This window comes from Pseudomonas sp. A125, from assembly GCF_055409485.1.
Genome location: NZ_JBUZVP010000029.1, coordinates 1 through 57,671, shown reverse-complemented (window position 1 = coordinate 57,671; position 57,671 = coordinate 1). Strand labels below are relative to the sequence as shown.

Sequence of the window (57,671 nt, the reverse complement as noted above, 5' to 3'; positions counted from 1 at the left end):
TCGGGAGATCCGCGAACTGGTGGGCAACTACCTGAAAAAAAACGGCCTGCGCACTACGGTGGTGGCTGACGGCCGACAAATGCGCAGCTTCCTCGACACCACACCCGTGGACCTGATCGTGCTGGACATCATGATGCCCGGCGACGACGGCTTGCAGCTGTGCCGCGAACTGCGGGTGGGCAAGCACAAGGCCACGCCGATCCTGATGCTCACGGCACGCAACGATGAAACCGACCGCATCATAGGCCTGGAAATGGGCGCCGACGATTACCTGGTCAAGCCCTTCGCCGCCCGCGAACTGCTGGCCCGCATCAATGCCGTGCTGCGGCGCACACGGATGCTGCCGCCCAACCTGGTGGTGACGGAAAGCGGCCGGTTGATCCGCTTTGGCCGCTGGCGCCTGGACACCACCGCGCGCCACCTGCTGGACGAAGACAACACCCTGGTAGCGTTGAGCGGCGCCGAATACCGGCTGCTGCGGGTGTTTCTCGACCACCCGCAACGGGTGCTCAACCGGGACCAGTTGCTGAACCTGACCCAGGGCCGGGACGCAGATTTGTTCGACCGCTCCATCGACCTGCTGGTGAGCCGCCTGCGCCAGCGCCTGCTGGACGACGCCCGCGAGCCGGCCTATATCAAGACGGTGCGCAGCGAGGGCTATGTATTTTCCCTGGCCGTGGAAATCCTTGGTGACCAGGCATGAGCCTGACGCTGCGCTGGCCGCGCACCCTGGCGGCGCAACTGTCGGTGATTTTCATCGTCAGCCTGTTGTGTGCCAATGCCCTGTCGTTCAGTGCGCAGTTCTATGAACGCTACATGAGTGCCAGGAGCGTGATGCTGGGCAACCTTGAGAACGACGTGTCGACCTCGATCGCGATCCTCGACCGCCTGCCCGCCGCCGAGCGCGCCAGTTGGCTGCCGCGCCTGGACCGCAACGCCTACCGCTACCTGTTGAACGCCGGCGAACCGGGCGAGCCGATGGCCAGCAACGACCTGCCGATGGCCGCGACATCAATTGCCGATGCCCTGGCTGAACATTATCCGCTGGCCTTTCGCGATATCCCGGGCCTGCAAAAACACTTTCAGGCACACCTGACCCTGGCCGATGGCAGCCCGATTACCATCGACGTGTATCCCAAGCCGATCCCGTTTGCATTCTGGCTGCCGGTGGTGCTGGTGCTGCAGTTGGTGGTGTTGCTGGTGTGCACAGGGGTTGCCGTGCGCATCGCAACCCGCCCGCTGACACGCCTGGCGCGGGCAGTGGAAACCCTCGACCCGAACGCCCACCCGACCCTGCTGGACGAGACCGGCCCGACCGAGGTGGCGCATGCGGCAGCGGCGTTCAATCAAATGCAGAAGCGGATTGCCGAATACCTCAAGGAGCGCATGCAGATCCTGGCGGCGATCTCCCATGACTTGCAAACCCCGATCACCCGCATGAAATTGCGTGCCGAGTTCATGGACGACTCGGTAGACCGGGAAAAACTCTGGAGCGACCTGGGGGAAATGGAGCACCTGGTGCGCGAGGGTGTGGCCTACGCCCGCAGTGTGCACGGGTCGACCGAGGCCAGTTGCCGGATCGACCTGGATGCGTTTCTCGACAGCCTGGTGTTTGACTATCAAGACATGGACAAGCAGGTGAGCCTGGCCGGTAAAAGCGCGGTGGTGCTCGATACGCGGCCCCATGCCTTGCGCCGAGTGCTGGTGAACCTGGTGGACAACGCACTGAAGTTTGCCGGGGCTGCGCAACTGGAGGTGGGTTCTACGGTATCGGGAGACCTGTCGATCAAGGTGCTGGACCGTGGGCCAGGAATTGCCGCCGATGAGCTGGAGCGGGTGATGCAACCGTTTTATCGGGTAGAAAGTTCGCGTAACCGCGGGACCGGCGGCACCGGCTTGGGGTTGGCGATTGCCCAGCAGTTGGCGGTGGCAATTGGCGGCTCGCTGACCCTGAGCAACCGCAATGGCGGCGGTTTGTGTGCCGAGGTCCGGGTAAGCCTGGGCTAACCCGGCAAAGGGATCACCCTCAACGGCCGAACCGACTTGTACGAGAAGCTCGAATAAATCTCCTTGACGCAGGGCAGGCTCTGCAACACCTCACGGGCAAACTCGCCAAACGACTCCAGGTCCTTGGCCACCACTTCCAACAGAAAATCGTAGCGCCCCGACACGTTATGACACGCCACTACCTCGGGAATCTCCAGCAGCCTTTGCTCAAAGGCCCTGGCAATTTCCCGGGAGTGGGTGTCCATCATGATGCTGACAAACGCGGTCACCCCATACCCCAGCGCCTTGGGCGACAGGATCGCCTGATAACCGCCGATCACGCCGCTGTCTTCAAGGTTCTTCACCCGCCGCCAACACGGCGACGTGGTCAGCGACACCCGCTCCGCCAACTCTGCCACCGTCAACCGCGCATTACCCTGCAAAGCGTTTAAAAGCGCCTTGTCAGTCCGATCCAAATGAGTGGGCATATCTTGCCTCAAACCATCGTTTTTATTGTTTTTCATCCCAATTTACCGGGTTTTCCCAGCAAATTATGGAACGTTAGGCCGCAGTTATAAGCATAGCATTGTAGGAAATAAGGAGCGTCCGACCATGAAAAATAAACACAATACGTTCGGCTTTTCCACCCGTGCTATCCATCACGGCTATGACCCCCAGGACCACCACGGCGCCCTCGTGCCGCCGATCTACCTGTCGGCGACCTTCGCCTTCCCCACCGCTGAATACGGCGCTGCCTGTTTTGCCGGTGAAGAGAGCGGGCACTTCTACACCCGCATCTCCAACCCCACCCTGGCCCTGCTGGAATCGCGCATGGCGACCCTGGAAAACGGCGAAGCCGCGGTGGCTTTCAGCTCGGGCATGGGCGCAATTGCCGCGACGTTCTGGACCCTGCTGCGCCCCGGTGACGAAATCATCGTCAGCCAGACCCTCTACGGCTGCACCTTCGCCCTGCTGCACCACGGCATCGGTGAATTCGGCATCAAGGTGCGCCACGTCGACCTCACCGACCTTGACGCCCTGCGCGAGGTCATTACCCCGGCCACCCGCATGATCTACTTCGAAACCCCGGCCAACCCCAACCTGCAACTGGTGGACATCGCCGCCGTCGCCGAGATCGCCCACCGCCAACCCGGCATCACCGTGGTGGTCGACAACACTTACTGCACGCCCTACCTGCAACGCCCACTGGAAATGGGCGCCGACGTGGTGGTGCACTCGGCCACCAAATACCTCAGCGGCCATGGCGACATCACCGCCGGCATCGCCGTCAGCAGCCAGGCCCTGGCCCAGCGTATTCGCCTGCAAGGGCTCAAAGACCTGACCGGCGCGGTGATGTCCCCCCAGGATGCGGCCCTGCTGATGCGCGGGCTCAAGACGCTGGCCCTGCGCATGGACCGCCATTGCAGCAACGCGCTGGCCATCGCCGAAGCCTTGCAGGCCCATCCCCTGGTGGAATGGGTGACCTACCCCGGGCTGCACTCCTTCCCCCAATACGACTTGGCCGCGCGGCAGATGAAGCAGTCTGGCGGCATGATCGCGTTTGAGCTCAAGGGCGGCATCGACACGGGCCGGCGCTTCATGAACGCCCTGAAGCTGTTCACCCGGGCGGTGAGCCTGGGAGATGCCGAGTCACTGGCCCAGCACCCGGCCAGCATGACCCACTCCACGTACACCCCGGAGCAACGCGCTCACCACGGGATTTCCGAGGGGCTGGTGCGGCTCTCGGCGGGCCTTGAGGACGTCGCGGACTTGTTGGCCGATGTTGCCCAGGCCCTGGACGCCTGCGCCATAAAACCAAAAGCCCGGGCGGGGCAACAAAACGTTCACCACGCTTGAAGTAAATTCACAACCAGGTGCGACGTTTACCAATAGCCCGGCCTTCAAAGGCCGGGCGTAGTCCGTTACGCCCTGCACTGCAAAAAATTTGATCCAGTCATTGGCCCGTTTGCGAAAGGCTGTACTAGCATACGAGGCGGCGGTCATGGATATCACTGCCGAGCACGCCGCCCTCATTGAAACTCATGGATGAAATGATGAACTCACACCTGTTCCCCCACATTGGCAAAGTCATTGCCAGCACTGGCAGCCGGCACTTCCCGCGCATGCTGCACGACCTGATCCTCACCCAACTGGCGGTCGACGCCACGCACATCACTCAAATGCCCGTGAGTTCACTGCGCAAGGCCGGCAGTTCGCGAATGCCCGGCATCAGCCCGGTTTACACCGACGCCGTGCCTGGACTGGACGAGGCCCAGGCCGCCGCCCAACTGCACCTGACCCGGCGCAAGAATGACGTCAGCTACGTGCTGTCGGTGTATCGCTCCAACCCTTCGCAGAGCTTTTCGCAGCAGGAACGGATCATCCTGCAAGACTTCTCTTCGTTGCTTTTGCCGATGGTTGAAAAACACATCAGCGCCCTGCAACCCGGCAGCCAGGGCAATGCAGTGCCGCAGCCCGGCATCGACTCCCTGCGCCAACGCTTTGAAGATCGCCTCGCCCAATCGGAATTGGCGCTGTCCAGCCGTGAGCTGGAAGTGTGCGTGGGGTTGCTGGCCGGGCGTACCGCGCCGGAACTGGCCGAGCAGTTGGCATTGAAGGTCAACACCATCGAGAGCTACCTCAAGCGGGCAGCGATCAAGATGGGCATCAGCGGCCGGCATTCGTTGATGCGCTGGATGTATTCCACGGAAGAAAGCACCGCCACAACGCTCTAAAAAACCCACTTGCCGTAGCAGCTGTCGAGCCTTGGCGAGGCTGCGTCAGCGGTGTATCAGACACACCGCTGACGCAGCCTCGCCAAGGCTCGACAGCTGCTACGTGTCATAACGGGTTAATCCCGCGCCAGGGCTTCAATCGGATCCAGCCGCGCCGCATTCCTCGCTGGCACAAACCCGAACACAATCCCGATCAACGTCGAACACGCAAACGCGGTCACCACCGACCCCAGGGAAAACACCATTTCCCACTCCTTCACAAACAACGAAAACAGATAGCCGATGGCGAATGACAGCGAGATGCCGATCATCCCGCCAATCAGGCAGACCATCACCGCCTCCACCAGGAACTGCTGGCGAATGTCCGACTGCCGCGCCCCCACCGCCATGCGTATCCCGATTTCACGGGTGCGTTCAGTCACCGACACCAGCATGATGTTCATCACCCCGATGCCCCCTACCAACAACGAAATCACCGCAATCAACGACAGCAGCAACGCCAGGGAACGGCTGGTTTTCTGCACCGTCTGCATGATGCTGTCGAGGTTGTTGGTAAAAAAATCCTTGGTGCCGTGGCGTTGCAACATCAGCCTGGTGACGTTCTCTTCCACCACCTTGCTCGGCTGCCCGTCCTTGATACGCACGGTGATGCTGTCGAGGTGGCGCTGGCCCAACAGCCGCCCGGCCGCCGTTTCATAAGGCACCCACACGTTCAAGGCCTTGCTGGCGGCGAACATGTTTTTATTGTCGGCCGTCACCCCAATTACCGTGCACGGCAGGCTGCCGACCAGGATCACCTGGCCCAGCGGGTCCACACCGGGGCCAAACAACCGATGGCGCGCGTTGTGGTCGATCACCACCACCTGCGCCTGGCGCCGGGCGTCGCTCTCGCTGAAGGTAATCCCGGCTTCGAGCTTCAAGCCCTTGACCTGGAAATAACGGTCGCTGACGCCATTGACCTGGGCGTCCAGGTCGATGTTGCCATAGCGCAGCAACAGGTTGCGCCCCACCACCGGCGTGGCGCTATCCACGTAATACAGCTGGTTCAGCGCCTCCACGTCCGATGGCAACAGGGTCTCGATGGCCGACGCGCGGCTGTCTCCGAAGCTCTTGCCGGGAAAGATATCGATGGTGTTGCTGCCGATGGCCTGGATGTCCTTGAGCACATAACGCTTGGCGCCTTCGCCGATGGCCGAGATCGACACCACCGAGGTGATGCCGATGACGATGCCGAGCATGGTCAGCAAGGTTCGCATGCGATGGGAAATCAGCGCGACCCAGGCCATGTTGAAGGCCTCCTTGAACAACCCAAGGCTGGCCACCAACTTGCGCGCACCGCTGCGCCTGGGCTCGATGGGCGCTTCGTTGGGCAGGTCGAGGCCGACGCTTTGATTGGCGCGATCACTGACAATCTCGCCATCGCGCACCTCAATGATCCGCTGGGCATTGGCCGCGACTTTCGGATCGTGGGTGACGATGATCACCGTGTGCCCGACGGCGTGCAGCTCGGCCAGGATACGCATTACTTCCTTGCCGCTGTGAGTGTCGAGGGCGCCGGTGGGCTCGTCGGCGAGGATCACTTCGCCACCGTTCATCAAGGCCCGGGCGATACTCACCCGCTGCTGCTGGCCGCCGGACAACTGGCTCGGGCGATGGCTCAAGTGCCCCGACAAACCCAGGCGTGCCAGCAAGTCTGCGGCGCGGCTATGCCGGGCGGTTTGCGGCGTACCGGCATAAATCGCCGGCATTTCCACGTTGTGCAACGCGCTCAAATGCGCCAGCAGGTGGTAACGCTGGAAGATAAACCCGAAGTAGTCGCGGCGCAGTTCCGCCAGTTGTTCATCACCCAGGGTGCGAGTTTCGATGCCATTGATCTTGTAGCTGCCGGCGGTGGCGTAATCGAGGCCACCGAGGATGTTCATCAAGGTGGATTTACCCGAGCCCGAGGCCCCGGTAATCGCGACCATTTCCCCGGCGGGGATGGTCAGGTCAATGCCTTTTAGGGCAATAAATTCGCGGTCACCGGCCATGAAACTGCGCACGATGCCTTTCAGCTCCAGCAGTGGCTGACTCATCACTCAGCCCCCCGCCACGGCGGGCGATGGGTCGCCGATCACCACCTTGTCGCCTTCGGCCAGGCCAGCGAGGATCTGCACCTTGACGTTATTATTGATACCGGTCTGCACTGGCCGCGTGTTGGCCTTGCCCTTGGCGTCCAGCACCCGCACCGGGAAGCTGCCGTCGGCATTGCGCGGGCCGAGTGCGGCCACCGGCACGGTCAACGCGGCCTTGGCGGTGTCGAGCACGATCCGCACTTGTGCGGTCATGGCGATGCGCAGACGGTGGTCGGGGTTGGGCACGTCAAAGAGGGCGTTATAGAACACCGCGGTGTTTTGCTTTGGGGTGCCGGCGGTCTGGGTTTCGAGAAAGTTTTGCGGGGCCGGTTCGGTGCCACGCAGTTTGGCGTAGTAGCGCTTGTCGGCCTCCCCGAGGATGGTGAAGTACACCTGCTGGCCGGGGCTGATATGGATCACGTCAGCCTCGGAGACCTGGGCCTTGACGGTCATGGTGTCCAGGTCTGCCAGCTTGAGCAGCACCGGTGCCAATTGGCTGGCGATCACCGTCTGGCCTTCCTGGGTGACGATGCCCACTACATCGCCGTCGATGGGCGCGACGATGCGGGTGTAGGCCAGGTTGATCTTGGCGGTGTCGATCTGGATGTGGGCGCTTTTGATCTGTGCGTCGAGGGACATCAGGTTGGCGCGTTGGACTTCGTAGTTGGATTCGGCAGTTTCAAAGTCCTGGCGGGACACCGATTCGTCCTCTTGCAGGCCTTGATAGCGTTGGTAGACGGACTTGGTTTCCTTGAGCTGTGCGGCGGTGGCGCGGCGTTGGGCCTTGAGGTTTTCTTCATCGACCTCGGCTTTGCGCAGGGTGTTTTGCAGGATCAACGGGTCGATTTCGGCGAGCCATTGGCCCTTTTTGACCTTATCGCCGACCTTTACCTTCAGGGACTTGAGTTGGCCGGAGACTTGGGCGCCGACGTCGACCTGCTTGACGCCTTCGAGCAGGCCGGTGGCCAGGACCGCGTTTTCAATGTCACCGCGTTCGGCGGTGGCGGTCAAGTATTGCGGCGCGTCTGCGGGTGCCTGCACGGTGTAGATGGTCAGGGCGGCGGCGATTGCCAGGGCCAGGGCCATTCCTGTTTTGCGAAGCTTTGACTTTTCCATAAGTGACCACAGAAGACGTTGAAGTTGGTCCGGCTTTTGGCTCGGAGTACATATCCGTTTTTTGGTAACGGCTGATATTGATTCCGCCCTTACAGCGGCTCACTTTTGAACAGCGCAAAAGTAAGCAAAACGCTCTTGCCCCACCACCCAGGTGACCCGCTGTAAGAGCGGAACCATAAGCCGCCGTTACCGCAGCAACGGATATGTACCCTCACAAAACCCGCTCCCCAGCAAAAACCCCATCCCCCCACCAAGCCGCCAAACTCAACACATTCGGCGCCTTGAGCAACGAAAAATGATTCCCCGGCCCGTACCAGACCTCCAACGACCCGGTGCACCCGCGCCACCCCTCAACCATCAACCCCTGCTCCCGCTGATTCCCCGCCACATCCAGCGCCGGATCCTGCGCCAACACCAACCGCACAACCCCCTCATACCGCCGAACAGGCCGATAAACCGTGCGCAACGCCGACGCATAAGTGCGCGTCGGCCCATCCATCGCACCCACCAACGACCGCGCAGGCAACAGCCCAACCCCCACCATCCCCGCATGCAACAACCGCCGCTGCTCCACCTCATCGCACCCGGCAAAACCCACCGCATCAATCCCAAGCGACTTACCCGAAGCCACCTGCATCGATTCCACCAACCGCAACAACGCCCCGGTCGTGGTATAGGGCCGGCCCACCACCCCACTCCCACCGGGCGCCTCGCTGTCGATCAACGTCAACGACGCCACCTCACGCCCCAGAGCCTGCAACCGCGTGGCCATCTCAAACACCACCCAGCCACCAAACGAATGCCCCACCAGATGCACCGGCCCCAAAGGACACTCCTGCTCCAACGCCTGCAAATAACAGCACGCCGCCGCCTCGACCTGACTGTGCGGCACCGCCTTCCCATCCAGCCCACGCGGCTGCAACCCAAAGATCGGCCAGTCGCGGCCCAGCGCTTCAGCCAGCCCCACAAACCCGGTCACGCTATCCCCCGCCCCCGGCACACAGAAGACCGGCGCATGCCCGGCACGGCCACTCTGGATCCGCAGCAACGGCTGATGCACCGCCACATCCGGCGCCTCACTCGATGCCAATGCATCACCCAGCGCCTGCCCCAGCGCCTGGATATGCGGCGCCTGCATCATGCTCTGGTGATCCCCCGGCACTTCAATACGGCGCAATTGCCCCACGGCCAGTGCCGCATCCCAACCCAGGTCCAGGCTGCGCCGCGACAGCTGCGTCGGCCGCTGTGCGGCGCTGAACAAGTGCACCGCCAGCGGCATCGGGAACAAGCTGTAATGCGCCAACGCATGCCCGTGCCCGACTTCCCGCTCGATAAAACTCAACAGGTCCGCGTCCGTTGCCGCCGCCATCTGCGCGTACAACAAATGCCGATCGCGGCAGCGTTGCAGCACGCCAGCAAAGTCCAGCTGCCCAACCTGCGTTTCCAGTTGCCCAAGGCTTGCCAATTCATCCACACCTCCCTGTGCGTTCCAATACGCCGTGCACTGCAACAGCAAATGCCGTTTGAGGGCGTCCGGCCCGGCCCAGCGCGCCTTGCCCTGGTCGGTCAGGCGCGGCACGTAGCTGTCGATCAACCCGAGGAACGCCACCGGCTCATCCAACCCCTGCAGCTGCATCGCCACTTCATAAGCCAACACCCCACCAAACGACCAACCCGCCAGTCGATACGGCCCATGGGGTTGCACCGACCGAATGATCCCCACCAGCCGCGCCGCCAGGCCTTCCATGGTCTGCAGCTGCGCCTCACCAAGGGGCGCGCCGGGCAAGCCATAGATCGGGTAGTCTCCCGGCAGGTGCCGGCCCAACGCCGGAAAATACACGTCCATGCCGCTGAACTCGTGCACCAGAAACAACGGCGGTTGGCTACCGCCGGAACGTACGGTGATCAGCGAGCTGTTGTCCTCGCGCGCCGTACGCTGGCCGAGCATCGCGGCCACCGAAGCCACGCTGGCATGCTGGAACAGCTCCGCGAGCGATACCGCAAGCCCCGCTTCTTCCATCAGGTTGACCAGCCGGATCGCCAACAACGAATGCCCGCCCAGTTCAAAGAAACTGTCATGCCGACCGACCTGCTCCAGCCTCAACACCTCGCACCAGAGGCGGGCCAGGGTCTGTTCCAGCTCGTTCGCCGGTGCCTCGAACCCACGGCTTGCCAGCGCCTCCATCGTGGGCACCGGCAGGGCCTTGCGGTCGATTTTGCCGTTGGCCGTCAGCGGCATTTTTTCCAGCGGCACATAGGCCGACGGCACCATGTAGTCCGGCAGGTGCCGCAGCAGGTGGCCGCGCAGCACATCGATGGCGAGCGGTTCGCCGCAGTAGTACGCCACCAGGCGCTTGTCCCCCGGCACATCCTCCCGCGCCAGCACCACCACCTCCTTGATCCCGGCACAGGTCGCCAGGCTCGCCTCGATTTCGCCCAGCTCGATGCGAAAGCCGCGAATCTTCACCTGGTCGTCATTACGCCCAATGCACTCCAGCAGTCCGTCCGCCGACCAGCGCCCGAGGTCGCCGGTGCGGTACAACACACCCTCGCCAAACGGATCGTCGACAAACTTCTCGGCCGTCAGCCCTGGCCGGTTCAGATACCCCTTGGCCACGCCGTGCCCGCCAATGCAGATCTCCCCGACCACGCCCAGCGGCACCGGCTGCAAGTACGCATCCAGCAGGTAGATTTGCGTGTTGGAAATTGGCCGGCCGATGGGCACGCTTTCGGCATCGGCGGCAATGGTTTGTACTTCATATGTAGTCGCGTAAGTCGTGGTTTCAGTCGGGCCGTAGCAGTGCACCAACCGCAGCGCGGGCGCCTGGGCCAGCAGGCTGCGAAACGCCGCCGGGTCCGCTCGCTCGCCGCCGCACAACAGGATGCGCAGCCCGGCCAACGCGTCGGGAATCAACTGCACGTACTGATTGAAAAGCGCAGTGGTGACAAACAGGATCGTCGCCCCGCCCGCCTTCAGTGCCCGCCCGAACGCGCCCGGGTCGAGCACAGTGGCATGGTCGGTCACCCACACCTGGCCGCCGTTGAGCAAAGGGCCCCACACGTCCATGGTGCTCGCATCGAACGCCGGGTTGGAGGCGAATGCCACGCGGTCATGGGCAGTGAAATCGGCGTAGCCGTTATTGATCACCAGCCGGGTGATGCCCCGGTGCGGCACCAACACGCCTTTGGGGGTTCCGGTGGAACCGGAGGTGTACATGATGTACGCCACACGCTGCGAGGACTGCGACAAATCCGGGTTGTGGCTCGGTTGCGGCTCCGGCGCCAGGGTGTCGAGGTCGATGCGCCGGGCCGGGTAATCCACGGGCGCGCTGCTATGGGTCAACAGCCACACCGCGCCGCTGTCCTGCACCATGAAGGCCTGGCGTTCGGCCGGGGCGTGGATGTCCAGCGGCACATAAGCCGCCGCGCATTTGAGGATCGCCAGTTGGCTGAGTAGCAGGTCGACCGAGCGTGGCAGCAGGATCGCCACGTGGTCGCCGGGCTGCACGCCCACGCTGCGCAGATGGTGCGCCAGTTGGTTGGCGCGAATATTCAGCTCGCCGTAATGTAGGACCTGTTCGCCATGCACCACGGCAACAGCGTTCGGGCGCGCCTGGGCCTGGGCCTCAAACAAACGCTGCACGGTATGTTCATGAGGGAACACGCGCCGGGTAGCGTTGAATTCCACCCGCAGTTTTTCACGCTCCGCCGGCGGCAGGATCGACAGTTGGCTGATCGCCGTCCCGCTATGGTGTTCCAACGCCTGCATCAGTTGTTCCAGCGCGACATGCAGGTATGCACAGAGGCGTGGCGCGCCCTGCCCCATAGCGTCAAGGGTGAACCCGTCGCCCAGGTCATCCACACTCATAGACAGCGCAAAGTTGCTACGCTCCTCGGCCTTGAGCACGTGCATGCCCTGCCAGGCCTGGGCCACCTCACTGGCTTGCGGCGCACTGTGGCGATAGTTGAACAGCACACTGAACAGCGGCGTGTTGGCCGCCAGCCCGCTGCAACGCTGGGCCAGGGTCAGCGGCGCATGCTCATGACTGAGCAGTTGGGTCAGCCGTGCATGGGTGGCCATCAACGCCGCGTGCGCCGTGAGCTCACCCAGGTCGACCCGCAGTGGCAAGGTGTTGATGAACACGCCCAATGCGCGCTCGGCGCCTTCGCCGCCCTGCAGCCGGCCCAGTAACACGGTGCCGAAAACCACCTGCTCGCGGCCCGATACCTTGCCCAACACCTGGGCCCAGGCCAGGTGCATCAGGCTCGCGACACTCACCCCAAGGTGACGCGCGAGGGTGCGCAGGCGCCGGTCCAGCAGCGGGTCGACGCCCAGCCGGGCCTGGAGCGCTTCCCCGGGTGCATTCAGCGCCAGCGTCGGTTCATCGATATCCCCGAGCATCTCGCGAAAGAACCCTTCGTGCTCTTGCTCACGCATCCCCAGCCGCGTCTGCGCCACATAGTTGCGATACGGCACCGCCGCGCCCAACTGCTCGCGACGGCCCAGCAGGCAAGCCTGCATTTCGTGCTGCAGCACTTGCAGTGCAACGTGGTCCATCACAAGGTGATGGAACAGCAACAGCGCAACCACCCGCTGGTTGGCCGGGTCCTCGGCGTACACCAGGCGCATCAACGGCGCCTGGGCCAGGTCCAATCGGTGCTGGCCGAAGCGTGCCTGCAATTGCCCCAGTACATCGCCCGTCACCTCAATCGCCTCAACCCGCAACGACGCGCTGCGCCACACCACCTGCAGCGGCTCCGCCAGCCCGTCCCAGTGCATCGACGAGCGCAAAATGTCATGCCGCTCGATCACCGCATGCAACGCCTGGGCAAACGCGTCAAGGCGCTCAACGCTGGCAAAGGCGAACTGCGCCTGCAACAGATAGGCGTCACCCTGCTGCACCGCCCGGTGGTGGTACAGGATCCCGGCCTGCAACGGGGCCAGCGGGTAGATGTCCTGTACGTTGGCCGCGCCGCCGGGAATCGTCGCCACCAGACGGTCGATGGCGGGTTGCTCCAGGCTCACCAGCGTCAGCATGTCCGGGGTGATGTGCGTGCAATCGGCCGCAATGCCATTGCCCGGCACCGCCACTTCGCGGCCACCGCCCACTGCTGCCGCCAACGCCGCAAGCGTCGGCTGGCCAAACAAAACCTTCACATCTGCCGACAGGCCGGCCCGGCGCATACGGCCGATCAGGCTGGCGGCAAGCAGCGAATGGCCACCCAACTCGAAGAAATTATCGTGACGGCCGACCCGCTCCACCGTGAGCAGATCCGCCCACAGGCCGGCCAGGGTGATTTCGGTTTCACCCACAGGCGCGACGTATTCCCGGGCGATCACCGACTCCAGGCCCGGCGCCGGCAGTGCCTTGCGGTCGAGCTTGCCGTTGGGGCTCAACGGCAACGCGTCCAGGTGCATGAAGGTCGCCGGCACCATGTAGTCCGGCAGGTGTTCCAGCAGGTGACTGCGCAGGGCATCGATTTCGGCCTGCACGCCAGTGTAGTAAGCCACCAGCCGTGAATCACGGGCGACGACGGCGGCTTCGCTGATCTGCGCAAACTGGAGCAGCCGCGCCTGAATCTCGCCGAGTTCGATACGCAGGCCACGGATTTTTACCTGGTCGTCATTGCGGCCCAAGTACTCGATATTGCCGTCCGCCAGGTAGCGCCCGACATCGCCGGTGCGGTACATGCGGCCTGCGCTGAACGGGTCCTTGAGGAAGCGTTCGGCGGTGAGTTCCGCACGGTGCAAGTAACCCCGTGCGACTTGCACGCCACCGATAAACAGCTCGCCCACCACGCCCAATGGCACGGGCTGTAACTGCCCGTCCAGCAGGTACAGCCGGGTGTTGGCAATCGGCATACCGATGGGCGTGTTGTCTGGGGTGACAGGCCCGGCGCAATCCCACGCCGTCACGTCCACCGCCGCTTCGGTAGGGCCGTAGAGGTTGTACAAACCGATCCCTGGCAATTGCTGTTTGAAGCGGCGCACCAGGCTGCCGGGCAAGGCTTCACCGCTGCACATCACCCGCACCAAACCGGCACTTTGGCTGACATCGCCATGGGCCAGGAACACCTCCAGCATCGAGGGCACAAAGTGCAAGGTAGTGATCTGCTCGGACTCAATCACCTCACACAGGTAGGCCGGGTCTTTATGCCCGCCGGGACGGGCCATCACCAACCGGGCGCCGGTGAACAGCGGCCAAAAAAACTCCCACACCGACACGTCAAAGCTGAACGGGGTTTTCTGTAACACCGCGTCCTGCGTCGTGAGCCCGTACTCGTCCTGCATCCACAGCAGGCGGTTGACCACGCCCGCGTGCTCGTTGATCACGCCCTTCGGTTGGCCGGTAGAACCCGAGGTGTAGATGACGTAGGCCTGATGCTGCGCAGTCAGCCCCGCCACCCACGGATTCTGCACAGGCTGGTGCTGCCAGGTGTGCTGGTCCAGATCGACCACCGGCACCGTCACGTTGCCCAGCAGCGAAAGGGTTTCACCCTGCACCAGCACGGCTGCCGGGGCGCTGTCCTGGAGCATGTAGGCAATACGCTCCAGCGGGTACGCCGGGTCCAGGGGTACATAACCACCGCCCGCCTTGAGGATCGCGAACAGGCCGACAACCATCTCCAGCCCGCGCTCGACGCAGATCGCCACCCGCGAATCGGGCTGTACACCCAGCTCACGCAGGTGGTGCGCCAACTGGTTGGCCCGCTGGTTCAGCTCGGCATAGGTCAGGCACCGCGCGCCTGTTTTCACCGCCAGCGCGTCGGGCGTGCGTTCCACTTGGGCCTCGAACATACCGTGCAGCGTCTGGTCGAGGTTGTACGCCACATCGGTGGCGTTGAAGTCGAACAGCAGGTGCTCACGCTCCTGCTCGTCCAGCAACTGCGCATGCTCCAGCACCGCCTGATCGTTATCGACCATGGCCTGCAGTACGCGGATGAAGTAGCCGACATACCGCAGCATCGTCGCCTCATCAAACAAAGCGGTGGCATATTCCAGCGTGCCGCGAATTTCACCCCGGGCCTCGCCCAGGTTCAGCGACAGGTCGAACTTGGCAAAGTGGCTGTCCTCCACGATCCCTTCAAGGCTCAGGTCGCCCAGGGCCAGGGCCGGCGCGTCGCTGTCCTGCCACGTCAACATCGTCTGGAACAGCGGGCTGTGGGCCAGGCTGCGGATTGGCCGGGTGATTTCCACCACCTGTTCAAACGGCAGGTCCTGATGGGCCTGGGCCTCCAGGGTCAGCCCCTTGACCCGCGCCAGCAGCGCCTCGGCGCTCAACTCACCCGAGGTATCGATGCGCACCGCCAGGGTGTTGACGAACAACCCGATCAAGCCTTCCACCTCGGCCCGCTGGCGGTTGGCGACCGGCGAGCCGATCACCACCTCCTGCTGCCCGGCCAGGCGCGTCAACAATGAAGCCCACGCGGTCATCATCAGCATGTACAGGGTGGTGCCGTGGCGTTGATTGAGCGCTTTGAGCCCGGCGCTCAGGCGTTCATCCAGGCGTACGTCGACGCTGCTGCCGGCATAGTCCTGCTGGGCCGGGCGTGGACGGTCGGTAGGCAGCATCAACAGGGCTGGCGCGCCGGCGAGGGTTTGCTGCCAGTAACTGCTCTGGCGGTGCAGCACCTCGCCACTGAGCCACAGGCGCTGCCATATGGCGAAGTCGCTGTACTGGATCGGCAGCGCCGGCAATGGATCAGCCTCACCGTGGCTGAAGGCCTGGTACAAGGCCATCAATTCGCGGGTCAGCACGCCCATGGACCAGCCATCGGATACGATATGGTGGAGGGTCAGCAGCAGCACGTGATGGTCGTCGGCCATGATGACCAGCCGCCCGCGCAGCAGCGGGCCGCGTTGCAAATCGAAAGGTGCCGAGGCTTCGCCCTGGATCAACGCGTCCAGCACCTGCTGGGCTTGCGGGTGGCAGCGCAGGTCCTGCACTTGCAGGGGCATCACCTCTTCAGGCGGCACGATCAGCACGTGGGCGTCGTCATCCTGCTGGGCAAAACGACTGCGCAACGTCTCGTGCCGCGCGACGATCCGCGCCAGCGCGCGTTGCACGGCATCAACGTGCAACTGCCCGCGCAGGCGCAGGCCGATCGGGATGTTGTAGGCGGTGTTGGCGCCTTCCATCAGCGCCAGAAACCACAGGCGTTGTTGGGCAAACGACAACGGCACGTCCGCATCGCGGGCCGCCGGCAGGATATCCGGCAAGGTGCTGCGCCCCGCTTGGGCCAACACCTGCGCCACCGCCGCCAGTTCGGCATTGGCGAACAGCTCACCCAGCGCCAGGTCGACACCCAGGCGCTGGCGCACCTGGGACACCATGCGCATGGCCAGTAACGAATGCCCGCCCAGTTCAAAAAAATGATCCTGGCGCCCGACGCGCTCCACCTGCAGCACCTCGGCCCAGATTTGCGCGAGGACGGTTTCGATATCGCCCTGGGGCGCCTCGTATTCGCGGGTGAAGACAGCGGCCAGGTCCGGCTTCGGCAGCGCCTGGCGGTCCAGTTTGCCGTTGGCGGTAAGCGGCAATGCGTCGAGCTTGACGTAGGCCACGGGGACCATGTAGTCCGGCAAGTGCGCCACCAGGTGCGCGCGTATCTCGCCCACTTCAAGGGCGTCGAACTGCGGGTTTTCGGTGAAGTAAGCCACCAGCCGTGCGTGGCCGGGCTGGTCTTCACGGGCCAGCACCACGGCTTCCTGAAGACCCGGCAACTGGTTGAGGCGGGTTTCGATTTCTCCCAGTTCGATACGCACGCCACGGATTTTCACCTGGTCGTCGTTGCGGCCCAGGTATTCGATATTCCCGTCCGGCAACCAGCGCGCCAAGTCGCCGGTGCGGTACAGGCGACCCTCGGTGAACGGATCATCGAGGAAGCGTTCGGCAGTCATTTGCGGGCGGTTGAGATACCCCCGCGCCACACCCTTGCCGCCCACATACAGTTCACCGGCAACGCCCAGGGGTACCGGGCGCTGTTGAGGGTCCAGCAAGTAAACCCTGGCGTTGGCGATAGGTTTGCCGATGTGCAACGGCTGGCCGGGCTCGGTCCGGCCAGAGGTGGCGACCACCGTGGCTTCGGTGGGGCCGTAGTTGTTGATCACCTCGAAACGCTGGGCACGGGGGAACTGGCGCAGGCGGTCGCCGCCAATCAGCAAGGTACGCAGGGTTGGGTGTTCGATGTTTTGGCTGAACGCATATTCGGCCACGGGCGTGGGCAGGAAGCACACGTCCAGCGGCTGCGCGCGCCACCAGTCCAGCAGCGCATCAATGTCTTCGGCACCGTCGTGGGCCGGCGGCAGGTGCAAGGTGGCGCCCACGCACAGGGCCGGCCAGACTTCCCAGGCCATCGCGTCAAAGCCGAAACCGGCAACGCTGGCGGTGTGCCGGCCCGCGCACAGGTCAAACGCGGTGCAATGCCAGCCCACCAGGTTGGCCACGGTGTGATGCTCCACCATCACGCCCTTGGGCAGGCCGGTGGAGCCGGAGGTGTAGATCACGTAGGCCAGGTTGGAGGGGCTGACGGCGACTTGGGGGTTGCTGGCCGAATGGTGATGCCAGGTGAAACGGTCGAGGTTGATCACCGGCACGTCGAGCGCCGGCAGGCGCTCCAACAGCGCTTGCTGGGTCAGCACCGCAACGGGTGCGCTGTCAGTGAGCAGGTAGTTCAGGCGCTCGGCCGGGTGCGACGGGTCCACCGGCACGTAGCATGCGCCGGACTTGAGGATCGCCAGCAACCCGGCGAGGGTGTCCAGCCCGCGCCGGGCGACGATGGCCACCCGGTCGTCGGGCTTTACCCCAAGCGCCAGCAGGTGATGGGCCAGCAGGTTGGCTTGTTGATTCAACTCGGCGTAGGTCAGTTGGCGGCCCTGATACACCGCGGCTACCGCGTCCGGGGTCCGCAGGGTTTGCGCCTCGATGCGCCCGTGCAGGGTGGTGCCCTGGGGGAAGTCGGCGGCGGTCGCGTTGTACTGCTCCAGCAGTTGACGCTGCTCGGCCTCGGGCAGCACCGGCAAGCGATTCAATGAGGTTTGGGGTGCGTGTTCCAGCGCCTGTACCAGGCTTTCCAGGGCGGTTTGCAGGTAGCCGCACACCCGCCGCGGGTCAACCTGGGCGCTGGCCAACAGGCTCAGGCTGAAGTCTTCGCCCAGGTCATCGACGCTCAACGTCAACGGGTAATTGGTGCGTTCCTCGGAGCGCAAGGCTTGAATACCCTGCCAGGCCGAGACCGCCTCGGCACTCGCACCACCCGCGCTATGGCGGTAGTTGAGCAACGCGCTGAACAGCGGCGTCGGCGCCACCACGCCGCTGCACCGCTGGGCCAGGGCCAGCGCCGCATGTTCATGGCGCAGCAACGTCGTCAGCCTTGCATGCGTAGCCCTGACCCCGGCGCGCACGTCGTCGGCGCCCACATCCACCCGAAACGGCAAGGTGTTGATAAAGATCCCCAAAGCGCGGTCGGTGTCGTGGCTGCCCTGCATGCGGCCCATCAGCACCGTACCGAACACCACCTGCTCCTTGCCCGCCAGTACCCCCAGCACCTGGGCCCAACCCATGTGGAACAGGCTGGCAGCGCTCACCCCCAACTGGCGGGCCTGGGCGCGCAAGCGCCGGCTCAATGGCGCGGCCAGTGGCTGGCTGATCTCCTGGATGTTGTCACCGTCGCCCTGCACATCCTGCAGGCCGTAGGGCAAGGTGGGCTCGCTGATGTCGCCGAGCATCTGCCGGAAGAAACCTTCGTGCTCCTGCTCGCTGATGCCCAGGCGCGCCTGGGCGACATAGTTGCGAAACGGCACGGCCTGGCCCAACTGGCCAGCCTTGCCCAACAGGCAGGCTTGCATCTCGTGGCAGACCACTTCCAGGGCGCTGTGGTCCAAGGCCATGTGGTGGAACAACAGCATCGCCACCACGCGCTGGCCGGCCTCATCCCAGGCCCGCACCAGTTGCAGCAGCGGTGCGCGGGTCACGTCCATGCGGTAGTGGCGGCCATCGTACAAGTGGTGCAGCCGGGCGGCGATATCGCCCTCGGCCGCGTCCAGCTCAATCGCCTGCACCGCCAGGCGCGCCCTGCGCCACACCACTTGCGACGGCTCTTCCAGGCCTTCCCACACCACCCCGGTACGCAGGATGTCGTGGCGGTCGATGACCTGTTGCAGGGCCTGGGCAAAACCCTCGAAACGTTCAAGGCTGTCGAAGGCAAACAGCGACTGCATGATGTACGGGTCGCCGTGTTCGGCACTGACGTGATGATAGAGAATGCCTTCCTGCAACGGCGCCAGTGGGTATATGTCCTGCACATTGGCCACGCCACTGTCGACCGTTTCGATGATGCGATCGATCGACGCCTGGCTCAGTCTCGACAAGGTCAACATCGCCGGGATAATGGCGGCGGCGCCCGCCGGAATGCCATTGGCCGGCACCTGCACGTCACCGGCCTTGGTGGCCGAGTATCCGCCGGCCTTGATCAGCTCGATCAGCGCCGGCTTGTGTTCGCGCAGCAAGGCCAGCAGGGTCGGGTCGCTCAGGGCCTGTTTGTTGCCCTGCACCGACAACTGATCACCCTTGAGCGCCAGTTGCACATCCCTGGCCTTAAGTGTCGCCAACAGTTCGATGATGCTCACAGGACGATCTCCATTCGTTCGGTAATTGCGGCGTAGCCGGCCAGGGTCGGTTGTTCAAACAGCCCCCGCACATCGGCTTCCATGCCTTCCTGGCGCAAGCGCCCGATCAAGCTGACAGCCAGCAACGAGTGCCCGCCCAGCTCAAAAAAGTTGTCGTGGCGCCCTACCCGCTCCACCTTCAGCAGCTCGGCCCACAGGCGCGCCAGGGTGATTTCGGTGTCGCCTTGCGGGGCGTCGTATTCGCGCACGATCAGTGATTCCACACCCGGTGCCGGCAGCGCCTTGCGGTCAAGCTTGCCGTTGGGGCTCAGGGGCAACGCCTCCAGGTGCACGAACACCGCGGGCACCATGTAGTCCGGCAAACGTGCCAGCAGGTGCGCCCGCAACTGTTCGATATCCGCCTGCACACCGGTGTAGTACGCAACAAGGCGTTCGTCGCGGGCCAATACGGCGGCTTCGTTGACGTGCGGGTACTCGGTCAGGCGCGCCTGGATCTCCCCCAGTTCGATGCGCAGGCCACGGATTTTCACCTGGTCGTCGTTGCGGCCCAGGTACTCGATATTGCCATCCGGCAGGTAGCGCCCCAGGTCACCAGTGCGGTACATGCGGCCGGGGTTGAACGGGTCCTTGAGAAACCGCTCGGCCGTCAGTTCAGGACGGTGCAAGTAGCCGCGCGCCACTTGCACACCCGCAATAAACAGCTCGCCCACCACCCCCAGCGGCACCGGCTGCAACTGGGCGTCCAGCAGGTACAGGCGGGTGTTGGCAATCGGCTTGCCAATGGGCGTGTTGTCCGGCACTTGGGGCCTGGCGCAGTTCCAGGCCGTCACGTCCACTGCCGCCTCGGTCGGGCCGTAGAGGTTGTACAAACCGATACCGGGCAACTGCTGCTTGAAGCGTCGCACCAGGCTGCCGGGCAACGCTTCGCCGCTGCACATCACCCGCAGCAGCCCGGCACCCTGGCTCACATCGCCATGGGCCAGGAACACGTCGAGCATCGACGGCACAAAATGCACGGTGGTGATCTGTTCTGCCTCGATCACCTCGCACAGGTAGGCCGGATCCTTGTGCCCGCCAGGGCGCGCCATGACCAGTCGCGCCCCCGTGAACAAAGGCCAGAAGAACTCCCACACCGACACGTCGAAGCTGAACGGGGTTTTCTGCAACACCGCGTCAGTGGCGCTGAGGCCGTAGGCGTCCTGCATCCAGAGCAAACGGTTAACCACGCCTGCGTGCTCATTGATCACACCCTTGGGCTGGCCGGTGGAACCGGAGGTGTAGATCACGTAGGCCTGATGTTGCGCAGTCAGCCCCGGCACCCGCGGATTATGTAAAGGCTGGTGCTGCCAGGTGTTCTGGTCCAGGTCCACTACCGGCACCGCGACTTCACCCAGCAGCGCGCGGGTAGCACCCTGCACCAGCACCGCCGCAGGCTTGCTGTCTTGCAGCATGTAGGCCAGGCGATCCAGCGGATAGGCCGGGTCCAGCGGCACATAACCACCGCCGGCCTTGAGAATCGCGAACAGGCCGATGACCATCTCCAGGCCGCGCTCGACGCAAATCGCCACCCGCGAATCCGGCTGCACGCCCAGCTCACGCAGGTGCCGGGCCAACTGATTGGCCCGCTCGTTCAGCTCGCGATAGCTCAGGCATTGCGAGCCGGCCTTTACCGCCAAAGCATCGGGCGTGCGCTCCACCTGGGCCTGGAACATACCGTGCAGCGTCTGCGCCAGGTCGTAATCGACCTGGGTAGCGTTGAATTCGACCAACAGTTGCTGGCGCTCCGCAGCAGCCAAAATCGGCAGGCGATCGAGTGGTTGCTGCGGTGCGTGTTCCAGGGCGTCGACCAGTTGCGTCAACGCCATCTGCATATAACCGCAGACCCGCTGTGCACCCACCTGCGCCAGGGTCAATGCGGTGAAGTCATAACCGTCGCCCAGGTCATCGACGTTCAGGGTCAGCGGGTAGTTGGTGCGCCCGTCGTTGGTCAGGGTGTGCATGCCTTCCCAGGCGTGCTGTGCGCCCAGTGAACGGGTGGCGCCGCCGCGGTGGCGGTAGTTGAGCATCGCGCTGAACAGTGGCAACGGCGCCGCCACCCCGCTGCAACGCTGGGCCAGGGCCAGCGATGCGTGTTCATGCCCCAGCAGCGCGGTGAGCCGGGCATGGGTGCTGCGCACACTGTCGCGCACCCCTTGCCCGTCGATATCCAGGCGCAGCGGCAAGGTGTTGATGAACACGCCAAGGGCCCGGTCTGCCCCCTCGCCGCCCTGCATCCGGCCTACCAGTACCGTGCCGAACACCACGTTCGGCTTGCCCGAGGTGACAGCCAGCACCTGCGCCCACGCCAGGTGAAACAGGCTCGCGGTGCTCACACCCAGCAGGCGTGCCTGGGCGCGCAAGCGACGGCACAGGCCAGCGTCCAGGTGGTGGCTCGACTCCTCGATATCGCGGCCGTCGCCCTGCACATCCTGCAAGCCAAACGGCAGCGTCGGCTCGTGAATATCACCGAGCATCTGGCGGAAGAACCCTTCATGCTCCTGCTCGCTGACACCCAGCCGCGCCTGGGCCACGTAGTTGCGGTACGGCATGGGCGCGGCAAGCGGTGCGGCGTGGCCCAGCAGGTAGCCCTGCATTTCCCGCAGCACCACGTCGAACGCGGTGTGGTCCAGCACAATGTGGTGATACAGCAGCACCGCCACCACGCGCTGATTGGCCGGGTCATTGGCATACATCAGGCGGATCAGCGGGCCTTGGGTGATGTCCAGCCGGTAGCGCCGGGCGTCGAAACGCTGATGCAGGCCGGCCAGCACATCGCCTTCCAGGTGCAGCGCTTCGACCTTCAACCCAGCCTTGCGCCATACCACCTGCACCGGCTGCGCCAAGCCTTGCCAAACCACACCGGTGCGCAGGATGTCGTGGCGATCGATCACCTGCTGCAAGGCGCGCGCGAAGGTATCCAGGCGCGCCTGGGTGTCGAATGCCAGGTGTGATTGCAGCAGGTACGGGTCGCCCTGCTCCGCGGTGATGTGGTGGTAAAGAATGCCCTCTTGCAACGGCGCCAACGGGTAGATGTCCTGCACATTGGCGGCGCCACCCGGCACGCTGGCGACGATCTGATCGATGGTCGGCTGGTCCAAATCCACCAGCGACAGCATCGACGGTGTGATGCGCTGGCAATCGGCGCCGATGCGGTTGACCGGCACCACCACTTCCCGGCCACTGCCCACCGCCGCTGCCAAGGCGGCCAACGTAGGCTGGCTGAACAGCACCCGCACGTCGGCGCTCAGGCCCACCTGGCGCATGCGCTCGATCAAACTCACCGCCAGTAACGAATGGCCACCCAGTTCAAAGAAGTGGTCATGACGCCCCACCTGCTCCACTTGCAACACCTCGGCCCAGATGCGCGCCAGGGTGGTTTCCACTTCGCCGTGCGGCGCTTCATATTCACGGCTGAGGATGGCGGCCTGAGCCGGCGCGGGCAGAGCCTGGCGGTCGAGCTTGCCGTTGGCGGTCAGCGGCCAACTGTCGAGCTTGACGTAAGCCACCGGCACCATGGCCGCGGGCAGCTGGCTTTGTAGTTCGGCACGCAGGGTTTCGATGCCCAGCGGGGTGTATTCGGTGAACCAGGCGACCAGCCGCCCGTCGCGTACCAGCACCACGCCTTCCTTGACGCCGTCGATAGCCGCCAGGCGGGTTTCGATTTCCCCGAGTTCGATGCGCACGCCACGGACTTTTACCTGGTCGTCGTTGCGGCCCAGGTACTCGATATTCCCATCCGGCAACCAGCGCGCCAGGTCTCCGGTGCGGTACAGCCGGCCCGGGTGGAAAGGGTTGTCGAGGAAGCGTTCGGCGCTCATCTGCGGGCGGTTCAAGTACCCGCGTGCGACACCGCTGCCGCCTACATACAGTTCGCCCGCTACGCCCACCGGCACCGGACGCTGTTGTGCATCCAGCAGGTACACCGTGGCATTGGCCATCGGCGTGCCGATATGCAGCGGCTGGCCAGCGTGCACGCGACCAGAGGTGGCAACCACCGTGGCTTCGGTGGGCCCGTAGTTGTTGATCACCGCGAACCGTCGCTCAACGGTGAACTGGCGCAGGCGATCACCGCCGATCAACAAGGTGCGCAGGCTTGGGTGCTCCAGGTTCTGGCTGAAGGCGTACTCGGCCACCGGCGTCGGCAGAAAGCTCACGTCCAGCGGCTGGGCCAGCCACCACGCCAGCAGTTCGTCGATGTTTTCATTGCCGACATGGGCCGGTGGCAGGTGCAAGGTCGCGCCTGCACACAATGCCGGCCAGACTTCCCAGGCCATGGCATCAAAGCCGAACCCGGCGACGCTGCTGGTGTGGCTGTGGGCATGCAGGCCAAACGCTTCGCAGTGCCAATGCACCAGGTTTTCCACGGTGCGGTGTTCCACCATTACCCCTTTGGGTTGGCCGGTGGAGCCGGAGGTGTAGATCACGTAGGCGAGGTTTGCCGCAGTCAGGCTGGCGACATGCGGATTGGTCGCCTCGGGATAGTCGCCCTGCAGGTCGACAATGGCGACGTCACCGAGTACGCCACGGGTGTTTGCCTCGGCCAGGACTGCGACCGGGGCGCTGTCCTGCAGCAGGTAAGCGATGCGCTCGGCCGGGTAAGTCGGGTCTACCGGCACGTAGGCGGCGCCCGATTTTAGAATCGCCAGCAACCCCACCAGCATCTGCGGGCCACGTCGGCAGCAAATCGCCACGCGGTCGTCGGGCTGTACGCCCAAATCCAGCAGGTGATGGGCCAGTTGGTTGGCGCGCTGGTTGAGCTGTTGGTACGTCAACGACTGGCCGTCCTGAATCACTGCAATCGCCTGCGGCAGGCGCTCCGCCTGGGCTTCGAAAGCGCCGTGCAGGGTTTGCCCTTGCGGGTAAGCGCGAGCGGTGGCGTTGAAGGTGCGCAGCAGCTTTTCGCGCTCTGAAGCTGGCAGGACCGGTAACTGGTTCAGCGGCGCTTGCGGCGTTTGCTCAAGCGCGTCCACCAGTTGCTCCAGCGCACTGTGCATGTAGCCGCACAGGCGCTGCGCACCGATGGATTCGAGCGCCAGCACCGTCAGGCCAAAGCCCGCACCCAGGTCGTCCACGCTCAGGGTCAGCGGGTAGTTGCTGCGTTCTTCACCGCCGAGCAACTGCACGCCTTCCCAGATGCCGTGGCCGTCGCGGGCCATTTCACCCGGCGTGCTGTGGCGGTAGTTGAGCAAGGCACTGAACAACGGCATCGACGCCGGCACGCCACTGCAACGCTGGGCCAGCGCCAGGGACGCATGTTCATGGCCGAGCAGCGCGCTGAGGCGGGAATGGGTTGCCTTGACCCCGGCGCGTACTGCGTTGGCACCCACATCAACCCGCAACGGCAAGGTGTTGATGAACATGCCCAGTGCCCGGTCGGCGCCCTCGCCGGCTTGCATGCGGCCCATCAACACGGTGCCGAATACCACCTCCTGGCGGCCCGCCACGAGGCCGAGGACTTGAGCCCACGCCAAGTGCATCACGCTTGCAGCGCTGACGCCCAACTGCCGGGCCTGCTCGCGAACCCGCAAGGCCAATGCCGCCTCCACCGGCCGTTCAGCCTCTTCAATATCCCGGCCATCGCCCTGCACATCCTGCACGCCAAAGGGCAGCGTGGGCTCGTCGATATCGGCGAGCATGTCACGGAAGAACTGTTCATGCTCCTGGGCGCTGACGCCCAAACGGGCCTGGGCCACGTAGTTGCGAAACGGTGCGGCAACCGGCAACTCATCTGCCTGATTGAACAGGAACGCACGCATTTCCTGGCCAACCACTTCCATGGCGGTGTGGTCCAGCGCCAGGTGATGGAACAGCAGGATGGCTGCGACGCGCTGGTTGGCCGGGTCCTGCGCGTAGACCATGCGCAGCAAGGGCGCCTGGGTGATGTCCAGGCGATAGCGACGAGCGTCGAAGCGTGCGTGCAGTTGTTCGATCACGTCGCCATCGGCCGGGTCCAACACAACGTTTTGCACCACCCGTTCGGCATGGCGCCAAACCACTTGCACCGGGCTGTCCAGCCCTTCCCACACCACGCTGGTACGCAGAATATCGTGGCGCGCCACGACCTTTTGCAGTGCGCCCATGAAGGCCTGCAAACGCTCGACACTGTCAAACGCCATGCGCGATTGCAGCAAATACGGGTCGCCCTGCTCGGCGCTGATGTGATGGTAAAGAATGCCTTCCTGCAACGGTGCCAGCGGGTAAATGTCCTGCACGTTGGCCGCGCCGCCCGGCACGGTGGCCACGATGCGGTCGATGGCTGTCTGGTCCAGCTTGACCAGGGTCAGCATCGACGGCGTGATGCGCTGGCAACCCGGCGCAATGCCGTTGGCCGGTACCGCGATTTCCCGGCCACTGCCCACCGCCGCCGCCAACGCCGCCAGGCTTGGCTGGTTGAACAGCACCCGCACATCGGCGCCCAGCCCGGCCTGGCGCATGCGCTCGATCAGGCTTACTGCCAGCAAGGAATGGCCGCCGAGTTCAAAAAAGTGGTCAAAGCGCCCAACGCGCTCAACCTTCAAGATGTCCTGCCAGATCTGCGCCAGCAGGGTTTCCACCTCGCCCTCGGGCGCCTCGAAACCGCGGTTCAACAGTGAATCCTGATCGGGCGCCGGCAGGCCCTTGCGGTCCAGCTTGCCGTTGGCTGTCAGCGGCAACAGTTCCAGCCAGACGTAGGCCGACGGCACCATGTAATCCGGCACACGGCTTTGCAGGTGTGTGCGCAACGCTTCAATGTTCAATGGCGCCTGGGCGGTGTAGTACGCCACCAGGCGCTTGTCGCCGGGCTCGTCTTCGCGGGCCAGCACCACCGTGTCTTTCACGCCTGGGAAACCTGCCAGGCAGCTTTCGATTTCACCGGGTTCGATACGGAAACCACGGATTTTAAGCTGATGGTCATTGCGGCCCTGGTACAGCAAAGTGCCGTCCGCCTGCCAGCTCGCCAGGTCGCCGGTGCGGTACAGCAGGCCGTCGCCGAACGGGTCGACAATAAATTTTTCGGCGGTCAGTTGCGGCTGGTTCAGGTATCCCTTGGCCACACCCGCACCACCGATATACAGCTCACCGACCACGCCCAGCGGCACCGGTTGCTGCCGCGCATCCAGCACGTAGGCGCGGCTGTTGCCGATCGGCCGGCCAATCGGAATACCGCCCTCACCCACCGACTTGATCTCGAAGGTGGTAGAGAACGTGGTGGCCTCGGTGGGCCCGTAGCCATTCAGCAAATGCTGTGGCGCGCCATGTTCAAGCACCCGACCGATCACCTGCGGGTCGAGCACATCGCCACCGACGATCAGGTAGCGCAGCTGGCGGAACATTGGCATCAACGCATCTGCGTATTGGTGAAACAGGCCGGCGGTCATCCACAACACGCTGACCGATTGCTCCTGCAATAACCCAGCAAACGCAGCCTGGGACAGCAGCGTGGCGTGCTCCACCACGACCACGCAGCCGCCATTGAGCAACGGCGCCCATACGTCGAGAGTGCTGGCGTCGAACGCCGGGTTCGAGGCAAAGGCCACCCGGTCACGGTGGTTGAAGTCGGCGTAGCCGTTGTTGATCACCAGCCGCGTGACCGCGCGGTGCGGAACCTGCACACCCTTGGGGGCGCCGGTGGAGCCGGAGGTGTACATGATGTACGCCACGCTTTCGGCAGACTGGGCCAGGTTCGGGTTATGCGCTGGCTGCGTGTCGAGTTCCAGTGTGTCGAGGTTGTTCAGCACGTGCCTGGCGCAGCTGTCTTGCACCATGAAGGTTTGGCGCTCGTCAGGCGCGTTGATGTCCAGCGGCACGTACACCGCCGCACACTTGAGGATTGCCAGTTGGCAGACCAGCAAATCGATGGAGCGTGGCAGTGCGATGACCACGCTGTCGCCGGGTTTTACGTCTTGGCCGATCAAAAAGTGAGCCAGGCGATTGGCCCGCAGGTTGAGTTCGCGGTAACTCAGCGACGCCTCGCCGTGCACCACGGCCACGGCTTCCGGGCTGGCCAGTGCCTGGGCTTCAAAGAACCCGTGAACCGTGCTGCCGGCCGAGTAGTCGCGGGCGGTCGCGTTGAAATCCACCAGCACTTGCTGCCGCTCGGCGCAAGGCAGCACAGACACCTGGTGCAACGCTGTGGTCGGTGCCTGTTGCAGTGCCGTCACCAGGTTGCGCAAGGCACTGAGCATATAGTCGCCAACGCGTTGCACAGCCACTTCGGCCACGCCTTGCACCGTCAGGGCAAACCCCACACCGAGGTCGTCGACGTTCAGCACCAGCGGGTAGTTGCTGCGCTCCTCGGAACCGAGAATCTGGATTCCGGCGTCGATAAACGGGCTGGCCCCGGGCGTTTCGCCCGGGGCACTGTGGCGGTAATTGAGCAAGGTACTGAACAGCGGCAACGCAGCGGACACACCACTGCAACGCTGGGCCAGGGACAGCGACGCATGCTCATGCCCCAGCAACTGCGCCAGCCGCGCATGGGTGGCGCGCACGCCGGCCTGCACACCGACCGCACCGACATTGACCCGCAGCGGCAGGGTATTGATGAACATCCCCAGCGCCCGGTCGGCGCCCTCGCCGCCTTGCATCCGGCCCAGCAGCACCGTGCCGAATACCACGTCTTCCTGGCCCGACACCTGGCCAAGGACTTGCGCCCACGCCAGGTGCACCAGGCTTGCCGCGCTTACGCCGAGCTGGCGGGCCTGCTCGCGCAGGCCCAGGCACAGGGCCGGGTCCAGCGGCAAGTGTGCTTCTTTTACACCGCTGCCATCGCGATTCACATCGTGCAAGCCGAAGGCCAGGGTCGGCTCGTCGATATCACCAAGCATCTCGCTGAAGAACGCTTCATGTTGCGCGGCGCTCACGCCGAGGCGCGCCTGGGCCACGTAGTTGCGGTACTGCACCGCGTCCGGCAATTGCCCCGCGCTACCGGCGAGGCTGGCGCTCATTTCTTCCACCAGCACTTGCAGCGCGGTGTGGTCCAGCAGGATGTGGTGCAGCAGCAGGATGCCGACATGGCGGCCCTGATCCTCGGCGTAGGCAAACCGCATCAGCGAGGCGCGAGACAGGTCGAGGCGGTAGTGGCGTGGGTCAAAGCGTTGTTGTAGTTGTGCCAGCACGTCGTTTTGCGGGTCGACATCGACACGTTCAACCACCAGCAGCGCCTGGCGCAAGACCACCTGCACCGGCTCGTCCAGGCCCTCCCAGACCACGCCGGTACGCAGGATGTCATTGCGCTCGATCACGCTTTGCAACGCACGGATAAACGCCTCGACCGGCTCCTGGCCGCTGAAGCTGAACTGCACCTGCAACACGTAGGGATCGCCTTCGGTGGTCGCCAGGTGGTGGTAGAGAATGCCGGCCTGTAACGGGGCCAGGCCGTAGATGTCCTGCACGTTGCCGATGCCGCCGGGGACGCTGGCGACGATATGGTCGATGGCCTGTTGGTCCAGCTCCACCAGCGGCAGCATGTCCGGGGTGATACGCCGGGTTGTTTGGTTGATCAGGTTGGCCGGGACCTGCACTTCATGCTGCCCGCCCACCGCTGCGGCCAGCGCGGCCAACGTCGGCTGGCCGAACAGCACGCGCACATCGGCGCCGAGTTCCAGTTGGCGCATGCGCTCGATCAGCTTGACCGCCAGCAATGAATGGCCGCCCAGCTCGAAAAAATTGTCCTCGCGCCCCACCCGGTCGACCTTCAGCAGGTCTTGCCAGAGGTTGGCGATCGCAGTTTCCACTGCGCCTTGCGGTGCTGCATAACTACGGCGGGCCAAGGCTTCGGCGTCGGGGGCCGGCAAAGCCTTGCGGTCGAGTTTGCCGTTGGTGGTGAGCGGGAACGTGTCCAGCAGCACAAAGGCGCCGGGCACCATGTATTCGGCCAGGGACAGCAGCAGGTGGTCGCGCAGTTCAGCGGCGCTGGGCACGTGGGCCTGCTGCGGGATCACGTAGGCCACCAGGCGCTTGTCACCCGGCGCGTCTTCGCGGGCAACCACCACCGCTTCACGCACGCCTTCGCAGGTGGCCAGGCGCGCTTCGATTTCCCCCAGCTCGATACGGAAACCGCGAATTTTTACCTGGTCGTCGTTGCGCCCCAGGTATTCGACACTGCCGTCGGCCAGCAGGCGGCCGAGGTCGCCGGTCTTGTACAGGCGCTGACCGGTGACGGGGTTTGCCAGAAAGCGTTCGGCCGTCAGTTCATCGCGGTTGAGATAACCCCGCGCCACGCCGGCACCGCCGACGTACAACTCGCCCACCACGCCCATCGGCACCGGCTCGCGGCGGGCGTCCAGCACATACAGCTGCAAGTCGGGAATACGCACGCCAATCGGGCTCACGCCGACCAACTGTGCATCCGCCGCCCCCAGCGCACGATAGGTCACGTGCACGGTGGTTTCGGTGATGCCGTACATGTTGACCAGGCGGGTACCGGCGTTGGTCACCCGGGCGTACCACGGCTTGAGGATGCCGGGCTCCAGGGCTTCGCCGCCGAAGATCACCTGGCGCAGCGAATGCAACTGTTGGCTGCGGCCCTGTGCCGCGATCAACTGGCGGAACGCGCTCGGCGTCTGGTTGAGGATGCTCACGCCGGCTTCACACAGCAGTGCATAACACTCATCCGGCGCACGGCTGACCCACTGCGGCACCACCAGCAACTGCCCGCCGTGCATCAGCGCGCCCCAGATTTCCCACACGGAGAAGTCGAAGGCAAACGAGTGGAACAACGCCCAGGTGTCGTTCGCGTTGAACTTGAACCAGTGCTCGGTGGCGCTGAACAACCGCGCCACGTTGCGGTGTTCGATCATCACGCCCTTGGGCAGGCCGGTGGAGCCGGAGGTGTAGATCACGTAGGCGAGGCTGGACGGGTTGATCGCAACGTTGGGGTTAACGATGGGCTCGTGCTGCAGGCTGTTGAGGTCGATCGACGTGACGTCGCCCACCAGAAAGCGGGTGTTGCCCTGCACCAGTACGGCCACCGGCGCGCTGTCTTGCAGGGTGTAGGCGATGCGCTCCTGCGGATAGGCCGGGTCAATCGGCACGTAGCCCGCGCCGGCCTTGAGGATGCCCAGCAGGCCGATGATCATTTCCAGGCCGCGTTCGACGCAGATCACCACCCGGTCGTCGGGGCGAACGCCGTGTTTGAGCAGGCCATGCGCGACCTGATTGGCGCGTTCGTTCAGCTCGCGGTAGCTCAGGCGCTGCTGTTCGAAGCGCAGCGCAATGGCTTCGGGATGGCTGGCGGCGTGCGCTTCGACTTGCTGGTGGATCAGTGCGCAATCGGCATAGTGCTGCGTGCTGGCATTGAGGCCGTGCAGCAGGTGTTGGCGTTCGGCGGCGGGCAGGATGCCCAGGCTGTGCAGCGGTGCCTCTGGCGTTTGCTCCAGCGCCAGCACCAGGTTTTCCAGCGCGGTATGCAGGTAATCGGCAATACGCGTGGCACCGATCGAGGCGTCTACCATCACGGTAAAGGCAAAGCCCTCGCCCAGGTCATCGACGTTGACCGTCAGCGGGTAGTTGGTGCGCTCTTCGGCGCCCATCACCTGAATGCCGTCGGCGATGTCGATCACCGCCTGGGTGTCCGAGGCATCGCTGTGACGGTAATTGAGGATCGCGCTGAACAACGGCGTGGGTGCGGCCACGCCGCTGCAACGCTGGGCCAGGGCCAGGGAGGCGTGTTCGTGGTTGAGCAATTCGGCCAGGCGTTGGTGGGTGGCTTGCACCGCGTCGCGCACGCTGTGTTCGCCCACATCCACCCGTAGCGGCAGGGTGTTGATGAACATACCCAGGGCCTGGTCCGAACCCTCGCCGGCGCCCATGCGCCCGAGCATTACGCTGCCAAATACCACGGCTTCGCGGCCGCAGACCTTGCCCAGCACCTGGGCCAATGCCAGATGCATTACGCTGGCGGGGCTGACGCCCAACGGCCGGACCAGGGCCCTCAGGCGGCGGCTTAGATCGCCGTCGACGCCGATGCGGGTCTCTTCGATACCATGGCCATCGCCCTGCACATCCTGCAAGCCGAACGGCAGGGTTGGCTCGTCGATGTCGGCCAGCATCTGGTGAAAGAACGCTTGGTGAGCCTGTTCGCTGACGCCGTGGCGGACCTGGGCGATGTAGTTGCGAAACGGCACAGGTGCGCCGGCCTGCTCGGTCTGGCCGGCGAGGTACAGCTGGATTTCGCGGCGCACCACGTCGAGGGCGGTGTGGTCGAGAATGGTGTGGTGGAACAACAGCATCGCAACCACCCGCTGGTTGCGCGGGTCTTCGGCAAATACCAGGCGCAGCAGCGGTGCCTGGCCGAGGTCCATGCGGTAGTCGCGGGCGTCGTAGAGCGTTTGCAACTGGGTCAGCACGTCGCCGTCCAGGCGGGCCTCTTCGCAGGCCAGCGAGGCGTTGCGCCAGACCACTTGCAGGGGTTCGTCGAGGCGATCCCAGGCCATCGAGGTGCGCAGGATGTCGTGGCGGTCGATGACCCATTGCAGGGCCTGGGCGAAGGTTTCCAGGCGGGCCCGGCTGTCGAACACGAACTGCGCGTGCAGCACGTAGGGGTCGCCCTGTTGGGCTGAGAGGTGGTGGTAGAGCATGCCTTCCTGCAGCGGCGCCAGGGGGTAGATGTCTTGCACATTGGCTGCGCCGCCGGGGATGCCGGCGACGATGCGGTCAATGGCAAGCTGGTCGAGGTTGACCAGGGGCAGCATGTCCGGGGTGATGCGGTAGGCCGGACTGAGCCAGTCGCCGCCGTGTTGGGCGACGAGGTCGAGCAATTGGGGTTTGTGAGCGATCAGTTGGTCCCAGAGGGCGTTATCCAGCGCGTCGTTGTCACCCAGGATGATCAGGTCGCCTTCTTCCATTTGCAGGCGGATCGGGTAGGTGGAGAGTGCTGCCAGTAATTTGCTGAACTGCATGAAGGGTAACCTGCTTTTTTGAGTCGGATACGGTTGAGGAGAAAGTCCGTTTTCAGCTGTCGCGTACGTACCCCGGCGATCGAGCGGGGGTTGCTGGGAGGCCCGGTTTAAAGCTCGGGCGCGGCCAGGGCCGGGGGATTTCCCGCAGGGTTGGGAAATTAGAGGATTCGGCAGGCGGGGGGTGACATGGGAAGCGGGGACAAAGGGGATGGTGTTGGGAAACTTTCGTATTTATTGGAACGCGCGGGGTTGGAGCGTGCCCGCGCGCGCGGGAACGCTCGCAGTTTTGCTGCTGATCAAGCGCGGCTTCGCAGCCACTGCATAAAGCCCTTCTTGACCGGCACCACGGGCGCCTCCTGGGTCAGGCTCTGCGCGGTGTGCAAGCGAAAATCCAGCAGGCTCTTCATCGCTTCACTGATGTCGTGCCGCGCATCCAGGCACGGCTTCAGATACTCCTTCTCGATGCGGTAGAGGGTACAAAACGTCTTCGCCGAAAAATCAGCCGGCACGCCCTGCTCCGAGAGAATCCCGGCCTCGCCTATCACCTCGCCCGGCCCCATGCGCCCGGCCTCGAACTTGTGCCCGGCCTTGGTCAGCATCACCGAAATCACCCCCGACTCAACGATGAACAAGTGATCACTCACTTCCCCAGCCGCCAAAATCATCTCCCCGGCGCGGAAGGTTTGCAGCGTCATGTTCTGGCTGAATGTGTCTTTCTCCTCCTGGCGCAAGGTCGAGAAAATCGAAGAACTCTCCAACAATGCTCGCGCCCGTGAAACGCTCGCGGGCGCATTGCTCTCGGCTGCCGAGAGCAAACTCACCCCCGCCGCCTGCAGATGCCGAAACGCCAGGTCATAAAGCTGGTTACGCACCTCACGCTTGAGGGTCATCGCCGGCACAAACCCGCTGATCTCATACTCCACCCCACCGCTGGCGGAGGTCTTGAACGCCACACTCGGCGCGGGCTTCACCAACAGCGGCCGGCAGCCCTGCATCGCCCGCTCCAGCGCATCGAGCACGGTTTGCGGCCGCGCATGGGGGCTGACTTGCAGGCTGACCGAAAGGCCAAACATGTCTGCCGGACGCGAGAAGTTGATGATCTTGGCTTTGGCCGCCAACGAATTGGGGACCACCGCCAGGCTGCCCTGGGAGGTTTGCAACTGGGTGGCGCGCCAGTCGATGTCGATCACCCGGCCTTCGGTGCCGTCGATGGAGATCCAGTCATCCAGTTGGTAGGGTTTGGTGGTGTTGAGGACGATGCCGGAAAACACATCGCTCAAGGTGCTCTGCAACGCCAGGCCGACGATGATCGCCACCGCGCCGGAGGTGGCCAGCACGCCCTTCACCGGCAGGTCGAGTACGTAGGCCATGGCGGCGATGATCGCGATCAGGAAGATCACCGCGCCCACCAGGTCCTGCAACAGCCGCCCGGTGTGCCCGACCCGCTGCATCATCACCGCGCCGAGCAACACCGTGAGGGTGCGTGCCGCAAACAGCCACCAGCCGATCTGGAACGCCGTGGCCGCCAGGTGCAACGCCACGTTGTCGCCATAGGGCGCGACCTGCATGGGGTTCAGGCCTTCGTTGAACAGCACGGCGCTGAACACCGCGAAGATCACCACGCGTGCCACCAGCTTCCAGTTGCCGTATTCGGCAGAGATCAGGCGCCACACGGCGATGTCGATCAGTATCAGCGCCAACGCGCAGAACATCGGGTGATCGGAGATAAATGAAGGCATCCAGGCGACTCCAGGGCGAATGCCATGAAGATCGCATGAAATGAGAACGCCGCAAACAAAATGTGGGAGCTGGCTTGCCTGCTCCCAGAGGGGTGGCGAGAAAACCGGCTAGCGCTGCATCTGCCCGAACTGCCCGGACTGATAGTCGGCAAACGCCTGGTGGATTTCCTGCTCGGTGTTCATCACGAACGGGCCGTGGCCGACGATCGGCTCCTCGATCGGTTCACCGCTGAGTAGCAATACCATGGCGTCTTCGCTGGACTCCAGGCGCAGCTGCGTGCCTTCACGTTCAAACACGGCCAACTGCCCTTCCCGCGCCAGCTCCGTGGTGTTGATCCGCACGGTGCCGCGCAAGACCACCACTGCCGTATTGCGACCGGCATGCAGGGTCAGCGTCACGCTGCGTCCGGCCTTGAGGCGCATGTCCCACACATCGATCGGCGTGAAGGTGCGTGCCGGGCCCTTGACCCCCTCGAACTCACCGGCGATCAGGCGCAGGCTGCCGGCGTTATCGGCCAGGGGCAGCGTCGGGATATCGCTATTGAGGAGGGTCTGGTAACCGGCCTCGGTCATTTTGTCCTTGGCCGGCAGGTTGACCCACAGCTGCACCATTTCCAGGGCGCCGCCACTGCGGGCGAACGCTTCAGAGTGAAACTCCTCGTGGATGATGCCCCTGGCCGCCGTCATCCATTGCACATCACCCGGGCCAATGGTGCCGCCGGCGCCGGTGGAATCGCGGTGCTCGACTTCGCCCTTGTAGACGATGGTCACGGTTTCGAAGCCGCGATGAGGGTGCTGGCCTACGCCGCGACGTTGTTCGGTTGGGGTGAAAGCGGCGGGGCCGGCGTGATCGAGCAACAGGAACGGGCTGATCTGCTTGCCCATGGTGTCGTACGAAAACAGCGTGCGAACCGGAAAGCCGTCGCCGACCCAATGGCCACGTGGGCTGGTGTAGATGCCGATGATCTTTTTCATATGTGTCTCCAGTAATGGATACACCTTAAATCCGCTACCAATTCAGCGCTAGACGGCAAAATCGGCCTTGATCGTTCCATACACAGGACGATTAAGGCCGAGCTGGATTATTTTATATTTCGACCATAATATGGCGCTAAATATTACGTACGTAATTTTCCACTTCGACACGCTCACCCCGCCCCACGGAGCCCGACATGAACCCTCTTCCCCTGCGTTTTCTTACGCCCCTGGCCCTGATGGCGCTGCTCGGCGCCTGCAACAACAAGGCTGATCCTGTCGCCGACGCGCCCCTGCCCCGCCCGGTGCTGGCAGCCAAGGTCGAAGCCGCCGGCAGCCAGCAAAGCGCCTACACCGGCGTGGTGGCGGCGCGCACTGAAAGCGACCTGGGGTTCCGGGTCAGCGGCAAGGTGATCGAACGCAAGGTTGATCCCGGCCAGCACGTCAGCCGTGGCGACACCTTGCTGGTGCTGGATATCGGCGACTTCGAACTGGCCCTGCGCTCGGCGAAAAACCGCGTCAATGCGGCCCAGGCACAACTGCGCCAACGCCGGGATGACGAAGCCCGCTACCAGCGCCTAGCCAATACCGGCGCGGTGTCACGGCAGATTTTCGACCAGTCCGCCACTAACCTGCGGGTGGCCGAGGCCGAACTGGCCTCGGCGCAATCGGATGCCAGCCAGATCGAAAACCGCCGCACCTACTCGGTGCTCAAGGCCGACAGCGACGGCATCATCACCGATGTTCGGGTAGACCGCGGCCACGTGGTGGCCGAGGGGCAAGTAGTCGCGCGCCTGGCCCATGACGGCGCCCGGGAAGCCATCGTCAACCTGCCGGAAAACCAGCGCGACCAGGCCTCGCAAAAAGCCCTCGCGTTCCCCTTTGGCGCCCCCGAGCAGGCGGTGACCGCCACGTTGCGCGAACTGTCCGCCAGCGCCGACCCCACCACCCGCACCTACCGCGCCCGTTATGTATTGCATGGCGCCGTCGACCGCTTCGCCCTCGGCTCCACCATCACAGTGCGCCTGCAAGGTGACGGCCAGGCGCAACAGACCCGCGTGCCCATCGGCGCACTGCAGGATGCCGGTAAAGGCACGGGGGTGTGGGTGATTGGCGCCGACGACAAGGTCAGCTTTGCCCCGGTCAACGTTGCCCGCCTCGGCCAGGAGGACGCCCTGCTCGACAGCGGCGTGAGCCCGGGCCAGGTGGTGGTCGCCCTTGGCGCGCACCTGCTGCACAGCGGTGACGCGGTACGCCTGCTGCCGGCCCAGGTATTGGCCCTCAACCGTCGGCAGGAACCTTGATAATGCGCGGTATTAACCTCTCCGAACTGGCGGTCAAGCATCGCGCGGTCACACTCTTCCTGATCATCGCGATTCTCGCCGCCGGGGCCTTTGCGTTTGGCAAACTGGGCCGCGCCGAAGACCCGTCCTTCACCGTCAAAGTCATGACCATCACCGCTGCCTGGCCCGGCGCCACTGCGCAAGAGATGCAGGACCAGGTGGCCGACCGCCTGGAAAAACGCCTGCAGGAACTGGACTATTACGACCGCGTAGAGACCATCGCCCAACCAGGTTTCGTCTCGATGCGCATGACGTACCTGGAGTCCACCCGCCCCAGCGAGATCCAGGACCTGTTCTATCAGACCCGCAAGAAACTCAGCGACGAAGCCGCGAAGTTGCCCAAAGGGGTGATCGGGCCGTTCTTCAACGATGAATACTCCGACGTGTACTTCTCCCTGTACGCGCTGGAGGCCGAACACCTGCCTCACCGGCAACTGGTGCAAATGGCCGAAGACATGCGCCAGGGCCTGCTCGACCTGCCGGGGGTGAAGAAAGTGAATATCCTCGGCGAACAGGCGCAGCGCATCTTTGTTGAGTTTTCCTATGAACGCCTGGCCACCTTAGGCATCAAGCCCGAGCAGATCTTCGCCGCCCTCGCCGCCCAGAACGCCGTGGCACCGTCGGGCTTTGTCGAGACCGCGGGTGCCCGGGCGTATATCCGTATCGACGGCGCCTTTGACAGCCTGGCGCTGATCGAAAACGTACCGCTGGAAGCCAACGGCAAACTGCTGCGCATCGCTGATGTGGCCACAGTCAGCCGGGGTTATGAAGACCCGCCCAGCTACCGCATCCGCCACCAGGGCGACCCGTCGCTGATGCTCGGTGTGATCATGGAGAAGCACTGGAACGGCCTGGAACTGGACAAGGCTCTCAAGGCCCAGGAAGCGAAAATCCAGGCCGACCTGCCGCTGGGGGTCAACTTCGCCAAGGTCTCCGACCAGGCGAAAAACATCAGCCTGGCGGTCAACGAGTTCATGCTGAAGTTCTTCGTCGCCCTGGCGGTGGTGATGGTCATCAGCTTGCTGGCCCTGGGGTTCCGGGTCGGGCTGGTGGTGGCGGCTGCAGTGCCGCTGACGCTGTCGATCGTGTTTGTGATCATGCTGATGACCGGCCGCGAGTTCGACCGGGTGACCCTCGGCGCGCTGATCATTTCCCTGGGCTTGCTGGTGGACGACGCGATCATTGCGATCGAGATGATGGTGGTGAAACTTGAAGAAGGCTTTGACCGGATTCACGCGGCCACCTTTGCCTGGAGCTCCACCGCCGCACCGATGCTCACCGGCACGCTGGTGACGATTATCGGCTTTTTGCCGGTGGGTTTTGCCCGCTCGGGCGCCGGGGAATACGCCGGGAATATCTTTTGGATCGTCGGCTTTGCGTTGATCGCATCGTGGCTGGTGGCGGTGGTATTCACCCCGTACCTGGGGGTCAAGCTGCTGCCGCACATCAAGCCGGTTGCCGGCGGCCACGATGCGATTTATGCCGGCCGTTATTACCAGAAACTGCGCCGCCTGGTGGATGCCTGCGTGCGCAATCGCTGGTGGGTGACCGGGCTGGTCGTGGCGGCGTTTGTGCTGTGTGGTGTGGGCATGGGGGTGGTGAAGAAGCAGTTCTTCCCCAACTCCGACCGTTCCGAGCTGATTCTTGAGGTGTACATGCCGCCGGGCAGCGCCTTCAAAAGCACCGAGGCGGTGGCGGCGCAGGTAGAAAAGGCGCTGATGCAAGAGCCGCAAACCGTGATGGTCGACACCTACGTGGGCGGCGGTGCGCCACGGTTTTTCCTGTCGTTGAACCCGGAGTTGCCAGACCCGGCTTTCGCCAAGCTGATCGTGCAGACCGCCGACGCCCTCGCCCGCGATGCGCTGAAAGCCCGCATGGGTGAACGCATCGCCGCGGGCGAGTTTCCGGCGGCGCGGGTACGCGTCACCCAGTTGGTGTTCGGCCCGCCCGTGCCGTTCCCGGTGGTATTTCGCGTGTCCGGCCCGGACCTGAATGTGCTGCGCAGCCTGTCTGAAGACGTACGCCAGGTGGTCGCCGCCAACTCGCTGACCCGCGACGCCTTCCTCGACTGGGGCGAGCGCGCCAGCAGTTACCGGCTGGTACTGGACCAGGACCGCCTGCGCCTGCTGGGTTTTACCCCCGACGGGGTCAAATCCCAGCTTAACGCCTTGCTCACCGGCAACCCGATTACCGAAGTGCGCGAGGGCAACCGCACTGTTTCAGTGGTCGCCCGCTCCCAGGGCAGCCAGCGCGAAGACCTCGGCAACCTGGACAACATGACCCTGACCAACAGCGCTGGCGTTTCGGTGCCACTGGCCCAGGTAGGGCATTTCCAGGCGGTGATGGAAGAACCGATCCTCAAGCGCCGCAACCGGGCGCTGACCGTGGAAGTGCGCGCCGACATCGTCGATGGCACCCAGCCGCCGGATGTGGAAATGGCGGTGTACAAGGACCTGCAACCCTTGATCGCCAAGCTGCCCGCCGGGTATCAGATCGTCATTGGCGGCCCGGTGGAAGAAAGCGCCAAGGCCAACGTCGCGTTGGCAGCGCTGTTCCCGATCATGATCCTGCTGACCTTGACCGTGATCATGTTCCAGGTGCGCTCGTTCGGGGTGATGTTCATGGTGTTCGCCACCGCGCCGTTAGGGCTGATCGGCGCGGTGCCGACGTTGCTGCTGTTCAACCAGCCGTTCGGGTTCAACGCCATATTGGGGTTGATCGGGATTGGCGGGATCCTGATGCGTAACACGCTGATCTTTACCGACCAGATTCGGCAGAACCAGGACCAGGGCATGGTGATTCGTGAAGCGATCATCGAGGCCACGGTGCGCCGGGCACGGCCGGTGATTTTGACCGCACTGGCGGCGGCATTGGCGTTTATTCCGCTGACGCTGTCGGTGTTCTGGTCGTCGCTGGCGTATGTGCTGATTGGCGGAGTGCTAGTGGGGACGGTGTTGACGTTGCTGTTCTTGCCGGCGTTGTGCAGTTTGGTGCTGGGGCGGGAGAAGACGCGGGAAGTGGTGACGGCAACCTGATCCAACTAACACCACAGAACAGTGTGGGAGCTGGCTTGCCTGCGATGGCGGTGTATCAGTCAAAGAATTCATGACTGACAATCCGCTATCGCAGGCAAGCCAGCTCCCACATTTTGATCTGCTTCCACAGAGGATCAGTGGTGGTTTCAGATCAGCGCTTGGACAGTTCCATGAGCATCCGGCTCAACAGGTAAATCCGCGGCGCCACGCTCTCCACTTCGGCATATTCTTCCGGCGTATGAATATTGCCCCCGACAATCCCGAACCCGTCCAGGGTCGGCGTGCCCACGCCGGCTGACAAACTGGCATCCGCCGCCCCGCCGCTGCCTTCAACCGTCAACGTGCGCCCCAATTCGCCATAAATCCCCTGGGCAATCGCGACCAGCTTGTCCGACTCCGGCGTCTGCGGCATCGGTGGCAGGCCGCGGTGCAGGCTGGTGGTCACTTCTGTCTCGGGGATCAGCTTGTTGGCCGAGACCCGCGCCAGGTCTTTCTCGATGCGATCAAACTCTTCCGGCAACGCTGCCCGCACATCAGCCTTGGCAGTGGCCTGGTCGGGGATAACGTTGACCCGGTCACCTGCGTTGATCACGGTAAAGTTGATGGTGGTTTTCTTCTCGGCATCCCCAAGTTTGCCCAGTTGCAGAATCTGGTGCGCCGCTTCCATCGCCGCATTGCGCCCCAACTCCGGAGCGACGCCGGCATGGGCGGCCTTGCCCTTGACCTCGACCACGGCGGTGGCGCTGCCTTTGCGCCACACCACCAGGCCATCCGCCGGGCGTCCCGGTTCCAGGTTGAGGGTCACGTCGTGGCCCTTGGCGGTGTTGCGGATCAGTTCGGACGCGCCGTCGGTGCCGGTCTCCTCGCTGGCATCCAGCAGGAAGGTGATTTGCGCGTAGTCCTTGAAGCCCTGGTTTTTCAGGACTTTCAACGCATAGATGCCGGCGACGATACCGCCCTTGTCATCCATCACGCCCGGCCCATAGGCGCGGCCGTCCTTGATGTGGAACGGCCGGGCCGCCGCCGAGCCTTCCTTGAACACGGTGTCCATGTGGGCCATCAACAGGATCTTGGCTTTGCCGGTGCCTTTGAGGGTGGCGATCACATGGCTGTTATGCGCGGCGGCATCGGGCACCAACTGGATGCTGAAACCCAGTTGCTTGAGCTCGTCGACGGCAATGTCACGCACTTGGGTCAGGCCCGGCTCGTAGCCGGAGCCCGAGTCGATGTTCACCAGGCGCTCCAGCAGTTTCAGGGCGTCGGCCTTGTACTGCTCGGAATCGGCCTGGATTTGCTTGTGGGGTTCGGCGCTGAAGGCCGGCATGGCGAAAGACAGCGCCAGCGTGGCTGCCAGCAAGGTACGCGGGAAGTTGAAGAGCATGAACCGATCCTTGTTTTTGTTGGAAGGTAGCGCTCCACCCTACCTGACAATAAACAATTTGTTGATCCTCAGATCGACCTCAGCCAACTTCCCTGCACCGAACTGACCCGGTTGCGCCCGCTGCTCTTGGCCTCGTACAAGGCCTGGTCGGCATCGTTCAGCCAACTGGTGGCGTCGCCGTGTGCCAGTCGGTACGGCGCCAGGCCGATACTCAGGCTGGCGCGCAAGGTCGGGTCTTGTGCGTAGGCCAATGAGTTGAAGCGGTCGCGCAGGGCGTCCATCACTTCGGTGGCGCGGTTCAGGGGCATGTCCGGCAGGATCACGCAGAATTCATCGCCGCCATAACGCCCGGCCAGGTCGGTGGCCCGCAGGTTCTGGCGCAACACCTTGCTCAATTGGCGCAGCACGATATCGCCGGTGACATGGCCATAGGTGTCGTTGATGGTCTTGAAGTGGTCGATGTCGATCAGCGCGATGGCAGCGCCCTGCTGTTCGCGGCGGCAGCGTTGGAACTCGATTTCCAGGTGGTCTTTCCAGGCGCCGTGGTTGAGCAGGCCCGACAGGCTGTCGGTGCGGCTCAACGCCAGCAACTCGCGTTTGTGCCGAGCCAGGGTGATGGCTTGCCGGTAGCAGATCCAGCCCAGAGCCAGCGGGTATAGCATCAGGATCGGCAGGCAGGCGTACAGCTGCACTTCGCTGGTGAGGGTTGTCACCGCCGGGGTGAACACCAGCAGCGACACGCCGCCCCCCAGTGCCTGGGCCACCCAGCCGGCGAGCATAAAGCGTGGGCCGCCAATGGCGACGTTGTTCATGGTCATCATCGACAAGGTGGTCGCGCTGGGCAGCGGATTGAACTGCATGGCGCCCACCCAGAACCCGCCGCAGAACGAGTCGAACAGCAAGTTGCGGTGTTCCGAACGCAGGGAGTTTTTTGAGTGCCGCGACCATTGATAAGCCACATGCGGCCAGATAAAGGCATTGGCAACCATCAGCACCCAGACCCAAATGGGCTTATCCAGCGGATAGATGGCGACGGCCACGCAGAGAAACCCGAGGGTCAATCCCAAGGTGCGCGACTTATACAAGCGTGTAGCGAGCGAAAGTCCCTTTCCTCCTGCGGCTGGCATGATCTGGCTTGATCCTGGATGAATGCACGAAGTCTATCAGGGCAACGGCAAATCGCCACTACCGCTCATAAGCTGGCCTTCAGCTGGAAAAGCCCCGCGCCAGCATCAACGCCACGCCCAGCAGCAGCACCGCCGTGGCCCGTTGCAGCAGCACCCGGCGCCGGGGGTTTTCCAGCACGTGCTTGATGCGCTGGCCGAAATAGCAATACAGGCAACCGCTGGCAAATTGCAGCAGCAGGAAGGTCAGGCCGAGGATCGCAATGTCGGCGGCGGCGCTGCCCTGGCCGATGGCGGCAAACTGCGGGAATACCGCGCTGAACAGGATGATCGCCTTGGGATTCGACAACCCGGTGAGCAGGCCCTTGCCGAACAGGCTGCGGGCATTTTCCGGGGTTGCATCATGGGTAGTAATCGTCACCCCGCTGCTGGTCCATTGCTTGTAGGCCAGGTAAAGGATGTACGCGACGCCCACCACCTGGATGATCCGGGTGATCAGCGGGTAGTCCTTGATCAGTTCGGAAAAGCCCACGGCAAAGATCAGGATAGAGACCAGGTACGAAACACTCGCTCCGAACTGCGCCGGCAAGGAGCGGCGCAGGCCGTCTTTGAGGCCGAGGCTTAACAGCAACAAGGTCATGGGGCCGGGGCTGAATGCCAGGGTGGTGCACAACAGCAGGAAGTACAAAAACGAAGACAGCGTCAGCGCGGTGGCCATGGTGTTGGATTCACAGCAGGAAGTAAGGCGTGCAGTCTAGGGCGCACCTCGCGCCAGAGGCAGGTAAACTCTGTGGATATATGCGCAGACTTTACCGGTAAAGTTGGCGGCAAACCTAAGGACAGTGCGATGCCCATCCCCGCGATTCACTTTCATGACCAAGCGCCGAAGGTGCAGCAGATCGTCGACGCCCTGGCTCACGCGATTGAGCAAGGCGAGTTGGCCGCTGGTAGCAAACTGCCGTCGGTGCGTGAGTTGGGAGCCTTGCTTGGCGTCGGAAAATTTACCGTTAACGAAGCGCTGGACCGCCTGCGTGGGCGTCACCTGCTGACCTCCAGCCAGGGCCGTGGGCATTTTGTTGCCAACAGCCAGGTGCAGGTGTCCTCCAGCACCTGGGTCGACTTACTGCCCCAGGACTTGCTCAGTGTGCTGCGCCGCCCATTGTCCACGGCCCAGGGCGACCTGCGCCCCGGCGGTGGCCACCTGCCGGAAGACTGGCTGGACTGCGACGTGTTGCGCCAGGCGATGCGCAGCGCGGTGCGCGCTCCCACGCTGCGTATCGCCGGGCTGGGCACCCCGGCGGGCCTGCTGCCATTGCGCCAGGCTCTGCAACAGAAACTGCACGGTGAAGGCTTGTCGGTGCCGGTGGAGCAGATCATCACCACGCCTAACACGGTGCAGGGGCTGGACATGCTGATGCGCCTGCTGGCGCGGCCTGGGGACACGGTGTTGCTGGATGCGCCGTGTTATTTCAACTTCCACGCCAACCTGGCTTTGCATGGGGTCAAGGTGGTGACGATCGCCCGGCGGCCTGATGGTTTTGATTTTGTCGCGCTTGAACAGTTGTTCGCGCACCATCGTCCCAGCCTGTATCTGACCACCAGTGTGCTGCATAACCCGACCGGGCATTCGTTCAGTCCGAGCCAGGCGTTTCGGTTGTTGCAACTGGCCCGGGAGTATCACTGCCATATCGTTGAGGATGATCTTTACGGGGATTTGCACCCTAACCCGCCGCCGCGTTTGGCGACTTTGGCGGGGTTGGAGCAGGTGACATATCTGTCGGGATTTTCGAAGGTGCTGACGGCGAATGCGCGGGTCAGTTATGTGGTGGCGGCGCCGCAGTTGGCGGCAAACTTGACCAATATGAAACTGATGAGCGGCGGGATTACATCGGAATTGTTTGAGCAGATTGTGTATCGGCTGCTGAGTGAGGGCGGGTATGCCAGGCATCGCAAGCGCATGGTTCAGCGGCTGCTGGAGGCAGGGGGGCGGGTTGAGCAATGGCTGCGACGGTGTGGGTGTGAGTTGCCGATGGGGTATGAGGGGGGGATGTTTATCTGGGCACGATTGCCGGCGGGGGTTAACGGTGAGCAGTTGGCTGAGGCCGGTTTAAAACGCGCGATGGTGTTGGCGCCGGGGGCGTTGTTTGGGTATGAGCCGGGGTTGCGGGATTTTATGCGGTTTAATGTGGCGCATTGCGATGAGGCCAGGCTTCAGGCGGAATTTGAGGGGTTGCTGCGGGCGCGGTTATAGGCAGTAAAAGGCGCCAACTCAAAGAGCTGGCGCCGGTGTTACGGATTAAGTGGCGGGTTGATCAGCACCTTTACCGTTCACTTGAGATCAGGCGCTGGCTGCAGATATGAGCCATGCTGACCGGGGTACCGGCACCGCCCACGCCGACATCCGGATACTCCTCGATGCGCAGGCGCCAGACCGCGTAGTTGTAGTTGGTCTCCCAAGTGTTTTTATAACCTGATTCGTATGACACGTACCTCACCGTCGCCTCACCCGAGCAGTTGCCCAGGTTGACCGAACCGGATGCTGCGCCTGAAACGCCGGTCGCTGAACCGTAATAAGGGATATACACCGGCAGGTAGGTATTGCGATTGACGTGCTTGTCGAGTTGCAGATAAGGCGTCAACCCCATCAGGCGTTTACCGGTGCTGTCGGCCCACGTCACTGCCCAGCTCAGGTTACGCGTCGCCTGGGTGGTCATGAACGGGTCGTAATCATTGGCCGAGGCCGGGATCCGGACCACGTTGTCACCTTGCACACTGTGGCTCAACACCTCGGGTGTGGAGCCCAGAGACAGCTTGTAGCGCGCGGTGGCATTCCAGGCCGCCTTCGGGTTAGGTCGAACCCGCACGTTCACCACGCCATTAACCGATGGCGATGCCCATGTAATTTTCTCCTTCGGGTTTATCTCGATCCATTTAACGCCGTCGAAATACTCGGAAACCCACTGGCCCCGATCGCTTTCTTTCACGCCGTCGAAATAGGCACTGACTTTCTGCCCGCGCAGGGCCTTGAAGGAAAAGTAGTCCTCATCGGTAGCCGTGTCGGAGTTACCCGTGACGTAGTTCAAGGTGTCGGGCAGTTGATAAGCCGTTTCGAAACTGTCATTGGGCTCGAAATCGTCAATCGCCATGTTGATATCAACGCCGAAACTGAACGGCGAACCGTCAGCCGCGTTTGCGTGCATGAACCAGTAGTAGTCGCCTGGGGGCAGCACTCCGGCCAACACTTCATTGGCATTGCCTGGGTTATCCGACGTCCCGAGGGAGGTAATATTGTTCTGGCCGTCGTCCTGGAACAGGGTCAGCGACATGTTGGTGGCAGCACTCTGGCCTACCAGCATCACAGTCGCCCGTGCCTTTTGGGGTACGTTGAAGTGGTAGCACACATCATTATTGGTTTGCACACCGTCCAGGTTATACATCTGGTTGATGCCGAGCGTCTGGCACAGCGGCGTGAAAGCCTCGGCCGCCGCGGCCTTGGCATCGACCTTGGCGCTATCGGCCTCCACAGACTGTGTGACCACAACCCCGCTTGAGGCCTTGGCTGCCTGCACCGGCTTCTTCGGCTGCTGCGAGGTTTGGATTTTCCCAAGGAAGGTAGCCGACGCTTTCTGCGTGGTGATGTGCCCGCCACTCTTGAGGGCTTTTTGCAGCGCTTGCTGCAACGGTTGCGGCGTCAAGTGTGCGGGGTATTGCTCGGCCAGGGCATAAGCCGATACGAAGCAGGAGGCCGCGAGGGCAGCTCCAAGCATGAACGCTTTTTTCGATTTCATTTTTTATCCATCCATAGTTAAAAAATTGAAGCTCAGGTGATCGGCGACATCCGGTCACCTGGGATGGAATGTAGGCCAATACTGTATGCATGTACAGTATTTTTTAACTAAATTGTGAGATAACTCTTTCTCGCACGTAGGAAAATACAACAAATCCCGCCAGCAAAAGTTTAGGCCAAACCGCCCGGATGAATGCGAGGCCTTCCGTCAACATGCCCGGCAACCGGGATTTCAAACTGAGGTGGTGTGTGGTGCGCTCAATACCCCGTCATCTCCAGGTACCCAACCCCGCCCTGAAATTTTACCGGCCCTTCCCAGTAAGGAATGCTCAGGTTCATCCAGGCTTTTGGGTTGAGCGCTTGTGTGGTGATATCCAGATGCTTGCCCGGAATTTTCAGCGACCACTGGGTAGGAATATTGCGCCCATCGATGGCGGTGGTGCCCAGTGGCGTCAGTTGAATATCCTGGTTGTGCAAGGTCTGCGTGTGGCCCTCCTTGTCGATCCAGGTCCCGGTGAGGTACGACGGCCCATCCTTTTGTCGTACCCGAAACAGCATTAACTGCTCGCCGCCGTCCAGGTGCAGGGAGAACCAGTCCCAGCCGGTCTGGCTGGCGGTCAGCGGCTGGCTGCTCCATTCGCGGTCGAGCCAGGCGGTACCGCTGACCTGGTAGGTTGTGCCGTCGATAGTCACGCGGCCATCCGCCTGGAAGAACGGTTGGCTGTAGTAGTACGACGCCTGGCCCTGGTCGGATTTGCGGCTGTAGCCGTTATCACCCTGGAGCACCAGCGGGCGGCTGGAGGTCAGGTGCAGGTCGTAGTTGAAATGCTTCCCGCCAGCCACAAGTTGCACGTCCGCCAGAGGGTTGGCGGCACCGGGGCGGCTGGCGAAATTCCAGTCATCGATCCAGGCAGTGAACGGCACCGCCTGGGCGCCTGCCTGCCCCACGCCGCCGCGGGCATAGCGTTCGGTGGCGTAATGGTGGGTGGCCGAGGTGACGGCGGCGTGGCCCAGCCAGATGGTCGAATCGTGCCAGCCAGGTTGTGTGGGCCCAGCCTTGAGCGCGTTGCGAAACAGCGTCCATTGCACGCCGTAGGCATTGCCCTCGGCGTCCTTGAGGTTGGCTGTGAGGTACCACCATTCGATGCGATAGCCGTCATGGGGCCCGTGGTCCTCGGGGAAGCTGAAGACCTTGCCAGGCACCACTTGGGCAAAGTCCGCCGCCTGGCTGCCCAGCCCGGCGAAACTCTCTTCAGGTGCCGAGGGTTTGTCGCACGCGCCCAGCAGCAGGAACGTCGCCCACAGCAGGTACTTAATCTTCATTGGCGAAGGTCCTCAGCAAATCCGTCGGGCGGCTGCGGTACAGCTGCCACAAGGGCCAGGCCGACGCAAGCAACGTGGCGAACATTGCCAGGCCCAACAGTTGCACCAGTTGCCATGGGAACACCTGCAACGGCAGGCGCCAGCCAAAGGCCTGGACGTTGATCACCACATCCAGGCACCAAGCCAGCAGCAAGCCCAACGGTAGCGCCAGCACCAGGGTCAGCACCGCCAGCAGCCAGGTTTGGCCAAGGTTGAGCAGCATCAGTTGGCGGCGTGTGACGCCCAGCGCCCACAACGGTGCCAACTGGCCGAGGCGGCTTTGACTCTGGGTCAGCAGGCTGATGAACAACGCCACACCGGCAACGCCCAGGGTCAGGCTGTTGAGGGCGGCGGTGGCGGCAAACGTCCGTTCGAAGACCTGGCTCGACCAACCCTTGAGTTGCTGCTGGTCGACGATGCGGCTTTCTTCCAGGGCAAACCGGCCCTGCACTTCACGCACCAGTGGCGGCACATCACCCGGCAACACTCGCAGGTTGAAACGTGCCGGCGACAACCCCGGCCAGTGCTGCAACAGGTGTCGCGAATTCACCAGCAGATGGCCCTTGGGGTTGCCGTAGTCGGCGTAAACCCCCACGACCTTGGGCGACCACGGGCCCTGGGGCGTGGGGATGTTGATGACATCGCCCAACCGCACCTTGAGCCTGCGCGCCATTTGCTCACTGAGCATCAGGGTGTCGTCTTGCAGCAACTGGCCCCATGGATCCGCCGCCGCTTCCAGCAACGGCCAATGCTGGCGATAGGTCGGGTCGTCAACCACGCCAAACAGGTCAGCCGGCCAACCTTGCAACTGCACCGCGACCTGCCAGGTAGGCAGCACCGTCTGCACCAGCGGTTGCTGTGCCAGCCAGGTTTGCAAGGCCTCGGCCTGGGCCGGGTTTTGCGGGTTGAGGTACAGCTCGGCCGTCAGGCGTTGTTCCAGCCAATTATTGAAGGTGTGGCGAAAGCCCGAGGTCATCGAACCCGCGCCGATGTTGGCGGCCAACGCCAGCAGCAACGCCATCAGCGCCAGGCTCAGGGCCGGCAATTGCTGGCGGCAATCGGCGAGAAACCATTGCCCCAGCACCGAACGGCTGCGCCCCAATACCGCCTTGAGCACACCATTGAGCACCACCGGCAAGCTCAATGCAGCGCCCAGCAACAAGGCGGCCATCAATACAAAACCGCTGGCCAGGCTATCGCCGAACACCAGCGCCAGCAGCGCGATCAATAAGGCCGCGCCGGCCACCCAGCCCTGGCGTCGCAGCCAGCGCCCATGGGCGTGGTGCCAAGCCTGGGCATTGGCCAGCGCCAACAACGGCAAACGCGCCGCTCGCCACAAGCTGCTGGCCCCGGCAAGCACGGCACCGAGCAAACCCAGGCCCAAACCACTGAGCCACCACAGCGGGCTGAGGCTCAATTGGCCGGGCACTTCGGCGCCATACAGGCCGCGTAAACTCGCCGCCACATCCGGTAGCAGCAGGCTGGCCAGCACGTACCCACTGGCGACACCGGCCAGGCCACCGAGCACGGCCAGGCCACCGAGTTCGACCGCCAGGCTGAGGATCAGCATCCGCGCGCTGACCCCGCACGCACGCAAGGTTCGCAGCAGGCCACGCCGTTGCTCCAGGGCCAGGCCGATGGCGGCGTGCACGATAAACAGTCCCACCACAAAGGACAAAAAGCCTAATGCATCGAGGTTCAGGTGAAAGCTTTCGGTGAGGCGTGCGAGGTTGTTTTCCTCGGCCTGCTTGAGCTGCAATTGCGCGCCCAGTTCCGGCGGCAAGGCGCGATGCGCGGCGGCGAAAGCCTTGTCCAGCAACAACCGCGAGAGGCGTTGAGGCATGTCCAGCAGCGGCTGGGCAAAGCCGATATCCGTCAGCAACACACCGGGGGCCATGTCTGCTTGAGCATGCAGGGGCGGCAGGGCCAGGCCACTGGCCGTCAGCGGCTGGTCGCCCTCCTTCAGGCCCAGCGCCTGCAAGGTCTGCGGCGCGATCCAGGTGCGCCCCGGCGGGTTGAAGAACGCGACCATCTGCGCCCGGTCGAGGGTCTGCCCGGCAACTGCGCCACCGCCAGGCAATGACACCGGGTCGATGCCCATCACTTGCAGGCGCTGGTCTTCATGCCCCTTGAGTATCACGCGGCCTTGCACCACTGGCGACACCGGCCAACCCGCACGCCGCAACTCGGCAAACAGCGCCTGAGGGAAACTGGCACCGTCCGGTGCACTGAGGCTGGCCTGGGGTTCACCGCCGATCAGTTGGCTGGCCCGGGCATAGCTGTCGCGCGCCTGGCTGTTGAGGGCTTGCACGCCGGTCAACAGCGCGGTGGCCAGCCACAAGCCGGTAAGCACGCTGAAAAACTGCACAGGGTGGCGGCGCCAATGGCTGAACAGGGCGCGCAGTGTCCAATAGAAAATACGCATTTCAGCGCCCATGCGCGGCAAGTACCTGGCCGCCGTGCAACACTACCTGCTGGTCCAGGCGCGCGGCGATACGCGGGCTGTGGGTGACCATCAACAAACTGGTGGGGCTGTCGCGCAGCAGGTCCAGCAGCAGTTGCAGCACTTCGTCGCTGGTGGCTTCGTCGAGGTTGCCGGTGGGTTCGTCCGCCAGCAGCAAACCGGGCCGGGATGCCAGGGCTCGCCCTACGGCCACGCGTTGCTGCTGGCCGCCGGACAGTTGTTCGGGGTAACGCTTGAGTAAGTCACCCAGGCCCAGGCGCTCCACTAGCTGCGCTTGCCAAGCCGGATCGAGGCGCCCGGCCAGGCGCGCCTGGAACGCCAGGTTGTCTTCAACCCGCAGGCTGCCGATCAGGTTGAATTGCTGGAACACCAGGCCGATCTCGGTGCGGCGCCAGTGGGCCAACTGAGCTTCGCCCATCTGGTCCAGCCGCTGTTCGCCGACCTGGATGCTGCCACGGTCGACCCGGTCGAGGCCCGCCACCAGATGCAGCAAGGTACTTTTTCCGCTACCGGACTCGCCCATCAGCGCCAGGCTGCTACGCTTGCCCAGGTACAGGTCGACACCCGCAAGCACGGGTAACGGCCCCAGCGGCGTGCCGTAGCTTTTAAATACACCGTGTACCTGCAGCATCACCATTCCCCACCGGCTTCTGGACTGAGGCTGAGAATAACGGTTGTCACATTTTTATGTCACAACCATGGGCAAAAGGAGCGCCCCAATGACCACCCGCAAATTTTTCACATTGATTTCACTCGGCCGCCACCTGCAGCACTTTAAATTGCCGTGCATAAGGCGCTAACAGCGTGGTTATTTCAAACGCCGAATAGTGCAAGTGAACAATTTTTAACATCGGTATGTTCAGCAAAAAGACAGCGCGCCTGTGACACGCTTTTGCATATTCCTGCATACGCGCTTGTCTCTTTGCGCCCTGTCTAACTTGCCGCTGCCAGTTACCGGATTACGCCTGGAAGTTATCAATGGTGAATAGTGTGGTTGACCTGACTCTGAGCAAGTCCCGTTCGCGCTGGGCTTATGTAAAGCAGTTGAACAAGCTATGGCTTGGCCTGGCCTGCATGGTGCTGGTCAGCCTGGCAGTGAGCGCGTTTATCTGGTGGCCTCGCTCGCCCTTGGACCTGGGCGTAGGCCATCGCCTGCTCACCTCCGGCGCCGTGGAAGCCTGGCGCAACGGTGACCTGGTGGTGCTGGTGCGTCACGAGGAACGTTGCGATCGCTCCACCAACCCATGCCTGGGCCCGGCAGATGGCCTGACGGTTATCGGTTCGCAAACGGCGACTGCCACCGGCAAAGCCTTCCAGACCCTAGGCATGGAAAATACCGACGTCATGAGCAGCCCCACCACCCGTACCGCACAGACGTCATTGTTCATGTTCGGCAAGGCCCAATTGTCACCCGGCCCACTGGCTATCTGCGGCCATGCGATCGCCGAGGAAATCCTTCCCCATAAACAGCCTGATCGCAATTTGCTGGTAGTCACCCACAGTGCCTGCATCAGCGACTTTGAGCAGACGCTGGGTTATGAACACGCCGCTCACGCCGAGTACGGCAGCGCGTTGTTTGTAAAGCTGCTGCCCAATGGCAAGTTCAAGGCCCTGGGCATTATGAACAGCCAGGACTGGGCCGCGGCACTCAAACAACTCTAGAACACTTTTTCACATTTATTTGTTCAAGTTTGTTCAGCAAAAAGACAGCCAGCCCATGGCACATTAAATATATTTAACGTGCATTTTTTATAAGCACTTAGCTCGCTGACTTTGCACACGCTAACAATATGACAGTGAGTATTGACTTATTAGACGCTGCGCGTTTGCCGCGCTGGACTGGCGCTCATGGACCTTCAGTTTTTTTGCCGACTAACAGACTGTTTAAGGAATAACGCTCTGTGCCGCACGCCTATCCAACCACCCTCCCGTTCCACCCCTCGCGCATGGCTGATACGGCGCTCGCGCCGATCTGCCGTCAACACCGCTTGAGAGTGCAATAATCATGACTCGCCTTAAACCTTTGCCCGTACTGCTGCTGGCATTCGTGATGTTCTATCTGTTGCCGCTGGGCCTGCACGGCCTGTGGATTCCCGACGAAACCCGCTACGCCCAGATCAGCCAGGAAATGATCATGAGCGGCAACTGGGTATCGCCGCACTTCATGGGCGTGCGCTATTTCGAAAAACCCGCCGCCGGCTACTGGATGATCGCGCTGGGCCAGGCGGTGTTTGGTCAAAACCTGTTCGGCGTACGCATCGCCTCGGCCCTGGCCACCGGCCTGAGCATTGTGCTCGCCTACCTGATAGCCCGCCGGCTGTGGAACGACCCACGCAAGAGTTTCGCCTGCGCCCTGCTCTATATGAGCTTTGGCCTGGTGGCCGGGCAAGCCGGGTACTCCAACCTGGACCCGCAATTCACCCTGTGGGTCAACCTGAGCCTGGTGGCGCTGTGGTTTGCCCTCGACAGTACCAACCCTCGCGCCCGGCTCGCCAGCTGGACATTGCTGGGCGTGGCCTGCGGCATGGGTTTCATGACCAAGGGCTTCCTCGCCTGGTTGCTGCCGGTGTTGATCGCCCTGCCCTACATGCTCTGGCAACGCCGCCTGGGGGAACTGTTGCGCTACGGGCCGCTGGCGATACTGGTGGCGGCGGTGGTGTGCCTGCCCTGGGTGCTGACCATCCATCTGCAGGAGCCGGACTACTGGCGGTTCTTTTTCTGGCATGAACACATTCGCCGGTTTGCCGCCGACAATGCCCAACATGCGCGGCCCTGGTGGTTCTACCTGCCGCTGATGGTGGTGTCGTGCCTGCCGTGGGCGGCGCTGCTGCCGGCCACGCTGTGCAAGACCTGGAAGGACAAGGGCCAACCCGCCATTGTCTTCCTCGCCCTGTGGCTGCTGCTGCCCCTGGGTTTCTTCAGCCTGAGCAACGGCAAGTTGCCGACCTACATCATGCCGTGCCTGCTGCCCCTGGCGTTGCTGATGGGCCATGCGCTGGTCGACCTGCTGGCCAATGCCCGTACCCGCACACTGCGCTTCAACGGCCTGCTCAACCTGGGCATCGGCGTGACGGCGATGGTGACGCTGATCTATCTGCAAATCGCCAGGCCGCTGTACGGCAACAGCCACAGTGAGATGTTCAACCTGTCCCTGACGTTCATCGTACTGATGGGCTGGTTGCTCGCCAACCTGCTGCAAGCGTTCCGCCCGCTGGCCCTGTGGGCAATGCCCGCTCTGGGCATTGGCCTGTTGGTGGCGCTGCTGCCCGCGGGCATGCCGGCGCTGATCGAAGACAACCAGATGCCCGACCAGTTTGTGCTCGAACACCTTGACGAGCTGCAACAGACCCACGCTTTGTTGAGCAACGAATTGGGCTCGGCCTCGGCACTGTCATGGCGCCTGCGCCGGCCCGAAGTGGCGCTGTACGACACCGAAGGCGAACTGCGCTACGGCCTGCAATACGCCGATTCGATGCACCGCAAGGTCAGCCTGGACGGCGTTCAGGCCTGGCTCAAGCAGGCGCGCCAGCAAGGTTCGGTGGGCGTACTGATGCGGGTCAGGAGCACCAGTGAAATGCGCGAAGCCGGGCAGTTGCCGCTGGGCGGCAAGCGTTATTACAAGGGCGACCTGGAGATCATCATCTACCCGCCAATGCCGTAACACAGCAGCACTAATGTGGGGTGACCCATTTAACCCTCATCCCACCTCGGAACTGCTCCATGACCTTCTGGAAAACCGAACGCGGCGCCCTGCTGTTACTCCTCGGCGTGTCTGCCCTGATCCTGCTGCTGGGCCTGGGCGCCCGTGACCTGTGGGGCCCGGAAACCCGCTGGGCCAACATCACCCTGCAAATGCTGCAAAGCGGCGACTACTTCGACCCGTACCTCAAGGGCACCCCGTACTACGACAAACCGCTGCCGTCGTACTGGCTGATCACCGGCTTTGCCAACCTGATGGGCGGCCTGGGCCCGTGGTCGCTGCGCCTGTCGTCGGTGGTCTCGGCGTGGCTGAGTATCTGGCTGGTGTACCTGATCGGTGAGCGCCTGTTTCGCAAGGGCACCGGCCTGATTGCCGGCTGGATGCTCGCCACCACCTTCTACTTCATCTTCTGGGCCCGCGTGGCCACGGCCGATGTGCTGACCGTGTGCGGCGTGCTGGCGGCCGTCTGGTGGTATTGGCGCGGGCCGGACGACACACGGCTTGGGCGCTACACGGTGTTCTTCCTGTTGCTGGCGACGACCTCGCTGTTCAAGGGCTTGATCGGCTTTGTGCTGCCGGGCCTGGTACTGCTGCCGCACCTGCTCAGCGAGCATCGCTACAAGCGCCACCTGAACCTGCGGCTGGTACTGGCCGTGATCATCGCCTTGGCGTTCTACGCGATTCCGTTTGTACTGTCCCACCTCTACGGCGCGCCGACCTATGGTGAAAGCGGCCTGGAACTGGTGTTTAGGGAAAACGTGGTGCGCTTTTTCGACCCGTTCGACCATATGGGTCCGATCTACACCTACCTGATCTACCTGCCGGCCTACACCTTGCCCTGGGCCCCGTGCTGGATCCTTGGCCTGTGGCTGGCGCTGCGGCACTGGCGCGACACCCCGCCCACTACCCGCTGGCTTGTCTGGGGCCTGGGCCTGTTGTTTGTATTTTTCACCGCCAGTGGCAGCCGGCGCAGTTACTACGTGCTGCCACTGGTGCCCTTCGCGCAGTTGCTGGCGGCGTGGTGGGTGAGTGAGCGTATCGCCCGCAAAGGCACTGTCGGGCGGGGTTGGTACCGAGGGTTCGGTGTCGCCGCAGGTGTGATGCTGCTGGTGTTGGGCGTGGTATATCCATGGACCAATGGCAACGGCGGCGTGACCCGTTTTGCCGATGATGTGCAAGCGCAAGCGGTAAAAAGCGCGCCGTGGAATGAGTGGCAGATGGTGATGGTGGAAGTCGATAACAAAGTACCGATGTACCTGCAAAACCACGGCGCGCCGTTTTACTACGTGGCCGAGACCCAGGACTTCCCGCGTGAGGGCGACAGCGCCGCGTTCATGGCCTGGCTGGAAAAAACCAGCGGCCGTCACTTTGACCCGCGACGTACGATTATCGTCGCCCAATACACCAAGGACGCGCCGACGCCGCTGGCTTACCTGGGCAGCGATCATCAGGTGATCAGTACCCAGCCGGACAATGGCGAACGGCTGTTCCACAAGCGTGACGCTGGCAGCGTGGCATTTGTGCCCAATGCCGTGCCGTAGTACTGGCAGCCCGGGCCGGGCATTGCTAGTGTGGCGCGCTTAAGCCACCGTCCGAGCCCGGCCTTTTATGCCCTATTCTTTCCCTGCCGCCCTGCTCCTCATCGCGCTCGCCGCACCGGCAATGGCAGACACGCCAATGCCGGCCAGCATGGTTTACCTGCGAAGCCTCGACCCGAGCATCTCCCAGGACATTCGCTACGCCAGCCCCCATAACTTCACCGGAGCGCCGCTGGATGGCTACAACGCAGCGCAATGCGTACTGTCGGCCGACGCGGCAAAGGCACTGGTACGGGTACAAGCCGAGTTGGCCAGGCAGGGTTACGGCCTGAAGGTATTCGACTGCTATCGCCCCAGCCGTGCCGTGGCGAACATGGGCCGCTTCGCCAACCTGCCGGGCGATCCGGCCAAAACCGAGTTCTACCCCCGGGTGAACAAGCAGGATTTCTGGCGCCTGGGCTATGTGGCCAAAGTTTCCAACCACTCCCGGGGCGCGGCAGTTGACGTGACCCTGACAGGCGCTGACGCACTGCCGGCCCAAGCCTGGAGCGCCACCACCCCGGCGGTAGATTGCACCGCCGGTTACGGTCGTCGCCTGCCCGATGGCGGCCTGGACATGGGCACCGGTTTTGATTGCTTCGACGAAATGGCCCACACCAGCAGCCCCCGCATCAGTCAGACAGCACAGCAAAATCGCCAGCGACTGAGCGCTGCGATGGCCAAGGAAGGCTTTACCGGCTATGCCGGCGAATGGTGGCATTTCACCTACAGCCGCAACCCGGTACGGGCCGAGCCGATGGACTTCCCTATTGAACCGCTGCGGTAACATCGCAACACAGCTTCAGTTTGATAAAACCCGGGGTAAAAACTAGCGTTTGAGGCATCCCTACCTTTCAAGGACTGAACGACAGTGAACCCACTTATCACAACCTGCGCGGTGCTGCTGGCGCTGCTTTCAAGCGTGGCGATTGCGCAAATTCCCGACGACAGCCGGCAACTGGTGGTGGTCACCACGCCAGGCTGGAACGCCGTTCAGGGCTTGGCACAGCGCTATGAACGGCACGCGCAAGGCTTTCAAAAAGTCGGTGAACCGTTTGCCATTGTGGTCGGCAAAAACGGCATGGCCTGGGGCACCGGCATTACCGCGAACAGCCCTGACCAGCAGCCCCTCAAACGTGAGGGCGACGGCAAGGCTCCGGCCGGCATCTTCAGGCTTGGTGACGCCTTCGGCTACGCCCCCACCGCCAGCACCCGGCTGCCTTACACCGCCAGTACCGCCACGCGCGAATGCGTGGATGACAGCCAGTCCAGCCACTACAACACCCTGGTCGACGGCTCGGTCGTGACCAAGGACTGGACCAGCTCCGAGCGGATGTTGCGCAAGGATCAGCTGTACGGCCAGGGGATTTTTGTCGAGCACAACACACCGGCTTCAGCCAAGGGTGGCTCGTGTATTTTCCTGCACATCTGGCGCAACGTCAGTTCGGGGACGTTGGGTTGCACGGCGATGGACCCGGCGCATATCCAGGCGTTGTTTGCCTGGCTGGACCCGCGAGCAAACCCGCTGTTGGTGCAATTGCCGGCGGCGCAATACGCGCTTTACCGCGAGCGCTGGAAGCTGCCGTCCCCTTGAGCCTGTTGCAATTGGTGGAAGGCGGCCAATACCTCATCGGGTTTCTCCAGCATCAGTTGATGGCCACACTCGGCCAGCAGTTGGAACCGGGCATTGGGCAGATGCCGCGCTAGGGCTTCGCCGCCGCTGGCGGGGGTCAGGCCATCGGTGTCACCGGCTTGTATGCTTATGGGCAAGGTCAGGGTGAGCAGTGCATCGGCGTCTGGCCATTGGACGTTTTTCATCAGGGCCTTGAACATATACAAGGGGTTGCGCTCGGTGAGTTTTTCTTCGTAGGCGACCAGGGCGGGGTCGGCCTTGGCGTTCCACGCAGCCTGGCGGAAGCCCTTGGCCAGCAGTGGCCGCAGCCGTTCCAGGATCCACGCGGGCAGGCGCATCAGGCCGCCACTTCTGCTGATGCTGTGGAGTCGGGTGCCCAGCAGCAATAGGGCTTCGACAGGGATCGCGGGTTTGTTCAGCAAGGCGCTCAGGGTCAAGCCGGTACCGAAGGAGTGGGCAACGATGAGGTTGCGGGGGCCGCCGTAGCGTTTGAGGATCTCAAGGTAGTCGGCGACCAGTTCGGGCCAGGCGTAGGCCTCAGCGTTGCGTGGTTTTGCGCTGTCGCCGTGGCCCAGGAGGTCCCAGGCGACCAGGCTGTAGCCTTCTGTTTTCAGGGCTTGCCATTGGTGGCGCCATTGGTCCTTGTTGCCGCCGGCGCCGTGGCAGAAGAACACTACCGTATCGGGTTGGGTGGTGCCCACGTGATGGGTGAGGCTCAGGTGGCGGTTGGGGCGGATTTCCAGTTGTTGGCCACGGATTAGTGGCAGGTCGGAGAGCTTGGTGGTCATGGGGTTGAAATTCCTTGGTGCGTGAAATGGGGTGTATATCCGTTGTTGCGGTCAGGGCCGCTATGGGTTCCGCCCTTACGGCGGCTCACTTTTGAACAGCGCAAAAGTAAGCAAAACGCTCTTGCCCCACCACTCGGCACCTCGCCTAGGCTCGGTGTGCCCTCACTCCGGCAGCACGAAGCGGGCCGCCGCGACGGGGCGTCCCTGCCCCGTCGCGGCTAAACCGGCGTCCTGCCGGTTTACCCGCTCCGTACTACCTGCGT

27 protein-coding genes (1 of these 27 running past the window's edge) are annotated in these 57,671 nt (G+C 63.3%); 12 read left to right on the top strand and 15 right to left on the bottom strand.

Features of this window, described 5'->3' with window-relative positions; all coding sequences use genetic code 11:
- Window positions 1–703 carry the 3' portion of a response regulator gene (locus ACZRN6_RS29190; RefSeq protein ID WP_322146014.1) on the top strand. It extends 38 nt beyond the left edge of the window, so only the last 703 of its 741 coding nucleotides appear in the window; its start codon lies off the left edge, out of view; it ends in the stop codon at window positions 701–703.
- Window positions 700–2,007 (top strand): ATP-binding protein, encoded by a 1,308-nt coding sequence (locus ACZRN6_RS29185; protein WP_464009463.1) that lies wholly within the window; start codon window positions 700–702, stop codon window positions 2,005–2,007. Before ACZRN6_RS29190 ends, ACZRN6_RS29185 begins: the two co-directional genes overlap by 4 nt.
- Here ACZRN6_RS29185 and ACZRN6_RS29180 read toward each other — a convergent pair.
- A complete protein-coding gene (locus ACZRN6_RS29180) occupies window positions 2,004–2,474 on the bottom strand; it encodes an Lrp/AsnC family transcriptional regulator (protein WP_322146016.1) in 471 nt (156 codons plus the stop codon). The genes ACZRN6_RS29185 and ACZRN6_RS29180 overlap by 4 nt on opposite strands.
- A gap of 124 nt (window positions 2,475–2,598) precedes the next feature.
- Here ACZRN6_RS29180 and ACZRN6_RS29175 point away from each other — a divergent pair, with 124 nt between their 5' ends.
- A complete protein-coding gene (locus ACZRN6_RS29175; protein ID WP_464009462.1) occupies window positions 2,599–3,843 on the top strand; it encodes a methionine gamma-lyase in 1,245 nt (414 codons plus the stop codon).
- Window positions 3,844–4,028: 185 nt separating this feature from the next.
- Window positions 4,029–4,721, top strand: a complete 693-nt coding sequence (locus ACZRN6_RS29170) for a helix-turn-helix transcriptional regulator (protein ID WP_464009461.1) — start codon at window positions 4,029–4,031, stop codon at window positions 4,719–4,721.
- Window positions 4,722–4,837: 116 nt separating this feature from the next.
- Here ACZRN6_RS29170 and ACZRN6_RS29165 read toward each other — a convergent pair whose 3' ends face one another.
- The 6 genes from ACZRN6_RS29165 to ACZRN6_RS29140 all read right to left on the bottom strand — a co-directional run bounded on the left by ACZRN6_RS29165 (window position 4,838) and on the right by ACZRN6_RS29140 (window position 35,214).
- Window positions 4,838–6,796 (bottom strand): MacB family efflux pump subunit, encoded by a 1,959-nt coding sequence (locus ACZRN6_RS29165; protein WP_464009460.1) that lies wholly within the window; start codon window positions 6,794–6,796, stop codon window positions 4,838–4,840.
- A 3-nt stretch (window positions 6,797–6,799) separates the two neighbouring features.
- Window positions 6,800–7,951 (bottom strand): macrolide transporter subunit MacA, encoded by a 1,152-nt coding sequence (macA, locus tag ACZRN6_RS29160; protein WP_464009459.1) that lies wholly within the window; start codon window positions 7,949–7,951, stop codon window positions 6,800–6,802.
- Between the two features lie 211 nt (window positions 7,952–8,162).
- Window positions 8,163–19,580 carry an amino acid adenylation domain-containing protein gene (locus tag ACZRN6_RS29155; RefSeq protein ID WP_464009458.1) on the bottom strand — a complete coding sequence of 3,806 codons (11,418 nt, stop codon included), beginning with the start codon at window positions 19,578–19,580 and terminating at the stop codon, window positions 8,163–8,165.
- Complete coding sequence (locus ACZRN6_RS29150; RefSeq protein WP_464009457.1) at window positions 19,577–32,500, bottom strand: amino acid adenylation domain-containing protein; 12,924 nt, start codon at window positions 32,498–32,500, stop codon at window positions 19,577–19,579. The genes ACZRN6_RS29155 and ACZRN6_RS29150 overlap by 4 nt, the downstream gene beginning before the upstream one ends.
- Before the next feature lie 296 nt (window positions 32,501–32,796).
- Complete coding sequence (locus tag ACZRN6_RS29145; RefSeq protein WP_322146023.1) at window positions 32,797–34,239, bottom strand: mechanosensitive ion channel domain-containing protein; 1,443 nt, start codon at window positions 34,237–34,239, stop codon at window positions 32,797–32,799.
- Window positions 34,240–34,347: 108 nt separating this feature from the next.
- On the bottom strand, window positions 34,348–35,214 hold the full coding sequence (locus tag ACZRN6_RS29140; protein ID WP_322146024.1) for a pirin family protein: 867 nt from the start codon (window positions 35,212–35,214) through the stop codon (window positions 34,348–34,350).
- Window positions 35,215–35,411: 197 nt separating this feature from the next.
- Here ACZRN6_RS29140 and ACZRN6_RS29135 point away from each other — a divergent pair, with 197 nt between their 5' ends.
- Both ACZRN6_RS29135 and ACZRN6_RS29130 read left to right on the top strand, forming a co-directional pair.
- Window positions 35,412–36,518 carry an efflux RND transporter periplasmic adaptor subunit gene (locus ACZRN6_RS29135; RefSeq protein ID WP_464009456.1) on the top strand — a complete coding sequence of 369 codons (1,107 nt, stop codon included), beginning with the start codon at window positions 35,412–35,414 and terminating at the stop codon, window positions 36,516–36,518.
- A gap of 2 nt (window positions 36,519–36,520) precedes the next feature.
- A complete protein-coding gene (locus tag ACZRN6_RS29130) occupies window positions 36,521–39,592 on the top strand; it encodes an efflux RND transporter permease subunit (protein ID WP_464009455.1) in 3,072 nt (1,023 codons plus the stop codon).
- 151 nt (window positions 39,593–39,743) lie between these two features.
- Here the strand turns inward: ACZRN6_RS29130 and ACZRN6_RS29125 are convergent, their stop codons facing one another.
- From ACZRN6_RS29125 to ACZRN6_RS29115, 3 genes are all read right to left on the bottom strand, one after another.
- Window positions 39,744–40,973: a M20/M25/M40 family metallo-hydrolase gene (locus ACZRN6_RS29125; protein WP_464009454.1), complete on the bottom strand. Its 1,230-nt coding sequence runs from the start codon at window positions 40,971–40,973 to the stop codon at window positions 39,744–39,746.
- A gap of 68 nt (window positions 40,974–41,041) precedes the next feature.
- A complete protein-coding gene (locus tag ACZRN6_RS29120) occupies window positions 41,042–42,100 on the bottom strand; it encodes a diguanylate cyclase (protein WP_464009453.1) in 1,059 nt (352 codons plus the stop codon).
- Window positions 42,101–42,179: 79 nt separating this feature from the next.
- On the bottom strand, window positions 42,180–42,815 hold the full coding sequence (locus ACZRN6_RS29115) for a LysE family translocator (RefSeq protein ID WP_464009452.1): 636 nt from the start codon (window positions 42,813–42,815) through the stop codon (window positions 42,180–42,182).
- A 129-nt stretch (window positions 42,816–42,944) separates the two neighbouring features.
- Between ACZRN6_RS29115 and ACZRN6_RS29110 the strand changes: the two genes are divergently transcribed.
- Window positions 42,945–44,348 carry an aminotransferase-like domain-containing protein gene (locus ACZRN6_RS29110; protein ID WP_464009451.1) on the top strand — a complete coding sequence of 468 codons (1,404 nt, stop codon included), beginning with the start codon at window positions 42,945–42,947 and terminating at the stop codon, window positions 44,346–44,348.
- Between the two features lie 70 nt (window positions 44,349–44,418).
- Here the strand turns inward: ACZRN6_RS29110 and ACZRN6_RS29105 are convergent, their stop codons facing one another.
- From ACZRN6_RS29105 to ACZRN6_RS29090, 4 genes are all read right to left on the bottom strand, one after another.
- Entirely contained in the window at window positions 44,419–45,885 is a 1,467-nt protein-coding gene (locus tag ACZRN6_RS29105; RefSeq protein WP_464009450.1) for a hypothetical protein, read from the bottom strand.
- A 257-nt stretch (window positions 45,886–46,142) separates the two neighbouring features.
- Entirely contained in the window at window positions 46,143–47,207 is a 1,065-nt protein-coding gene (locus tag ACZRN6_RS29100) for a lipocalin-like domain-containing protein (RefSeq protein ID WP_464009449.1), read from the bottom strand.
- Window positions 47,197–49,671, bottom strand: a complete 2,475-nt coding sequence (locus tag ACZRN6_RS29095) for an ABC transporter permease (RefSeq protein WP_464009448.1) — start codon at window positions 49,669–49,671, stop codon at window positions 47,197–47,199. Before ACZRN6_RS29095 ends, ACZRN6_RS29100 begins: the two co-directional genes overlap by 11 nt.
- 1 nt (window position 49,672) lies before the next feature.
- Complete coding sequence (locus ACZRN6_RS29090; protein ID WP_464009447.1) at window positions 49,673–50,341, bottom strand: ABC transporter ATP-binding protein; 669 nt, start codon at window positions 50,339–50,341, stop codon at window positions 49,673–49,675.
- Window positions 50,342–50,688: 347 nt separating this feature from the next.
- On the opposite strand from ACZRN6_RS29090, the gene pmrG reads away from it, so the two are divergent.
- The 5 genes from pmrG to ACZRN6_RS29065 all read left to right on the top strand — a co-directional run bounded on the left by pmrG (window position 50,689) and on the right by ACZRN6_RS29065 (window position 56,581).
- Window positions 50,689–51,372 carry a lipopolysaccharide core heptose(II)-phosphate phosphatase PmrG gene (gene pmrG / locus ACZRN6_RS29085; RefSeq protein ID WP_322146035.1) on the top strand — a complete coding sequence of 228 codons (684 nt, stop codon included), beginning with the start codon at window positions 50,689–50,691 and terminating at the stop codon, window positions 51,370–51,372.
- Between the two features lie 343 nt (window positions 51,373–51,715).
- Entirely contained in the window at window positions 51,716–53,371 is a 1,656-nt protein-coding gene (gene arnT / locus ACZRN6_RS29080) for a lipid IV(A) 4-amino-4-deoxy-L-arabinosyltransferase (protein WP_464009446.1), read from the top strand.
- Window positions 53,372–53,430: 59 nt separating this feature from the next.
- The gene (locus tag ACZRN6_RS29075; protein ID WP_464009445.1) at window positions 53,431–54,951 is read left to right on the top strand and encodes an ArnT family glycosyltransferase; all 1,521 of its coding nucleotides are present in this window, start codon (window positions 53,431–53,433) and stop codon (window positions 54,949–54,951) included.
- Window positions 54,952–55,018: 67 nt separating this feature from the next.
- Complete coding sequence (locus ACZRN6_RS29070) at window positions 55,019–55,774, top strand: M15 family metallopeptidase (protein WP_464009444.1); 756 nt, start codon at window positions 55,019–55,021, stop codon at window positions 55,772–55,774.
- An 84-nt stretch (window positions 55,775–55,858) separates the two neighbouring features.
- On the top strand, window positions 55,859–56,581 hold the full coding sequence (locus tag ACZRN6_RS29065) for a L,D-transpeptidase family protein (RefSeq protein WP_464009443.1): 723 nt from the start codon (window positions 55,859–55,861) through the stop codon (window positions 56,579–56,581).
- Here the strand turns inward: ACZRN6_RS29065 and ACZRN6_RS29060 are convergent.
- Window positions 56,548–57,408, bottom strand: coding sequence for an alpha/beta fold hydrolase (locus tag ACZRN6_RS29060; protein ID WP_464009442.1), 861 nt, complete (start codon window positions 57,406–57,408; stop codon window positions 56,548–56,550). The two genes, ACZRN6_RS29065 and ACZRN6_RS29060, sit on opposite strands and share 34 nt — an antisense overlap.
- Between the last annotated feature and the right edge of the window lie 263 nt (window positions 57,409–57,671).

Excerpts from the sequence above, each read along its gene's own strand:
- ACZRN6_RS29110 (WP_464009451.1), top strand. The coding sequence starts at position 42,945 with ATGCCCATCCCCGCGATTCACTTTCATGACCAAGCGCCGAAGGTGCAG.
- ACZRN6_RS29185 (WP_464009463.1), top strand. The coding sequence starts at position 700 with ATGAGCCTGACGCTGCGCTGGCCGCGCACCCTGGCGGCGCAACTGTCG.
- ACZRN6_RS29115 (WP_464009452.1), bottom strand. The coding sequence starts at position 42,815 with ATGGCCACCGCGCTGACGCTGTCTTCGTTTTTGTACTTCCTGCTGTTG.
- ACZRN6_RS29150 (WP_464009457.1), bottom strand. The coding sequence starts at position 32,500 with ATGCAGTTCAGCAAATTACTGGCAGCACTCTCCACCTACCCGATCCGC.
- ACZRN6_RS29125 (WP_464009454.1), bottom strand. The coding sequence starts at position 40,973 with ATGCTCTTCAACTTCCCGCGTACCTTGCTGGCAGCCACGCTGGCGCTG.
- macA (WP_464009459.1), bottom strand. The coding sequence starts at position 7,951 with ATGGAAAAGTCAAAGCTTCGCAAAACAGGAATGGCCCTGGCCCTGGCA.
- ACZRN6_RS29165 (WP_464009460.1), bottom strand. The coding sequence starts at position 6,796 with ATGAGTCAGCCACTGCTGGAGCTGAAAGGCATCGTGCGCAGTTTCATG.
- ACZRN6_RS29145 (WP_322146023.1), bottom strand. The coding sequence starts at position 34,239 with ATGCCTTCATTTATCTCCGATCACCCGATGTTCTGCGCGTTGGCGCTG.
- ACZRN6_RS29140 (WP_322146024.1), bottom strand. The coding sequence starts at position 35,214 with ATGAAAAAGATCATCGGCATCTACACCAGCCCACGTGGCCATTGGGTC.
- ACZRN6_RS29105 (WP_464009450.1), bottom strand. The coding sequence starts at position 45,885 with ATGAAATCGAAAAAAGCGTTCATGCTTGGAGCTGCCCTCGCGGCCTCC.
- arnT (WP_464009446.1), top strand. The coding sequence starts at position 51,716 with ATGACTCGCCTTAAACCTTTGCCCGTACTGCTGCTGGCATTCGTGATG.
- ACZRN6_RS29095 (WP_464009448.1), bottom strand. The coding sequence starts at position 49,671 with ATGCGTATTTTCTATTGGACACTGCGCGCCCTGTTCAGCCATTGGCGC.
- ACZRN6_RS29060 (WP_464009442.1), bottom strand. The coding sequence starts at position 57,408 with ATGACCACCAAGCTCTCCGACCTGCCACTAATCCGTGGCCAACAACTG.
- ACZRN6_RS29135 (WP_464009456.1), top strand. The coding sequence starts at position 35,412 with ATGAACCCTCTTCCCCTGCGTTTTCTTACGCCCCTGGCCCTGATGGCG.
- ACZRN6_RS29090 (WP_464009447.1), bottom strand. The coding sequence starts at position 50,341 with ATGCTGCAGGTACACGGTGTATTTAAAAGCTACGGCACGCCGCTGGGG.
- ACZRN6_RS29120 (WP_464009453.1), bottom strand. The coding sequence starts at position 42,100 with ATGCCAGCCGCAGGAGGAAAGGGACTTTCGCTCGCTACACGCTTGTAT.
- ACZRN6_RS29130 (WP_464009455.1), top strand. The coding sequence starts at position 36,521 with ATGCGCGGTATTAACCTCTCCGAACTGGCGGTCAAGCATCGCGCGGTC.
- pmrG (WP_322146035.1), top strand. The coding sequence starts at position 50,689 with ATGGTGAATAGTGTGGTTGACCTGACTCTGAGCAAGTCCCGTTCGCGC.
- ACZRN6_RS29075 (WP_464009445.1), top strand. The coding sequence starts at position 53,431 with ATGACCTTCTGGAAAACCGAACGCGGCGCCCTGCTGTTACTCCTCGGC.
- ACZRN6_RS29175 (WP_464009462.1), top strand. The coding sequence starts at position 2,599 with ATGAAAAATAAACACAATACGTTCGGCTTTTCCACCCGTGCTATCCAT.
- ACZRN6_RS29170 (WP_464009461.1), top strand. The coding sequence starts at position 4,029 with ATGGATGAAATGATGAACTCACACCTGTTCCCCCACATTGGCAAAGTC.
- ACZRN6_RS29100 (WP_464009449.1), bottom strand. The coding sequence starts at position 47,207 with ATGAAGATTAAGTACCTGCTGTGGGCGACGTTCCTGCTGCTGGGCGCG.
- ACZRN6_RS29180 (WP_322146016.1), bottom strand. The coding sequence starts at position 2,474 with ATGCCCACTCATTTGGATCGGACTGACAAGGCGCTTTTAAACGCTTTG.
- ACZRN6_RS29070 (WP_464009444.1), top strand. The coding sequence starts at position 55,019 with ATGCCCTATTCTTTCCCTGCCGCCCTGCTCCTCATCGCGCTCGCCGCA.